17 protein-coding genes are annotated in these 51,150 nt (G+C 77.1%); 4 read left to right on the forward strand and 13 right to left on the reverse strand.

Going from position 1 to position 51,150, the window contains the following annotated elements; genetic code table 11:
* Window positions 1–431: 431 nt before the first annotated feature.
* Together ACFCX4_RS05515 and ACFCX4_RS05520 are read left to right on the forward strand one after the other, a co-directional pair.
* A complete protein-coding gene (locus tag ACFCX4_RS05515; RefSeq protein WP_376139136.1) occupies window positions 432–3,575 on the forward strand; it encodes a BTAD domain-containing putative transcriptional regulator in 3,144 nt (1,047 codons plus the stop codon).
* Window positions 3,576–3,627: 52 nt separating this feature from the next.
* Window positions 3,628–5,088, forward strand: coding sequence for a VWA domain-containing protein (locus tag ACFCX4_RS05520; protein ID WP_376139137.1), 1,461 nt, complete (start codon window positions 3,628–3,630; stop codon window positions 5,086–5,088).
* 68 nt (window positions 5,089–5,156) lie between these two features.
* On the opposite strand, the gene ACFCX4_RS05525 is transcribed toward ACFCX4_RS05520, so the two are convergent.
* The 5 genes from ACFCX4_RS05525 to ACFCX4_RS05545 form a co-directional block, all read right to left on the reverse strand.
* Complete coding sequence (locus ACFCX4_RS05525) at window positions 5,157–7,130, reverse strand: ATP-binding cassette domain-containing protein (protein WP_376139138.1); 1,974 nt, start codon at window positions 7,128–7,130, stop codon at window positions 5,157–5,159.
* Complete coding sequence (locus ACFCX4_RS05530; RefSeq protein ID WP_376139139.1) at window positions 7,127–7,450, reverse strand: hypothetical protein; 324 nt, start codon at window positions 7,448–7,450, stop codon at window positions 7,127–7,129. Before ACFCX4_RS05530 ends, ACFCX4_RS05525 begins: the two co-directional genes overlap by 4 nt.
* 230 nt (window positions 7,451–7,680) lie before the next feature.
* Window positions 7,681–8,133: a hypothetical protein gene (locus ACFCX4_RS05535; protein WP_376139140.1), complete on the reverse strand. Its 453-nt coding sequence runs from the start codon at window positions 8,131–8,133 to the stop codon at window positions 7,681–7,683.
* A gap of 250 nt (window positions 8,134–8,383) precedes the next feature.
* A complete protein-coding gene (locus tag ACFCX4_RS05540; protein ID WP_376139141.1) occupies window positions 8,384–8,989 on the reverse strand; it encodes a TetR/AcrR family transcriptional regulator in 606 nt (201 codons plus the stop codon).
* Window positions 8,990–9,082: 93 nt separating this feature from the next.
* Window positions 9,083–10,045 carry a quinone oxidoreductase gene (locus ACFCX4_RS05545; protein WP_376139142.1) on the reverse strand — a complete coding sequence of 321 codons (963 nt, stop codon included), beginning with the start codon at window positions 10,043–10,045 and terminating at the stop codon, window positions 9,083–9,085.
* 276 nt (window positions 10,046–10,321) lie between these two features.
* Here ACFCX4_RS05545 and ACFCX4_RS05550 point away from each other — a divergent pair, with 276 nt between their 5' ends.
* Window positions 10,322–13,120, forward strand: coding sequence for an AAA family ATPase (locus tag ACFCX4_RS05550; RefSeq protein WP_376139143.1), 2,799 nt, complete (start codon window positions 10,322–10,324; stop codon window positions 13,118–13,120).
* Between the two features lie 51 nt (window positions 13,121–13,171).
* Here the strand turns inward: ACFCX4_RS05550 and fabG are convergent, their stop codons facing one another.
* Genes fabG through ACFCX4_RS05585 form a run of 7 tightly spaced genes read right to left on the reverse strand, consistent with a single transcriptional unit; the run spans window position 13,172 to window position 48,575 of the window.
* A complete protein-coding gene (gene fabG / locus ACFCX4_RS05555) occupies window positions 13,172–13,915 on the reverse strand; it encodes a 3-oxoacyl-ACP reductase FabG (RefSeq protein ID WP_376139144.1) in 744 nt (247 codons plus the stop codon).
* Between the two features lie 39 nt (window positions 13,916–13,954).
* Window positions 13,955–24,532: an amino acid adenylation domain-containing protein gene (locus ACFCX4_RS05560; RefSeq protein ID WP_376139145.1), complete on the reverse strand. Its 10,578-nt coding sequence runs from the start codon at window positions 24,530–24,532 to the stop codon at window positions 13,955–13,957.
* Window positions 24,529–30,387, reverse strand: coding sequence for a beta-ketoacyl synthase N-terminal-like domain-containing protein (locus ACFCX4_RS05565; RefSeq protein ID WP_376139146.1), 5,859 nt, complete (start codon window positions 30,385–30,387; stop codon window positions 24,529–24,531). The genes ACFCX4_RS05560 and ACFCX4_RS05565 overlap by 4 nt, the downstream gene beginning before the upstream one ends.
* A 33-nt stretch (window positions 30,388–30,420) precedes the next feature.
* Window positions 30,421–33,777, reverse strand: a complete 3,357-nt coding sequence (locus tag ACFCX4_RS05570; protein ID WP_376139147.1) for an amino acid adenylation domain-containing protein — start codon at window positions 33,775–33,777, stop codon at window positions 30,421–30,423.
* Entirely contained in the window at window positions 33,770–37,240 is a 3,471-nt protein-coding gene (locus ACFCX4_RS05575) for a type I polyketide synthase (protein WP_376139148.1), read from the reverse strand. The genes ACFCX4_RS05570 and ACFCX4_RS05575 overlap by 8 nt, the downstream gene beginning before the upstream one ends.
* Entirely contained in the window at window positions 37,237–42,126 is a 4,890-nt protein-coding gene (locus ACFCX4_RS05580; protein WP_376139149.1) for a beta-ketoacyl synthase N-terminal-like domain-containing protein, read from the reverse strand. The genes ACFCX4_RS05575 and ACFCX4_RS05580 overlap by 4 nt, the downstream gene beginning before the upstream one ends.
* A 5-nt stretch (window positions 42,127–42,131) precedes the next feature.
* Window positions 42,132–48,575: an SDR family NAD(P)-dependent oxidoreductase gene (locus ACFCX4_RS05585; RefSeq protein WP_376139150.1), complete on the reverse strand. Its 6,444-nt coding sequence runs from the start codon at window positions 48,573–48,575 to the stop codon at window positions 42,132–42,134.
* A gap of 502 nt (window positions 48,576–49,077) precedes the next feature.
* On the opposite strand from ACFCX4_RS05585, the gene ACFCX4_RS05590 reads away from it, so the two are divergent.
* Window positions 49,078–49,728 (forward strand): DNA-binding response regulator, encoded by a 651-nt coding sequence (locus ACFCX4_RS05590; protein ID WP_376139151.1) that lies wholly within the window; start codon window positions 49,078–49,080, stop codon window positions 49,726–49,728.
* A gap of 93 nt (window positions 49,729–49,821) precedes the next feature.
* On the opposite strand, the gene ACFCX4_RS05595 is transcribed toward ACFCX4_RS05590, so the two are convergent.
* Complete coding sequence (locus ACFCX4_RS05595; RefSeq protein WP_376139152.1) at window positions 49,822–50,826, reverse strand: LuxR C-terminal-related transcriptional regulator; 1,005 nt, start codon at window positions 50,824–50,826, stop codon at window positions 49,822–49,824.
* Window positions 50,827–51,150 lie beyond the last annotated feature (324 nt).

Genomic DNA, 51,150 nt, shown 5'->3' on the forward strand with positions numbered 1-51,150 from the left:
GCGGTGGCTCCGGTCGGAGCGGCGGCTGCCGCGAAGGTCCCGTTCATGCGCATTGATGGCCGTTCTCCCGGTCGGACGCCGTGCGGACGACGCCCGGCCGCCGGGGTCTGTGCCCGGGCCGCGGTCCGGTGGTCTCAGACGGTGTCCGTGCCGATGCCGGCGGACGCCGGGGGCGTGACGGCGGGTACGGTGGCTCCGGTCGGAGCGGCGGCTGCCGCGAAGGTCCCGTTCATGCGCATTGATGGCCGTTCTCCCGGTCGGACTTCCTGGTCACCACGCTCGCGGCCGCCGCCCAGGATCGGCTTCGGGTTCACTATGGCTTGACCACGACCACCGGCCGGGTGGTGTGCGGACGAGAATGGGAACCGCGCCGAGAAGCGCTTCGAGGGGCGCCGCGCGCAGGGCGCCGAACCACCACGCCGGGGGGCACCATGGTGAAGGTCAGAATGCTCGGTCCGCTGTCCGTGCTGGTCGGCGACAGATCCGCCGACCTGCCGGGCGGGCGTGCCCGGGTGGTCCTGGGTGTGCTCGCGCTGCGCTGGGGGCGCTTCGTCCCGGTCGAGCACCTGGTGGACGCGGCCTGGCCCGACGCACCGCCGGCGACGGCCCGCGCCCAGGTCCAGGCGCAGGTCTCCGCGCTGCGCCGGGCGCTGGACGCGGCGGGGGCGCCCGGGGGGCTGCTGGCGACGCGAGGCGGCGGTTACCTGCTGGACGCGGCGGCGGGTGACAGGGATCTCGACGAGTTCCGACGGCTGGTGGCGCAGGGGCGCACGGCGGCGGCCGAGGGGCGCGCGGAGGAGGCCGTCGTGTTCTTCCGCGCCGGTCTCGCGCTCTGGCAGGGCGCGGCGTTCGGCGATCTGACGAGCCCCTACCTGCGGGACGCGGCGACCGGTCTTGAGGAGAGCCGGCTGCTCGTCCTGGAGGAGCTGGCGGCGGCCGAACTCGCCCTGGGCCGCCATGCCGAGGTCGTGGTGGAGCTGTCCGAGCTGGTGGCGCTGTACCCGCTGCGCGAGCACCCGGTCGGGCTGCTGATGCTGGCCCTGTACCGGTCGGGGCGGCGCGCGGACGCGCTGGCCGCGCACCGGGACCTGCGCCGCCGGCTGGTCGACGAGCTGGGGGTCGAGCCGGGTGACCGCCTGCGGGACCTGCACCGGCGGATCCTCGCGGACGACCCGTCGCTGGCGGCCCCGGCGGTCCCGGCCGCACCCACCGCAGCGCCCGTCCCCGCCACGCCGCCCGTGGCTCCCGCCGAACCCGGGGCACCGGGGGAGCCGGCCGACCCCGCCGCACCGCCGGCGCCGCCCGGGCGGCCCGCCGTGGCCGGGCGCACCGGCCGCCGCCCGTGCGCCCGGCCCGAGAACCACGACCTGTACGGCCGGGAGGACGACGTCAGCGAGGTCACGGACCTGCTGGGCCGCCACCGGCTCGTCACCCTCGTCGGATCCCCCGGGGTCGGCAAGAGCCGGCTCGCCCGGCGGATCGCGTCGCTCCCCGCCCTCGTGGACGGACCCCCGGACGGCGCCGCCGGCGCCCACGGCCCGGCCGAGGGCGCCGGCGGACCGGTCTGGATCGTGGAGGTGGACACCCTCACCGACCCCGCCGGCGTGCCCGCCGCCGTGGCGACCGCCGTCGGCGTCCGCGCCGGATCCGCCGAGCCCGCCCGGACCACGCTGGCCCGCCACCTCGGCACTGCCGGACCGGCCCTGCTCGTCCTGGACGGCTGCGAACCCGTGCTCGACGCCTGCGCCGCGCTCGTCGACTCGCTGCTGGACTCCTGCCCGGACCTCGTCGTCCTGGCGACCACCCGCGAACCGCTGGCGGTGAGCGGTGAGACGCTCTGGCAGGTCCACCCGCTGGCCGTGCCGGACAGCGCCGACCCGGACGTCGTCCGCTGCTCGCCCGCCGCGCAGCTGTTCGTCGCCCGCGCCACCGCCAAGGCGCCCGGCTTCCGCTTCTCGATGGATGACGCGCCCCTGGTCGCCCGGGTCTGCCAGGCCGTCGAGGGCCTGCCGCTGGCCCTGGAACTTGCGGCGGCGCAGCTGCGGTCGGCCTCCCTGCCCGAGCTCGTCGAGCGGCTGGCCGACGGACAGACGGTGCTGCTCTCCCGGCGCCGGGCCCATCCGGCCCGGCACCGTTCGCTGACGGCCGCCATCGACTGGAGCCACGAGCTGCTGACCGCCCGCGAGCAGCGGGTGCTGGCCGGGCTGGCGGTCTTCCGCGGCGACTTCGCCCCGGACGCGGCCCAGGAGGTGCTGGCCGGTCCGGGCCTCCCGGCCGCGGCGGTCGCGGACGCGGTGCGCGGCCTCGTCGAGTGCTCCCTGGTCGGCGCGGCCACCGCCGACGGCTCGACCCGCTACCGGCTGCTGGAGCCGGTCCGCCAGTTCGCGCAGGACCGGCTGGAGGAGAGCGGCCTGGCGGGAGGGGCGGCGGACCGGCACGCCGGGTACTACTGCCGGCTGGCCGAACGGACCACGGCGCCCGGGGTGCCGCGCCCGGACGGCGGGCACGAGGCGGTGGTGCGGCGCGAGGCCGCCAACATCCGGGCCGCCCTGCACTGGTCGCTGGGCTCGCCCGACCCGGCGACCGGACTGCGGCTGGTCGGCGCGCTCGCCTGGTACTGGTGCGGGCTTCCCGCCGAGGGACAGGACTGGGTCCGGCGGGCCCTGACCAGGCTGGACGAGGCCCCGCCGGCGCTGCGGCAGCGGGTCTGGTTCGCGGCGGGGCAGATCTCGACGAGCTCCGACCTCGACAGCGCGGCCGGCTACCTGGCCCGGGCCGCCGCCGACGCCGCGGAGGCCGGGATGGCCGGGGCGGAGTCCGAGGCACTGTGCCGGCTGTCCATGGTGCGCTACCTCCAGGGGCACGCTCCGGAGGCCCACGCGACCGCCCGGGAGGTGTTGGCCCGGACGCTGCCGTCCGGCGACCGGTTCGCGATCGCCCAGCTCGAACTGGTCGTCGGCATGACCGCGGTGGCCGTCGGCGACCTCGACACGGCCCGGAGCCGGCTGCGAAGCGCCGCCGAGGCGTTCGAGCGGCACGGTGACGCCCCGTGGCTGGCGTCCGTCCACTGGGCGCAGGCCGAACTGGCCCACTTCGCGGGAGACCCGCACGGAGCGGTGGCCAAGTCCCTCGCGGCGATGCGCAGTTCCGCCTACGGGACGGACCTCTACGCCACCACCTACCTGCGCGAACAGGCGGCCCGCTGCGCCTACGCGGCGGGCGACCGGGAGGCCGCGGTCGGCTGGCTCCGGCAGGCGCTGCGCAGCTGTCTGGACCACGGCATCCTGGTGCCCGCCGTCGACGCGGTGGCCACCGCCGCCCGGCTGGAGGCCGACTCCGGGCGGTTCGGGCGAGCGGCCGTCCTCTGGGCGGGCGTGGCCGAACTGCGCGCCGTCACCGGACGCCGGCCGACCCCGGCGGAGGAGCCGTCGGTGGCGGAGTTCGCCGCGCTGCTGCACTCCCGGCTGCCCGGGCCCGCCCACGAGGAGGCGCTGCGCGCAGGCGGGGGGCTCACCGCGGGGCAGGTGATCGCCCGGGCGCTGGCGGCGGTCTCCCGGGAACCGGAGGGCGTCTGAAGGGGGTCCGCCCCCCCGGGAGGCCCGGCCGGGGGCCGGGCAGACTGTGACCATGACGGAGAGAATCCTGAGCCCGGGTGCCAACCTGCCGGTCGAGGCGGCGGCCGTCCGCGTCGAGCTCAGCTGGTCGGCCGCACCCGGCGGGCCCGGGGCCGCCGTGTGGGCAGTGCTGCTGACCGCGGACGGCCGGGTGCGCGGCGACGGGGACCTGGTGCACCGCGGCCGGCCCCGGCACGCCTCCGGTGCGGTGGCGCACCGGGGCCGGGAGGGCGACGGCACCGGCGCGGTGACGGGCCGGGTGGAGGTGGACCGGGTCGAGGTCGACAGTGTGGAGGTGGACCTCGCGGCGGTGGAGGCGGAGGTGACGCGGATCGTGCTGGCCGCCTCGGGGGAGGGCGGCGCCCTCGGGCAGGTGCGGGGGCTGTCGCTGCGGCTGGTCGACGCGGGGACGCGGGCCGGGCCGGTGCGCTTCGACCTGGCGGCCGGGGCGGAGAGCGTGCTGATCGGCGGCGAGCTGTACCGGCGCGAGCGGCGGTGGAGGTTCCGCGCGCTCGGGCAGGGTTACGCCGCCGGAGCGGCCGGGCCGGCCGCCGACTTCGGGATCTCGCCGGAGGCGGTCGCGGCAGCGGTGGCACCCGCACCCGCACCCGCACCGGCGCCCGCGCGGACGCCGCCGCCGGTCCCGCCCGCACCGCCCGTCCTTCCCGCCCCGCCGGGGCCGGGCAGGGGGGAGGAACGCCTCCCCGCCGACGTGCGGGAACGGCTGTCGCTGCGCAAGCGCCAGGTCGCGGTGAGCCTCGGCAAGCACGGTGCCGCCGGGATCGTCGCCCGGGTGGTCCTGGTGCTGGACGCCTCGGGTTCGATGGCGGCCCTGTACAGCCGGGGCGTGGTGGCCGGCGTGGTGGAGCGGGTGGCCGCGGTGGCCGCGCAGCTGGAGGACGACGGGGCCGTGCAGGCCTGGACGTTCGCCACGAACCCGGCGCGGCTGCCCGACCTGAGGGTGGGCGAGCTGCCCGAGTGGCTGCGGCTGCACGTGCGGGTCGGGCAGCTGGAGCGGCTGTTCGGCCGCAGGCGGCAGCGGCGGCCCGGGCCGGCCGACGGGCCGGTCGACATGAGGGAGGTCGGGGTGGGCAACGAGGAGCAGAAGGTCATCGCCGAGGTCCGGGCCTTCGTGCGCGGGAACCCGGTGGCGGTGCCGACCCTGGTCCTGTTCTTCTCCGACGGCGGTGTCCACCGCGACGCGGAGATCGAGCGCGAACTGAGGGCGGCGGCGGACGAGCCGCTCTTCTGGCAGTTCGTCGGGCTGGGGCGCTCCGGTTTCGGGGTGCTGCAGCGCTTCGACGAGCTGCCCGGGCGGCGGGTCGACAACGTCGGCTTCTTCCCGGTGGACGACATCGCCGCCCTCCCCGACCCGGAGCTCTACGACCGGCTGCTCTCGCAGTTCCCCCGCTGGATCACGGCCGCCCGCCGGGCCGGCATCCTTCGCCAGGGCCGGGTCGGGCCGGGCCGGTGACGGCACGCCGCCCGCCGGTCCGGCCCGGTGCGGCAGACCGCCGTCCGCCGGTCGCCGGTCGCCGGTCGTCAGCCGTCGCCACCGGCCGCGGCCCCGTCGCCGCCGGTGCGCTGGGCCGGGACGGACGGGGTGCGGTCGTGCTGGAGGGCCCGGAGGTCGGCGAACATGCCCGGTGCCGCGGCCAGCTCGTCGAAGGTGCCCTCCTGGATCACCCGGCCGTGGTCGAGCACCACGACGCGGTGGGCGACCCGGGTGTTCTCCAGGTTGTGGGTGACCAGGACGGTGGCGCAGTTCCTGGCGATCTCGGCGAGGCCGGCGAAGATCCGGTGCTCGGCGCGCGGATCCATGGCGCTGGTCGGCTCGTCGAGGATCAGCAGGGTGCCGCTCCGGGCCCGGTGGAAGGCCGCGGCGGTGACCACCCGCTGCCACTGGCCCTCGCTGATCTCGGCGCCGCCCCAGAAGTCCTTGGCCAGCAGGGTGCCCAGGCCGTCGTCCAGCTCGGCGATCACCTCGTCCGCGCCGGTGGCGGCGGCGGCCTCCAGTACGGCGGCGTCGCCCCGCCCGTCCGGCTGCCCCAGGGTGATGTTCTGCCGGACGGTCAGCGGCCAGTGCGAGAAGTCCTGCTGCACCAGTGCCGTCTGCCGCCACAGCAGATCCGGGTCCAGGGCGCGGGTGGACACGCCGTCCCAGGTCACCTCCCCGCCGTCGGGCAGGGTGAGCCCGCACAGCAGCTTCATCAGCGTGGACTTCGCGGCCCCGTTGACCCCGACCACGGCGACGATCTCTCCCCGCCGGATCCGGAAGTCCACCCCGTGCAGGGCGACCCGGTCCGAGCCCGGGTAGGAGAAGGTGACCCCCCGGGCCTCGATCAGCGTGGTGGCCGGCGGGGGCCCGGCGGTTCCGCGGTCGAGCCGCTGGGCGCGGGCCATCGCGACGAACTTCTGCCAGTCCCCGACGTACAGCCCGGTGCGGTGGACGGCCGCCGAGTAGTTGGCGGCGCTGTGCAGGTCGGCGGAGGCCGAGCGCAGCGCGATCACCGCGGTGCCGGCCGAGGCCAGGGTGACCCGGCCGTCGGCGAGCAGCCAGGCCAGGCCGCCCCAGACCAGGAACGCCCCGGCGCCGGACGCGGCGGCCCCGTAGAGGCCGAGCACCGCGGCGCGCCGGGCGGCGAGGTCGGTGGCGTCGGTGACCCTGGCGGCGGCCCGGCGGTAGATGCCCAGCAGGAACGGCGCGAAGGTGTTGGAGCGGATCTCGGCGGCGTGCCGGCGGTCGCCGAGGTGCCAGCGCAGGACGCCGGCCGCCCGGTTGGCGCCGAAGGTCGCCATCACCGCCCGGTAGAAGGCGTTGGCCGCGGCGGTGCGCGCGAGCACCTGGGGGATCACCGCGAGGACGAGCAGCGGGAGCAGGACGGGGTGGATGGTGGCGATCACGAGGCCCGCCGCCACCAGCGCGGCGGTGTAGCCGATGACGTCGCGGGTCTGCGAGAGGAGGTCCCGGGTGGAGTTCGCGCCCCGGTCGCCGGCGTCCCAGGCGGCCTGGAACTTCGGGTTGTCGTAGGCGACGAGTTCGGCGCGGGTGGCGGCGTCGATGAGTTCCAGCTCGGCGGCCCGCGCGATCTTCGGGCCGATCCGCTCGGCGGCCCATTCGCTCGCGATCCGCAGCAGGGCGGCGGTCGCGGCCATCGTGGCGAGGAACGCCACGGAGGGCACCGAGCGGCCGAGCCGGTCGCCGACGGAGCCGGTGCCGGCCACCAGGTGGGTGAGCATGCCGGTGGTCGCCAGCAGGCCGAACGCCTGGGCCACCGCCGAGGCGACCGCGCAGGCGAGGAGCACGGTCAGGGCGCGCCGGTCGGCCTGTCCGCCGAGCCGCAGCGCCAGGGCGAGCAGCCGGGGGAGGGCGCGGGCGGTGGCCCGCAGGGTGGTCCTGCTGCCGTCGAGGATCTCGGCGTCGGCGCCCGGGGGCTGCCACTGCATCATGGCGGCGTCGTCGGAGCCGGCCTGGTCGGCGGAGCCGGCGGTGGTCGTGGCGGCGGGGGAGTTCAAGCGGTGGCCTCCCCCGTGAGCGACCGCTCGGCCAGGCGCCGCAGGTGCGCCTCGATGACGGCGCGGGGTGCGAAGCCGCCGTGGGCGACCAGGATCAGGGCGGCCACCGTGAGGTCGCGGGCGTCCCCGCGGGTGCCGTCCCAGGGGTGCGGGTGGTCACAGAGGGGGTCCGGGCCGGGGTCCGGGCCGGGGGCGGCGAGCACCCGGGTCGGCCCGGCGGCGGTGCGGAGCCGGCCGGGGAGGGCCGGTCCGGGGGGCGGGACGGAGATCGAACTCGGAGGGTCGGCAAGGGAGTTGGTGAGAGCCCAGGGTGCGTCCATGGCGCTGCATCCTGCCGCTCCCCGACGGCCCCTTCAACCCGGGCGGTTCCGGGCGAGCCCCGGCCGAAGGGTGGTTTTCGATTCGTGGACCGACGAGGGGTGTCACAGCGCGGCGGCCCGCTCGGTCGGACGGGTGACCGCCGGTGCGAGGCACCCGGCGGTTCCGGGGCACCCGCCCCGGTCACCGTCCGCGTCACCGCCCACTTCGACGACCACCCGGTGACCGGGCGTCAGGCCTTGACGGTGAGCCAGGCGCCGAGGCCGCTGCAGCCGCGGGCGTCGTAGGTGGTGCTGCGGTAGCCGGCGGGGATCGGGGAGTAGGGGCAGGTCCAGACGCCGTTGCGGACCAGTTCGTGGTACCAGGCGCCGACGCCGCTGCAGCCCCGGGAGTCGTAGTTCGTCAGAACGTAGCCGGAGACGATCGGTGAGCCGGAGCAGGTCCAGAGGCGGTTCTGGGCGGGCTGCTGGTACCAGGAGCCGTGGTTGTTGCAGCCGCCGGCGTTGTACATGGTGATGACGTAGCCGGCCGGGACGGGCGCGCCGGAACAGCTCCAGCTGCCGGAGGCCGCGGCGGCGGTGCCGGTGGTGGCGGCCGTGGTGCCGGTGAGGGCGGCGGCGAGGACGGCGATGGTCGCGGCCGCGCGTCCGGCGCGGGCCGACAGGCGGCGGGGGATCCTGGTCATGGTGGTGTTCCGATCGGTCGTCCCTCCCGGCCGGGGACGCGGCGCGGCGAGGGTTGGGCGGCGGGGACGTGCCGCACCCTAGCGGTGATGATCACGTCCTCGACAGGTCCGGGACGACCGATCGGCACACCTGGCCGAAACTCGACCGGACGGCCGGATTCCGGGGTTGCGCCCCGCCGTTCCCCTCCACTCCCGTCCACTCCCGTCGGCGGCCGCCCCGTCCGCGGTGCCCTCTCGGTGCGCCGGCCGGTCAGCCCGGTCGCCCGTCGGCCGAGGCGCGGAGGTGGGCGATGGTGCTGTCGAGGGCGGCCTCCAGGTGGGTGGAGCTGCCCGTGGTCATCAGGATCAGCACACCGCCCTGGACGGCGGCCAGCAGGGCGGCGGCCTCGCGGTCGGCGTCCAGCCCCGCGCCGATCCCGCCGGTGGCCTGCATCCGCCGGATGCCCTCGGCGAGCTGCCGCTGCCAGCCGGTGAGGAGCTCGCCCGCGACGGTGCGGGTCGCGTCCGTGGCGCCGCCCAGCTGGGCGAGGGCCGTGTGCAGCGGGCAGTCGCTGCCCTGCGCGCGGTAGCGGGCCACGATCTTGTCGCGCCACCGCTGCCAGGCGGGCCAGGAGGTGAGGGAGCCGAGTTCCGGCTGCTGCTCGTCGATCACCCGGGCCGCCTCGTGGCGGGCCACCGCGAGCAGCAGCGCGTCCTTCCCGTCCGGGAAGTAGTGGAAGAGCTGGCTCTTGCTCGTCCCGGTGCGGGCCATCACGTCCTCCAGCCGCACCGCGAAGACGCCCTGTTCGCGGATCTGCGCGGCGGCGCCCTCGACGATGCGCCGCCTGGTCGCGGCGCCCTTGCGGGTCAGGGTCACGGGTCCTCCCGGTGCTGCGGTGGTCGGTGCCCACCGTAGACCGGGGCCGGTCGGCCGGTGGCCCCCGTGGAGGACCGGGGCCGGGTGCCGGGGTCAGGGCAGCAGCAGGAGTTTGCCGGTCGTGCGGCGCGACTCCAGGTCCGCGTGCGCGCGGGCCGCCTCCGCGAGGGGGTAGCGGCCGGTGACGTGCGGGGTGAGCCGGCCCTCCCGGACCAGGTCGAACAGCTCGCCGGTGCGCCGCACCAGGGCCTCCCGGGTGGCGACGTGGTGGTGCACCACGGGGTAGGTCAGCAGGATGCTGTTCGGCAGGTCGGTGGGCCGCAGCGTCGGCACACCCATGAAGGGGCCGTAGTACGCGTGCACGCCGTGCGGGCGCAGCGCCGCCTGGGAGGAGTGGAAGGTCCCGCTGCCGCCCCCGTCGTAGACGACGTCGGCGCCCCGCCCGCCGGTCAGCTCGCGGACCCGCCGCTCGAAGCCGCCCCCGGAGTGGACCAGCACGTGGTCCGCGCCGGCCCCGAGTGCGACGGCGGCCTTCTCCTCGCGGGAGACGAGGCCGATCACCCGGCCGCCCCGGGCCTTGACGAACTGGGTGAGCAGCCGGCCGACGCCGCCCGCCGCCGCGTGCACCACGGCGGTGTCGCCCGGGCCGACCGGGTAGGTCTCGGTGCTCAGATGGCTGGCGGTCAGGCCCTGCATCAGCACGGCCGCCGCCGTCCCGTCGTCGATGCCGTCGGGCACCGCGACCAGCGAGCGGGCCGGGACGGCGAGCAGTTCGGCGTAGCTGCCGGGGTGGTAGAACCAGGCCACCCGGTCGCCGACGGCGAGGCCGGTGACCCCGTCGCCGAGGGCGGTCACGTACCCCATCCCCTCGGCGCCGAGGACGGCCGGCGCCGCCCAGCCCGGGCCGCCCTCGGCGCGGGCGCCGACGTCCATGTAGTTGACGCCGGCGGCGCCCAGGCGCACCAGCGCCTCGCCGGGGCCGGGGACCGGGTCGGGCAGCTCGGTCCAGCGCATGACCTCCGGGCCGCCGTGCTCCTCGATGCGGATCGCGTGCATGGTTCGACTCCTCGCCGTGGGGGCCCGGGGCGGGCCCGTCCGTGTCGGAACGGTCAGCACGTTAGGCCGCCGAAAATGGACCGGCAAGTCCAAAGTCCGCTGCTCAGAGGCGAGTTGACCGATGCCCCGGCGGCGTGTGAGGGTGCGGCGCGGAGCCCCGGCGGACGGCGCCCGGGCCGCCCGCCGGACCGGGCCGGACAGGTATGCCGGTCCGGCATACTGGACCCGGCCGGGGCGGCCACCTGCGGCGGGGCGGGTTCGACGAGGGGGAGGGCTGTGGAGGACAGGGGTGCGCCCGGCGCGCTCGGCACGGGGGACCCGCTGATCGGCCGGGACGACGACCTGCGGCTGGTCCGCGACCGGCTGCGGATCGGCTCGGGCGGCGGCGCGCTGCTGCTGGGCGGCGAGGCCGGGGTCGGCAAGAGCGCCCTGCTGGACGAGCTCGCCGGCGCCGCGGGCGCGGCCGGTGCCCAGGTGATCAGAGCCGCCGGCGTCGAGTTCGAGGCCGACTGCGGTTACTCGTGCCTCAACCAGATCCTCTTCCCGTTCCTGGGTTCCCTGGAACAGCTGGACGCCACCCTGCGCGAGGCGCTGCGGGTCGCGCTCGGCTTCGACAGCGGCCGCCCGCCCGAGCAACTGCTGGTCTCCAACGCCGTGCTGCGCCTCCTCCAGACGGTGGCCGGCGGCAGGGCCCTGCTGCTCGTCGTGGACGACCTCCCCTGGGTCGACCGGGCGAGCACCGCGGTGCTCGGCTTCGTCGCCCGGCGGGTGAACGGGCTCGGCGTCAGCCTCGTCGCGGCCGCCCGCTCCGGCGAGCTGCGCCCGCAGGAGGGCACCGGCTTCCCCGTCCACGACCTCCCGCCGCTCGACGACGACGCGGCGGCCCGGCTGCTCGGCAGCAGGTTCCCCGGGCTCGCCCGCGGTGCGCGCCGGCGGCTGCTCGCCGAGGCCGGCGGCAACCCGCTGGCGCTGCTGGAACTCCCGACGGCGCTGCGGCCCGCCGCCGCCGACTCACCCGCCGTGCTGCCCCTCACCCGCAGGCTGGAGACCCTGTTCGGCTCCCGGGTGGCCGGCCTGCCCGCGCCCTCCCGGCGGCTGCTGCTGCTCGCGGCCTTGGAGGGGACCGGCGACCTGGGCGTGCTGCAGGCCGCCGCGCGCCGCCGGGAGACCGGCTGCGACCTCGACGACCTCGCGGCGGTCGAGCGCGAACGGCTGGTGCACATCGAGGAGGACGGCCAGCGGCTGAGGTTCCGTCATCCGCTGATCCGCTCCGCCGTGGTGGGCCAGGCCCTGAGCGGCGAGCGGCGGGCCGCCCACGCGGCGCTCGCCCAGGTGCTCGCCGACCGCCCGGAACGCCGCGCCTGGCACCTGGGCGAGGCCACCCTGGAACCCGACGAGGAGGTGGCCGCACTGCTGGAGCACGCCGCCGGCCTCGCCCTGCGGCGCGGGGACGCCGCCGGGGCGATGCGCACGCTGGTCCGCTCGGCGGACCTCTCGCCCGAGGGGCCGGGCCGCAGCCGCCGTCTGGCGGAGGCCGCCTACCTGGGGGCCGAGTCCACCGGGGCGCTGTCGAGCGCCCGCCGGCTGCTGGACGACGCCCGCGAGGCCACCCCGGAGGGAGCGGGCTCGCTGCACTCCGCCACGGCGTCGGCGCTGCTGCTGCTCAACGGCGACGGCGACGTGGCCGCCGCCCACCGGCTGCTGAGCGCCGCGGTCGAGTCGGCCGCCGCCGTCCACGGCTACCGGGCCGACGACCGGGCCCTGGTCGACGCGCTGCACGTGCTGGCCGTGGTCTGTTTCTTCGGCGCCCGCCGGGACCTCTGGGAGGTCTACTACCGGGCGGTGGACCGCCTCGCCCCGGAGCCGCCCGCCATCCTCGCGGTGCTGGGGCGGACCTTCTCCGACCCCGTCCGCACCGGGGCGGCGGCCCACGGACGGCTGGACGCCCTGATGGCCGCGCTGGCGGACGACGCCGACCCGGTGCTGGTCACCCGGGTCGGCACCGGGGCGCTCTACCTCGACCGGCTCGGCGAGGTGCGCGAGCCCGCCTGGCAGGTGGTGCGGACCGGCCGCGACGGCGGCGCGGCGCGGCGCTACATCTCCGCGCTGATCCACCTCTGCCTGGACGACTACCTCACCGGGCTCTGGGACGAGGCGGTCGAGCTCGCCGACGAGGGGCTGCGGGCCTGCGAGGAGCACGGCTACCACGCCTTCGCCTGGTACTTCCGGTACATCCGGGCCATCGTGCTCGGCTCGCGCGGCCGCACCGCCGAGAGCCTGGCGACCGCGGCGGAGGTGATCGGCTGGGCCGACCGGCACGGCGCGCCCTGCGCCGCGCACTACGCGCACCACGCCGCGGCCGTCGCCGCGCTGGGCGACGGGGACCACGTGCTCGCCCGCGACCACGCCGCCGCCGTCAGCCCGCCCGGCACCCTCGCCTCGCACGCCCCGCACGCGCTGTGGGTGGCCGCCGTCCTCGTGGAGGCGGCCGTCCGCGGCGGCCGGCGGGAGGAGGCCGCCGCGCACGTGCGGGCCATGCGCGAGGCCGGCGTCGCCGCGGTCTCCTCCCGGCACGCGATGCTGGTCCAGGCGTCGGAGGCGCTGTGCACCGAGGACGACGGGGAGGCACTGCGCCTGTTCGAGCTGGCGCTGGCCGTCCCCGGAGCCGGGCGGTGGCGCTTCGAGCGGGCCCGGGTCCGGCTCGCGTACGGCGAGCGCCTGCGCCGGGCCCGGGCGAGCGTCGAGTCGCGGACGCCGCTGCGTGCCGCGCTCGCGGTCTTCGAGGAGCTGGGCGCCCGGCCGTGGGCCGTCCGCGCGGAGCAGGAGCTGCGCGCGGCCGGCGAGGGCCGGCGGCCGTCCGGCGCCCCGGGCGACCACGGGCTGAGCGCCCAGCAGCTGGAGATCGCCCGGCTCGCCTCCTCCGGGCTGACCAACAAGCAGATCGGCGAGCGGCTGTTCCTCTCGCACCGGACCGTCGGCGCCCACCTCTACCAGATCTTCCCGAAGCTGGGCGTCACCTCCCGCGCCATGCTGCGCGACGCGCTCGGCACCCCGCCCGGGGACGGTCCGGCCTGAACGGTCCCGCCCGCCGGGGGCGAGCGGGGGAGGGAACGGCACGGAACCCGGTCAGCGGAAGCCGCCGTCGATCCGGATCACCTCGCCGGTGAGGTAGCCCGCCCGGTCGGAGAGGAGGAAGGCGACCAGGTCGGCCACCTCCTCGGGACGGCCGAGACGCCGCAGCGCCACCTGGTCGAGGGACCGCTCGACGGCCTCCTCCGGGAGCCGGGCGACCAGCTCGGTGTCGATGTAGCCGGGGGCCACCACGTTGGCGCGGATGCCGTAGCGGCCGACCTCCTGGGCGAGCGAGCGGGTGAAGCCGATGATGCCGGCCTTGGTGGCCGCGTAGTTGGTCTGCCCGGGGTTGCCGCAGATCCCGGCGACCGAGGACAGGTTGACGATCGCGCCGTGGCGGCGCAGCGCCATGCCGTCGATCACCGCCCGGCACGCGTGGTAGACGCCGCTGAGGTTGACCTGGAGGACGTCCTGCCAGTCCTCGTCCTCCATCAGCAGCAGCGGGGTGTCGCGCAGGATCGCCGCCGAGGCCACCAGGGCGGTCACCGGCCCGAGCGCGTCCTCGGCGCCGTCGACCAGCTCGCGCACGGCGGCGGCGTCGGCGACGTCGGTGCGGCGGACGTAGGTGGACCGGCCGAGCGCGCGCAGCTCCTTCTCCAGCGAGCGGGCGGACTCGGCGTCGGAGCCGTAGCACAGGGCGACGTCGTAGCCGTCCTCGGCGAGCCGCAGGGCGGTGGCGCGGCCGATGCCGCGGGTGCCGCCGGTGATCAGCGCCACGGGGGTGGCCGTCCGGTTCATCGGGTGCCTCTCGGGTCGGTGGGGCGGGGCGGGTCGGGGTCAGGCCGTCGGACGGCCGCGGACGAGGCGGCGCAGTTCGGTGAGCGGGAGGTCGGGACGCTGCGTCACCAGTTCCAGCAGGAACGGCCAGCGGCGCATCATGGCCGCCATCGAGCGCGGGTCGATCCGCTCCGGCGAGTACAGCCACAGGCCGCGCAGACCGGCGCCGGGGGACTCGTGCATCATCAGGTAGAGGTCGGCGTTGTGCGGGCGCATCTCGGTGATCAGCTCCGGGATCACCTCGGCGTCGCCCACGTTCAGGTTCAGCGGCGCCGTCTCCAGGCCGTGCAGGTCGAGCGGCTCGCCGGCGACGTTGAGCAGGTTGAACAGCAGCCGCAGCGGGTTGTGGTCCTCCCCGGCGTCCGCGCGCAGCTGGCGCAGCGGGACCTCCTGGTGCCGGTGGGCGTCCAGGACGCCCGTGCGCACGGCGGCGACCAGGTCGCGGACGGTGGCGCCGGCGGCCGGGCGGGGCCGCACCGCCACCGGGTTGATGAAGAAGCCGATCAGCTGCTCGGTCTGCGGGTGCTCGCGGCCGGCCAGCGGGAAGCCCACCGCGAGGTCCTCGGCGCCGTCGCCGTCCGCGTAGCTGCCCAGCAGCAGGTGGAAGGCGGACAGCAGCAGCATGAACAGGGTCACGCCCTCGCGGTGCGCGGCCCGCTTCAGCGCCTCGGTGATCTCCGGCTCCAGCACGAAGCCGCTGGTGAAACCCTCGACGGCGTCGGCCCGCTGGTGCTCGGGCGCCGTGAACCGGGGCAGCGCGGGCAGGTCCGCCAGCAGCCGCTCCCAGTGGGCGACGTGCTCGTCGAGCTCGCCGTCGGCCAGCCGGCGGCGCTGCCAGGCCGCCCAGTCCGGGTACTGGAGGGCGGGCTCGGGCAGCCGGGGCTCCCGGCCCCGGACGTGCGCGGCGTACAGCTCGCGCAGTTCCCGGGCGAGCAGCGCGTAGGACCACAGGTCGACCACGATGTGGTGGAGCACCAGCACCAGCACCCAGGCGTCCGGGCCGGTGGAGACCAGGGTGCCGCGCACCAGCGGGCCCTCGGCCAGCCGGAACGGGCGGTCCACCTCGGCCCCGACGAGGCGCCGCAGCGCCTCCGTCCGGGTGGCGGCGGGCTCGCCGCCGAGGTCCGCGGTGGTCAGCGGCCAGCGGCCGTCCGGGTCGACCAGCTGCCGCCAGGAACCGGGAGCGTCCTCGACGATCCTGGTCCGCAGCGCCTCGTGACGGCCGACGATCGCGTCCAGGGCCGCGCCCAGCGCCGCCGGGTCGAGCGGGCCGGTCAGCACGGTCGCGGTGACGACGTTGTGGTGCGAGGCCTCCGGGTCGACCGGCTGGTGCATGATGTCCAGCTGGGCGAAGGAGAGCGGCACCCCGCCGGTGCGGTCGGCCACCGGCACGGCTCCGCCGCGCGCGCCGGGCCGGGCCGGCCGCCGCCGGGCGCGGGCCGGGCGGGCGGGCGGCGCGCCACCGGCGCCGGGCAGGGCGGCGCAGCTGCCGACCGCCTTGAGGGCGGTGAACCACGCCTCGGCCAGCTCGCGCACCTCGTGCTCCGCCAGCAGGCCCTGCGCCCACGTCCAGCCGGCCGCCAGCCGCGGCCCGTCGGGCCCGTCGTAGGTGACGGCGTTGAGCTCCACCGGGTGGGTGCGCAGCCCGGCCGGCGCGTCCTGGTCGCCCAGGGCGAGCGCCGCGTCGGCCGTCACCGGCGCCCACGGGGTGTCCGCGCCGGAGTCGGCGAAGCGGCCGAGGTAGTTGAACGCGACCTGTGCGGAGGGCAGTTCGGCCAGCACGGCGGCGGTGGCCGGGTTGAGCCGGCGCAGCAGGCCGTGGCCCAGGCCGTCCCCGTCGCCGGGCAGGGAGGCCAGCTGCTCCCTGATCCGCACCACGGCGGCGGCCAGTTCGGTGCCCGCGTCCTCGACCTGCGGCCAGTCCAGCGGCCCGGAGGCGAGCCGGACCGGCTGGACGGCGGTGAACCAGCCGACCGTGCGGGACAGGTCGACGCCGTCGGCCAGGCCCTCCTCGCGGCCGTGGTTCTCCACGTCGACCAGGACGCCGCCGGCCGGGGCGTCCAGCGGGGCGCGGCGCCGGCGCCACTCCTCCAGGGCGATCCCGAAGGCGGCCAGCAGCACGTCCTGGACCCCGGTGTGGAAGGCGCCGGGGGCGGTGGTGAGCAGCGGGACGGTGTCCTCGGACGGCAGGGTGAGCACCAGCCGGCCGGTCCCGCCGGCCGTTCCGTGGGCCTCCTCGGCCGCCGGGAGCAGCGCCGGAACGTCCGTCAGCAGCCGCTGCCACGCCGGGAGTTCGGCGAGCCGGTGCGGCGCGGTGGCCTCGTCGGCCAGCAGCCCGGCCCAGCGGCGCACCGAGGTGCCGACCGGGGCGAGCAGCACCGGCCGCCCGGCCGTCACGGCCTCCCCGGCGGCCCGCAGGTCCGGCAGCAGGATCCGCCAGGACACCCCGTCCACCACCAGGTGGTGCAGCACCAGCAGCAGCCGCCCCGGCGCACCGGGACCGGCGTCCAGCCACACCGCCTGGAGCATCACCCCGGCGGAGGGGTCCAGCCGGTCCCGGGCGGCGGCGGCCTGGTCGGCCGTCAGCGCCCGCAGCCCGGCCGCGTCCAGCCCGGCCGCGTCCACCCGCAGCAGGCGGTCGGCGGCCCGCACCGAGCCGGCCGGCCCGGCGTGCAGCACCCAGCGGCCGTCCGCCCGGACGTCCAGCCGGGAGCGCAGTACGTCGTGGTGGTCGGTCAGGGCCTGCAGCACGGCGGCCAGCCGGGGCAGGTCCAGCTGCCCGCGCGGCGGCACCGCGACCACCGCCTCCTGGCTGAACCCGTCGGTCGGGACGTCCAGTTCGCGCAGCCACTCGCCGATCGGGGTGGGGGGGATCTCCCCGGTGCCGGTCTCCCCGGCCGCGGCCGAGTCCTCCGCCGGGACCGCCACCGCGGCCAGCGCGGCGACCGACTGGTGGGCGAACACGTCCCGGGCACCGATCACCAGTCCGGCGGCGCGGGCCTGCGAGACCACCTGGATCGCCTGGATGCTGTCGCCGCCCAGGTCGAAGAAGCCGTCCCCGGTCCCGACCGCGGGCAGCCCCAGCACCTCGGCGTAGATCGCGGCCAGGGTCTCCTCCGCGGGGGTGCGCGGCCGGTCCCCGTCGTCCGCCGCGGTGAACTCCGGGGCCGGCAGCCGGCCCCGGTCCACCTTGCCGTTGGCGGTCAGCGGCAGTGCGTCGAGCACCACCACGGCCGCCGGCACCAGGTACGGCGGCAGCTGGGCGGCCAGCGCGGCCCGCACCGCCGCCGGCTCCGGGGCCTCCCCCGGACGGGGCACCAGGTAGCCGGTCAGCGCCTTGCGGCCCGGCCGGTCCTCCCGGACCGTCACCACCGCCCGGGCCACCGCCGGCAGCGCGGCCAGCGCCGACTCCACCTCGCCCAGCTCGATCCGGAAGCCCCGGATCTTGACCTGGTCGTCGGTGCGGCCGAGGAAGTCCAGCTGCCCGTCCGCCCGCCACCGCACCAGGTCCCCGGTGCGGTACACCCGCGAGCCGGGCGGCCCGAACGGGTCCGGCAGGAAGCGGCTCGCGGTCAGCCCGGGACGGCCCAGGTAGCCCCGGGCCAGGCCGGCACCCGCCACGAACAGCTCGCCGGGCACGCCCGCCGGGACCGGCCGCAGCCCCTCGTCCAGCACGTGGACCCGGGCGCCCGCGACCGGGCGGCCGACCGGCGGGGCCCCGCCGCCGGGCGACAGCGGCCCGGTCACGGTGGCGCACACCGTCGTCTCGGTCGGGCCGTACGCGTCGACCATCCGCAGCCGCGCCGACCAGCGGTCGGCCAGCGCGGCCGGGCAGGACTCGCCCGCCACCACCAGCGACCGCACGGCGGGCAGCCCGTCCTCCGGCACGGCGGCCAGCACACTGGGCGGCAGCGTCACGTTGGTCACCCCGTACCGCTCGCAGGTCCGGGTCAGCGGCTCGCCCGGCAGCAGCTCCTCCTTCGGGACGACGACCAGCGCCGCCCCGGTCAGCAGCGCGTCGCAGCGCTCCGCCACCGAGGCGTCGAAGCCCGGCGGGGCGAACTGCAGCACCCGGCTGCTCCCGTCCAGCCCGAAGGCCTCGGCCTGCGCCGCGACCAGGCCCGGGATGCCGGTGTGGGTGACCACCACGCCCTTGGGCGTCCCGGTGGAACCCGAGGTGTAGATGACGTACGCGGCGTTCGCCGGGGTCAGCGGCGCCGCGCGGTCGGCGTCCGTCGGCGCGGTGGTCGGGTGGGCGGCGAGCTCGCGCAGCAGCTCCGGGTCGTCCAGCCGCAGCAGCGGGACGTCCGTCGCCGGCAGCCCGGCGGCCGACTCCCCGGTGGCCAGCAGCAGCACCGGGCGGGCGTCCCGGAGCAGGAAGCCGATCCGCTGCGCCGGGTGGTCCGGGTCGACGGGCAGGTAGGCGGAGCCCGCCTTGACCACGGCGAGCATCGCCACCACCGAGGACGCCGCGCGGGGCAGCGCCACCGCCACCGGGCGCTCCGGTCCGGCGCCCCGGTCGATCAGCACCCGGGCCAGCCGGTTGGCCTCCGCCTCCAGCCGCGCGTACGTCAGCTCCCCCTCGGCGTCGACGACCGCGGGACGGCCCGGGGTGCGGGCCGCCTGCGCCTGGAACAGCTCCGGCAGGGTGGCGGACGGCAGCGCGCGGGCCGGGCCGTTCCACTCGACCAGCAGCCGGTGGCGCTCCTCGGGGGCGAGCAGCTCGATCTCGCCGACCGGGCGCCCCGGCGCGGCGCAGACCGCCAGCAGCGTCCGGCGCAGCCGCTCGGCCAGCAGTTCCACGGTGCCCGGGTCGAAGACGTCGGCGTTGTACTCGACGACGCCGTCGATCCCGGCGGGCGCGCCGTCCCCGGTGGTCCGGCCGGTCAGCGAGAACACCAGGTCCATCCGGGCGCCGCCGGTGTCCACCGGCACGACCTCCTCGGCCAGGCCCGGCAGGCCGAGCACCGCGTCGGGGACGTTCTGCCAGGCCAGCAGCACCTGGCAGAGCGGGTGGTGGGCGGTGGAGCGGGCCGGCCGCAGGGCGTCCACCAGGAACTCGAACGGGACGTCCTGATGGGCGTGGGCGTCCAGCGAGCGCTCCCGGACCTGCGCGAGCAGGTCGCGGAAGGCCGGCCGGCCGCCGGTGTCGACGCGCAGGACGAGGGTGTTGACGAAGAAGCCGACCAGTTCCTCGGTGGCGGCGTCGGTGCGTCCGGCGACGGTCGCCCCCAGCGGGATGTCGTCCCCGGCGCCGAGCCGGTGCAGCAGCGCCGCCAGCGCGGCGTGCACCACCATGAACTCGCTCGCGCCGTGCCGGCGGGCCAGGCCGGCGACCGCGGAGTGCAGCGCGGCGTCCCAGTGCAGCGCGACGGTGCCGCCGCGCCGGGAGGCCTCCGCGGGGTGCGGCCGGTCGGTGGGCAGCGCGATCCGCTCCGGCAGGCCGTCCAGGGCCCGCCGCCAGTGGTCGAGCTGACGGGCCCGCAGGCCGTCGGTGTCCGCGCGGTCGCCGAGCAGCCGGCGCTGCCACAGGGTGTAGTCGGCGTACTGGACCGGCAGCGGCGCCCAGCGGGGCGGGCGGCCGGTGCGGCGGGCGGTGTAGGCGGTGGCGAGGTCGCGGCCCAGCAGGCCGACGGACCAGCCGTCGGCGGCGATGTGGTGGACCACCAGGACCAGCGTGTGCCGTTCGGGTCCGTGCACCAGCAGCTCGGCCCTCAGCGGGAGTTCACCGGCCAGGTCGAAGCGGTGGCGGGCGGCGGCCCGGACCGCCCGGGCCGCCCCGGCGTCCGGGACCTCCGTGACGGTCAGCGCGGCGTGCCCGGCGGCCGGGCCGAGGACGTGCTGGCGCGGCACGCCCGCGGTGTCGGGGAACACGGTGCGCAGTGCCTCGTGCCGCTCCACCACGTCGGCCAGCGCGGCCCGCAGCGCCGCGGTGTCCAGCGGGCCGGTCAGCCGGACCGCCATCGGGATGTTGTAGGTGGCGGACGGGCCCTCCAGCCGGTCCAGGAACCACAGCCGGCGCTGGGCGTGGGAGAGCGGCAGCTCGGCGGGGCGCTCCTCGGGCACCAGCGCGGGGCGGTGGGGTCCGGAGGTGCCGTCGCCGCCGTCGCCACCGGCGAGCCGGTGGGCCAGGCCGGCCACCGTCGGGGTCTCGAACAGCGTCCGGACCGGCACCTCGGCGCCGAGCGCGGCCCGGATCTGCGACACCAGCCGGGTGGCGAGCAGCGAGTGGCCGCCCAGGTCGAAGAAGCTGTCGTGGACGCCGACCGCCGGCACCCCCAGCACCTTGGCGAACAGCGCGCACAGCGCCTCCTCGCGCTCGTCGCGCGGGGCGGCGTACGCGGCGGCGAGGTCACGGCGGTCGGCGTCGGGGGCCGGCAGCGCCCCGCGGTCGGTCTTGCCGTTGGGCGTCAGCGGCAGCGCGTCGAGCAGCACGTACGCGGACGGGACCATGTACCCGGGCAGCCGCTCGGCCAGCGCGGCCCGCAGCGCCGGGACGAGCCGGCGGGCCAGCCGGCGGCGGGTGCCGCTGACGTGGCGGCCCCAGTCCGGTTCCCCGGCCGGCGGAGCGACGGGGCGGGGCAGGCCCCGCTCCGGCGTGCCGTCGGCGCCGGTGCGGCGGGCGACCAGGTCCAGCGCGCCGTCCGGGCCGTGGCCGGACCAGTCCAGGTCGATCCGGTAGCCGGTCGCCCCGGCCAGCGACCACAGCTCCTCGGGGTCGACGGCCGCCGCCCCGGGGGCGCCGGCACCGGGCCGCCCGAGCGTCCGGGCGAGGTCCCGGACCCGGGCGTTGGGCACGCCGCGGACGGCGAGCAGGTCGGGCCGCCCGTCCGTCAGCCGCTCGCGCAGCGCCGCCACGCTCAGCCCCTCGGCCGTCCAGTCCAGCCACCGGGTGTCCTGCTCCGGTCCGGCCGGCGGGCGGCCGGTGGTGAGCACGACGTCGTAGCGGAAGCGGGTCAGCTCGTTGGCGGCCGCGGCCCGCTTGGGCAGCACCCGGACCTCGCCGATCGCGGGGAACCGCAGCGGCAGGGCGGTGAACAGCGCCGGGTCGACGACGAGTTCCTCGTCCTCCTCGACCCGGCGCCGCACCCGGGCGAGCAGCCGGTCGGCGGGCAGGTCCGGTTCGGCGTGGGTCTGCTCCACCGACAGGTGGAACGCCTCCAGCAGCGGCAGGCTGCGGATGTCGCCGAGGAACAGCGAGCCGCCCGGGGCGAGCCGGGCGAGCGCGCCCTCGACCACCCGCAGCAGGTAGCGCTCGTCGGGGAAGTACTGGACCACCGAGTTGAGCACGACGACGTCGAAGAGCCCTTCGGGCAGCAGGTCGAGGCGGTCGGCGGGGCAGCGGTCGAGCCGCACCTCGCCGAAGGCGCCGCCGGCGGCGTCGACCACCGCGCGCAGCCCGGCGAGGGCGACCCCGGAGATGTCGGTGCCCCAGTACCGCCCGGTGTGCGGCGCGACCCGCTGGAGGATCAGGCCGGTGCCGCAGCCGATCTCCAGCACCGAGCGGGGTTCGAGGCCGAGGATCCGCCCGGCGGTGGCGTCGGCCCAGTCGCGCATCTCGGCGGCCGGGATCGGCTCCCCGGTGTAGCTGCTGTTCCAGCCGCGCAGGTCCTCGCCGGGGATCGCGGCGGCGGCGGGGGCGGGGGTCCCGTCCGGTTCGTCGTAGGCGGTGTCCCAGATCCGGCGCCACTCGTCCACCTGGTCGGGCCACTCCGGCGTTCCGCCGGGGCCGCCGTCGGACGCCGGCACCACGTACGCCACCAGCCGCTGGTCGCCGGGGACGTCCTCCCGGACCGTCACCACCGCGTGGCCGACCCCGGGCCGGGCGGCCAGCTCGCTCTCGACCTCGCCCAGCTCGATCCGGAAGCCGCGCAGCTTCACCTGGTGGTCCAGCCGGCCGAGGAACTCGATGCCGCCGTCCCGCCGGCGGCGCACCAGGTCCCCGGTGCGGTACAGCCGCTCCTCGGGGCCCGCGCCGAAGGGGTGCGGGACGAACCGCTCGGCCGTCAGCTCCGGCCGGCCCAGATAGCCCCGGGCCAGCCCGTCACCGCCGATGTACAGCTCGCCCGGCACCCCGGCGGGCACCAGCCGGCGCCGCTCGTCGAGCACGTGCAGCTCGGTGTTGGCGATCGGCGCGCCGATCGAGACCGGGCCCTCGCCGACCTCGGCCACCGCGGACCAGACGGTGGTCTCGGTCGGCCCGTACATGTTCCACAGCTCGACGCCGCCCTCCCGCAGCCGCCGGGCCAGACCGGCGTCCAGCGCCTCGCCGCCGGCCAGCACCCGCAGGCCCGGCGCGCCCCGCCAGCCCGCGTCCAGCAGCATCCGCCAGGTGGACGGCGTGGCCTGCATCACGCTCGCCCCGGAACCGGCCAGCAGCCGGGCGAGCCGCTCGCCGTCGGAGGCCTCGGCCCGCCCGGCGACCACCACCCGGGCGCCCTCCACCAGCGGCAGCAGCAGCTCCAGCAGCGAGATGTCGAAGGAGTGCGTGGTGACCGCGAGCAGCGTGTCCTCCGGGCCGAGGCCCGGGCGCTCGCCCATCGCCCGCAGGAAGTTGGCCAGCGCCCGGTGCGGGACCTGCACGCCCTTCGGCCGCCCGGTCGAGCCCGAGGTGTAGATGACGTAGGCGAGGTCCCCGGCCTCCACCGGAGCGCCGGGGTCCCCGGCGGGCCCGGCGGCGAGCTCCTCGCGCAGCTCGTCCAGGCAGAGCACCTCGGCGTCGCCGGCCGGCAGCCGCTCGGCCACCGTCCGTCGGGTGAGCAGCACCGGCAGCCCGGAGTCGGCCAGCATGAAGGCGATCCGCTCGGCCGGGAACCCCGGGTCCAGCGGGACGAACGCGCCGCCCGCCTTCAGCACCGCCAGCAGCGCCACCACCAGGTCGACGGAGCGCTCGGTGCAGACGCCGACCAGCACGTCCCGGCCGACCCCGTGCCGCCGCAGCCGGTGGGCCAGCCGGTCGGCACGGTCGGCCAGCTCGGCGTAGCTCAGCGCCTCCGCGCCGCAGCGCACGGCCTCGGCGTCCGGGGTGCGGGCGGCCTGCTCGGCGAAGCGGTGGTGGACCAGACCGGCGTCCGGCCAGCTCCGGCGGGTGTCGTTGCCGTGCTCGCGCAGCCGCCGCTCCTCGTCGGCCGCCAGCATCGGCACCTCGCCGACCGGGCGGTCCGGCTCGGCCAGCAGGTGCTCGACCAGCAGCCGCAGATGGCCCGCCAGCTGGTCGACGGTGGCCGCGTCGAACAGGTCGCTGTTGTACTCGAAGCGGCCGCTCAGGCCCTCCGGGCGGTCGAAGACCTGGAGCTCCAGGTCGAAGCGGGCGGTGCTGCCGGCCACCTCCATCGGCTCCAGCCGCAGCCCCGCCGCGTCGAAGGAGGGCATCGCGATGTTCTGGTAGACGAAGGAGACCTGGAAGACGGGTGTGCGGGAGAGGTCCCGCCGCGGGTGCAGCTCCTCCACCAGCCGTTCGAAGGGCAGCTCCTGGTGGGCGAAGGCGCCCAGGCAGACCGGCCGCACCCGCGCCAGCAGCTCGCGGAAGGACGGCGCGCCCGACAGGTCGGTGCGCAGCGCCAGCATGTTGGCGAAGTAGCCGATCAGCCGCTCGACCTCGGGGCGGCCGCGGTTGGCGACCGGCACGCCGACGACGACGTCCTCCGCCCGGGTGTAGCGGTGCAGCAGCACCTGGAAGGCGGCGAGCACCGTCATGAACGGGGTGACGCCCTCGGCGCGGCTGAACGCCCGGACCCCGTCCATCAGCGCGGCGGGCAGGGCGAACGGGCGCGAGCCGCCCCGGGTGGTCCGCACGGCGGGCCGGGGCCGGTCGGCGGGCAGCTCCAGCGCGGCCGGGGCGCCGGCCAGTGCCTGCCGCCAGTAGGCCAGGTCGGCCGCCGCGCCGTCGCCCTCCAGCCGCTTGCGCTGCCAGACCGCGTAGTCGGCGTACTGGACGGGCAGTTCGGGCAGTTCGGCCTCGGTGCCGGCGGTGTAAGCGCCGTAGAGCGTCACCAGTTCGTCGAGGAAGACCGAGGTGGACCAGAGGTCGCCCGCGATGTGGTGGATGGTCAGCAGCAGCACGTGCTCGTCCGCGGCGAGGCGCAGGAAGCGCATCCGCACCAGCGGGCCGGCTGCCAGGTCGAAGGGGCGGGCGAACTCCTCCCGGGCCAGCGCCTGGACGCCGGCCTCGCCGTCCGGCCCGGCCAGGTGCTCGCAGGGGACGACGGCGAACGCGGGCTCGGCGCCCTCGGTGACCACCTGGACCGGCTCGCCGTCCACCTCGCGGAAGGTGGTGCGCAGCGCCTCGTGGCGGCGGGCGATCGCGGAGACGGCGCGCCGCCACCGGTCGAGGTCCAGCGGGCCGTGGATCCTGGTCGCCCCGCAGACGTTGTACGCGGTGTCGCCGGGGGTCAGCTGGTCCAGGAACCACATCCGCTGCTGCGGGAAGGAGGCGGGGAAGCGGTGCTGCCGGGGCTGTGCGGCCTTCCGGCGGCGCAGCCGCTCGGCCAGCAGGGCGCGCTTCTCGGCGGCGGTGAGGCCCGCCGGGTCGGGCGTGGTGCCGGGCGTGGTGCCGGGCGTGGTGTCGCGGGCGTTCATTCCTGGTCCCCCTGGCTGTTGCGCTCCTCGGCGAGCAGGGCCCGCAGCTGTTCCTCGACCTCGTCGTCGGAGAGGCCGGCGAGACCGAAGTCGTCGAGGTCGAGCTCGTCGGGGCCGTCGGGCGCCCCGGACCCGTCGGGGCCGTCCCCTCCCGCGCCGTCCGGTGCGTCGCGCCGCAGGGCTTCGATGGCGTCCTCGCCCCCGGCCCCGCCGCCGGTCCCCTCCAGCAGCCGGACGGTGTGGGCGACCGTGGGGGACTGGAAGAAGTCCCGCAGGTCGAGCTCGGTCCCGAACCGGCTCCGGATCCGGGTGTTGATCTGCACCGCCGCCAGTGAGTGGCCGCCCAGCGCGAAGAAGTCGTCGTCCACGCCGACCTCCTCGACGCCCAGCACCTCCCGCCAGAGCGCCGCGACGGCCTCCTCTTGTTCGGTGGCGGGCGCCACGAACGGGGTCGCGAGGTCCGGGCGCGGGTGACTGCCGCCCAGCGGCACCAGCCGGTCCAGCTCCCGGGCCAGCAGCGCCGGGGTGACCGAGCGGGCCAGCCGGCGCTGCGCCGCGAAGTCCCGCGGGGTGACCACCAGGTGGGCCGGCAGCGGGGGCGCGGCCAGGATCCGGGCGAACGCCGCCCGGCCGTCCGCCTCCCCGAAGCCCTCGCCGAGCGCGGCCAGCGCGCCCCTCCCGGCGGGTTCCCCGGCGTCCGGGCCGCTGCCGCCGGCGTCCCCGCCCGCCGACTCGGCCTCCGCGACGGTCCGCCCGATCTGCTCCAGCAGCGCCTCGACGTCGTTGATCCGCTTGACCGTGAAGTCGGTCACCCGGACCAGCAGCCGGCCGTCGGGATCGAGGAGTTCGAGGTCGCAGGTGAGGGTCTCGCCGGTCGACCCCGCCGGGTGCTTTATCTCCACGGAGACCTCCACCGTGCCGGTCAGCGGGTGCAGGATCCGCAGCCGGCGGTAGGTCAGCGGCAGGTAGTACGGGTCCTCGGCGTGCAGCCGGAACACCCCGCCGGCCATGTCGAGCAGCGCCGGGTGCAGGGGGAAGTCGGCCAGGTCGGCGAGGAAGGCGTCGTCCAGGCGCAGGGTGGCGAGCATCCGCCGTCCGCCGGTGCGGATCGTCTTCAGCACCTGCCAGCGCGGCCCGAACCAGAACTGCAGCGGGCCGCCGCCCTCCTCGAAGCGCTCCACCCCGAGCCGACGGCGGATCTCCTCCTCGGTCTCCAGGACCTCGGTGACCCCGCAGGCGGCCTCCACCTCGGCCAGGTCCCGGACGGTGTCCGGGCCGCGGTCGTGGAACGAGGCCGATCCGGTCGCGTGCTCGCGCCACTGCGCGCCCTCGGCGGGCCGGCTGCGGACCGTGAAGTGCGGGCGGCCGTCGCGTTCCTCGACGGTGGTGTACACGGTCCGCTGCTGCCCGTCGGGGACGATCACCGGCGTCATGAACAGCACGTCGTGCAGCTCGACGGTGCGGTCGCCGGCCTGCTCGGCCAGGGCCGCGCGGACGAGTTCGAGGTAGGCGGTGCCCGGCACCAGGCCGTGGCCCATCAGCCGGTGGTCGTCGACGATCCAGCTGTCCGCGGTGCTGAGCACCGTCTCGTAGACGCGGGTGGTGCCCTCCGCGCGGACCGGCCGCAGCAGCGGGTGACCGGTCCCCGGGCCGGCGGTGCCGGGCCGGGCGGTGAGTCCGGCGGCCATCCCGACGCCCTCCCAGGTGCCCCAGCCGAGCGAGACCACCGGGCGGTCCGGGCGGGTGCGCTGCTGGGCGAAGGCGTCCAGGAAGGCGTTGGCCGCGGTGTAGTCGCTCTGGCCGGGCCCGCCGAGCACGGCGCTGACCGAGGAGCAGAGCAGCAGGAAGTCCAGCGGGTCGTCCGCGCAGAGGCGGTCCAGCAGCAGGGTGCCGCGGGTCTTGGCCCCGAGCACGGCGTCGGCCTCCCCGGGGGTGCGGCGCGCCAGCATGCCGGCGGACGGCGCCCCGGCGGCGTGCACCACGCCGTTCAGCGGGCCGAAGCGGGAGCGGAGTTCGCCGATCCGGGCGGCCAGCGCGGCCTCGTCGGTGACGTCCGCGCAGAGCACGGCGATCCGTGCGCCGCGCTCGCGCAGCCGGACCAGCCGGCGGATCCGGACGCTGGTCGGGTCCTGCTCGCCGTGCGCCTCCAGCCAGGCGGGCCAGGTGTTCTCGGCCGGGAAGTCCGAGCGGCCGAGCAGGCCCAGGGCGGGGTTCCCGGCGCTCTCCGCGAGCTGTTCGGCCAGCGCCAGGCCGACGCCGCCGAGCCCGCCGGTGATCAGGTAGACGCCGCCGTCGCGGACCAGGGCGGGGCGGGCGGCGCCGTCCGGACCGTCCGCCTCCAGGGGGAGGGCGTCGAAGTCGCGGACCCACCAGTGCCGCCCGCGCAGCGCCAGCTGCCGCTCCTCGGTGGGCCGCCGCAGCAGCGCGTGCACGGCGTCCACCGCCGCCGCGGCCGGGGCGGCCGGGTCGGTGCCGGTGATGTCCAGCAGCCGGCAGGAGACGTCCGGCAGCTCCTGCGGGATCACCGTGCAGGGGCCGGTCAGCAGGGCCTGTTCGGGCCGCAGCGCCTCGTCGCCGGTGACGGCGTGCACGCCCCGGCAGAGCACCTCGACGGCGACCGGGACGGCGGGGCGGGCATCGGTGAGGGCCTGGGCGAGGGCGCTCAGGCTGTCCACGCCGAGCCGGCGGGCCGTGTCGAGCCGGGTCTCGTCGAGCCGGTCGCCGTCCGGTGCGGCGCCGTCCGGTGCGGCGCCGTCGTGCGGGCCGGCCGTGTCGTCGGCGAGCGTGGCCAGGTGCAGCAGCCGGATCGAGGTGGCGTCGGCGGTGTCCAGCGCGCCGAGCAGGCCGGCGAACTCCGCGCGGTCGGACGGGTCGAGCGACCAGGAGCGCTCGCCGCGGGCGTGCGGGCCCGGGACGCGCAGTCCGTCGGTGCGTGCGGGGAGGTCGTCGGTGCCGACCCGGACCACGGGCGAGCCGTCGGCCGCGAGCCGTCCGGCGAGGGCGTCGGCGAGCGCGGTGCCGTCCCCGAGCACCACCCACAGGGGCGCGCCGTCCTCGCCCGCCGGGCCGCCGCCGGCCGGCGGCGCGAGTCGCTTCCAGCCGGGGGTGCGGAACCAGTCGGAGAGCGGCACGGGACCGGCCGGGCGGTCCGGCGCGGCGTCGGCGCCGCGGTCCGGTTCCACCCAGTAGCGCTCCCGCTGGAAGGGGTGGCCGGGCAGCCGCAGCACCCGGCCCGTGCCGCCGTCCGGCCGCACGGCGTCCAGGTCCACCGGGACCCCGGCGCTCCACAGCGCGCCCAGGGCCCTGGTCAGCCGGACCCGGTCGTCCTCCTGCTCGTGCGGGTGCCGCAGCGAGGAGACCACCGTGCGGTCCTCCCGCCAGGCGTGGTGGCGGCGCAGGAAGTCGCCCAGGGCGCGGCCGGGGCCGACCTCCAGCGGCACCCAGGACGGGTCGGCCAGCAGCAGGGCGGCGGCGTCGGCGAAGCGCACCGGCTGCCGAAGGTGGCGGCCCCAGTACTCCGGGCTGGTCGCCTCCTCGTCGGTGATCCAGGTGCCGGTGACGTCGGAGCAGAACGGGATCCGCGGCGGGCTCAGCCGCACCCCGCGCACCGCCTCCACCAGCGGGCCGACCGCGCCGTCCATGCCCGCCGAGTGGAAGGCGTGCGAGGTGTGCAGCCGGCGGCACGGCACGCCGGCCGCCTTGAGCCGCCGCTCCAGGCCGTCCACCGCGGCGGCGGGGCCGGAGACCACGCTCAGCTCGCTGGAGTTGACGGCCGCCACGGCCAGGTCGGCGTCCAGCCAGGGCGCGAGGTCCGGCTCGGCCAGGAACACGGTGAGCATCGCGCCGGCCGGCATCGCCGCGACCAGCCGCCCCCGGGCCGCCACCAGCCGCAGCGCGTCCTCCGGCGAGAAGACGCCCGCCAGACAGGCCGCGACGTACTCGCCGACGCTGTGCCCGGCCATGGCCTCCGGCCGGACGCCCCACGCCTCCCACTGCCGGGCGAGCGCGTACTCGGTGACGAACAGCGCCGGCTGGGCGAACTCGGTGCGGGTCAGCCGCGCCGCCGCCTCCTCGGCCCGCCCGGCGGCGGGGAACAGCAGCGCCCGCAGGTCCTCGCCCGACTCGGCGGCGAACAGCTCGGCGCCGGCGTCGAGTTCGGCGGTGAACACCGGCTCGTGACGGTACAGGCCGCGGGCCATGCCGGCGTACTGGGTGCCCTGGCCGGGGAACAGGAACGCCACCCGGGCCCGCTCGGCGGCCCCGGTGGTGCCGGCGGCCGTCACGGCGCGCAGCGCGGCGAGCACCTCCGCCCGGTCGCGGCCGGCCACCGCCACGCGCCGGCCGAACGCGCGCCGGCGGTGGGTCAGGGTGTGGACGAGGTCGGCCGGACGCAGCCCGGGTCGCTCCTCCAGGTGCGCGGCGAGCCGGTGCGCGGACTGCGCGACGGCCTCCGCCGTGCGGCCCGACAGCGGCAGCAGGACCGGGGCGGCGGACTCCCCGGCCGCCGGCCCCTCCGGCGTGGGGGCGGGCGCCCCCTCCGGTGCGGGCGCCTCCTCCAGCACGAGGTGCACATTGGTGCCGCCGATGCCGAACGAGCTGACCCCGGCGCGGCGCGGTGCGGCGCCCCGCGGCCACGGCCGCAGCCGGTCGTTGACGAAGAACGGGCTGGTGTCCAGGTCGAGTTCGGGGTTGGGCTTGGTGAAGTGCAGCGACGCGGGGATCGCCTCCTGTCGCAGCGCCAGCACCGTCTTGATCAGTGCGGCGACCCCGGCGGCGGCGTCCAGGTGGCCGATGTTGCTCTTCACCGAGCCGATCGCGCAGTAGCCGGTGGCGTCGGTGGACTCCCGGAACGCCCGGGTGAGCGCGGCGAGTTCGATCGGGTCGCCGAGCGCGGTGCCGGTGCCGTGCGCCTCCACGTAGCCGACCGAGCCGGCGTCGACCCCGGCCACCGCCAGCGCCTCGGTGATCACCGCGGCCTGGCCGGCGACGCTCGGCGCGGTGTACCCGGCCTTCAGCGAGCCGTCGTTGTTGACCGCCGAGCCCAGCACCACCGCGTCCACGGCGTCGCCGTCCCGGCGGGCGTCGGCCAGCCGGCGCAGCACCACCACACCGGCGCCGTTGCCGGGCACGGTGCCGGCCGCCGCCGCGTCGAACGGCCGGCAGTGGCCGTCGGGGGAGAGGATGCCGCCCGGCTCGTACCGGTAGCCCTGCGCCAGTGGCGAGCCGATCGACACACCGCCGGCCAGCGCGAGGTCGCACTCGCCGTCGAGCAGGCTCTGGCAGGCCAGGTGGACGGCGGTCAGCGAGGTCGAGCAGGCGGTCTGCACGCTCAGCGCCGGGCCGGTCAGGCCGAGCTTGTACGCGACCCTGGTGGCCAGGAAGTCCTTGTCGGAGGCGAGCAGCGTCTGGTACGGCCCGGCCGCGTCGTAGACCCGCCGGTTCGCCGTCACGTTGTGCAGCAGGTAGGTGTTCATCCCGGCGCCGGCGAACACCCCGATCCGGCCCTCGAAGGACTCCGGCACGCAGCCGGCGTCCTCCAGGGCCTCCCAGGCGCACTCCAGGAACACCCGGTGCTGCGGGTCCATGATCTCGGCCTCGCGCGGGCTGAAGCCGAAGAACGCCGCGTCGAAGCGGTCGGCGCCGGGCGGCACGCCCTTGGCCCGCACGTAGCCGTCCCGGCCGGACTCCTCCGGGTCCACCCCGTCGGCGAGCAGTTCCTCCGGCGGGAGTTCGGCGATCGACTCCCGGCCCTCCTCCAGGTTCCTCCAGAAGGTTCCGACGTCGGGGGCGCCGGGGAAGCGGCCGGCCATCCCGACGACGGCGATCTGGTCGAGTTCTTCGGACATCTCCGGCATCGGGGTCACCTGTCGCTCTCTCGAATCGCTCTCTCAGGGACGGGAGCGGCGCGCGGCCGCCTGGTGCCGCCGGGCGCCGGCCCGGCGTCGGTGCTCCGCGCGCTCGCGCGCGTCCGGACCGGGGGCCGCGGCCGGCTCCCCGTCGGTCCGGCTCAGGTAGGCGGCCAGCGAGGCCACCGTGGGGTGCTGGAACAGTTCGACCATCGACACCCGGTGCCCGGTGTCCGCGGCGAGCTGCGAACGCAGCTCGGCCATCAGCAGCGAGTGCCCGCCGAGGTCGAAGAAGTTGTCGTGGGCGCCGACCCGTTCGACCCCCAGGACCGTGCGCCACAGCCCGGCGAGGGTGCGCTCCAGACCGGCCCCGGGCGCGGTGAACGGCGCGTCCGCGCCCGGCCGGCCGTCGTCCGGCTCGGGCAGCGCGGCACGGTCGACCTTGCCGCTCGGGGTGAGCGGCAGGGCGTCCAGCACCGCGAACGCGGCCGGGACCATGTGGGCGGGCAGCCGCCCGCGCAGATGGGCGGCCAGCTCGGCCGGGCCGGGTGCCCCGGTGCCCCCGGCCACCGTCAGATGGGCCACCAGCCGGACGTCCCCGGCCCGGTGGGCACGGGCCGTCACCACGGCCTCCCGCACCAGCGGGTGCGCGGTCAGCACGGCCTCGATCTCGCCCGGTTCGATCCGGAAGCCGCGCAGCTTCACCTGGTGGTCGAGCCGGCCCAGGTACTCCACCGCGCCGTCCTCGCGGAACCGGGCGAGGTCCCCGGTGCGGTACAGCCGGGCCGCCGGGTCCGGGTCGAACGGGTCCCGGACGAAGCGCTCGGCGGTCAGCTCCGGCCGGCCCAGGTAGCCGCGGGCCAGACCCCGGCCGCCGATGTGCAGCTCCCCGGGGACCCCGACCGGGACCGGCCGCAGGGCCTCGTCCAGCACGTGGACGCGGGTGTTGGCGATCGGCCGGCCGATCGGCACCGGCCGCCGCGGGTCGGTGTCCGGCCGGCAGGTCCAGTGGGTGACGTCGACCGCCGCCTCGGTCGGGCCGTACAGGTTGTACAGCCGGGCCCCGGACCGGGCCAGGAAGCGGTCCTGGAGGTCGCGCGGCAGGGCCTCCCCGCTGCACACCACCCGGCGCAGCGAGGTGCACTCCTCCACCGGCTCCCGCAGGAACGCCTGGAGCATCGAGGGCACGAAGTGCAGCGTGGTGATCCGCTCCTCGCGGACCGTCCGGGCCAGGTAGCCGGGGTCCCGGTGGCCCTCCGGCCGGGCGAGCACCAGGGTCGCCCCGGCGGCCAGCGGCCAGAAGAACTCCCAGACCGACACGTCGAAGGAGAACGGGGTCTTCTGCAGTACCCGGTCGTCCGCGCCCAGCCGGTAGGCGTCCTGCATCCACAGCAGCCGGTTGCGGATCGCCGCGTGCACGTTCATCACGCCCTTGGGCGTGCCCGTGGAACCGGACGTGTAGATGACGTAGGCGAGGTCCTCGCCGTCCACCTCCACCTCCGGACCGGTGTCCGGCTCGTCGCCCGGCGCCGCCTCGAACTCCTCCACGCACAGCACCTCGGCGCCGGCGGCCGGCAGCCGCCCCAGCACCCGGCGCTGGGCGAGCAGCACCGGCACCCGGGCGTCGCGCACCATCAGCTCCAGCCGCGCCGACGGGAGTTCCGGGTCCAGCGGCAGGTAGGCCCCGCCCGCCTTGAGCACCGCCAGCAGCGCCACCACCAGCTCCGGCGAGCGCTCCATGCCGACGCCCACCACGACGTCCCGGCCCACCCCGAGCCGGCGCAGCCGGTGCGCGAGCCGGTTGGCCCGCCGGTCCAGCTCCCGGTAGCCGACGGAGCGCCCCTCGAAGCGCAGCGCCACCGCCTCCGGGCTGCGCCGGGCCTGCTCCTCGAACGCCCGGTGGATCCAGCCGGCGTCCTGCGGCCACTCGCGGCCGGTGGCGTTGAAATCCTCCAGCACCCGGTGGCGTTCGGCCGCCGTCAGCAGCTCCAGCGCGTCGACCGGCCGGTCCGGATCCGCCACCGCCTGCTCCGCCAGCCGGCGGAAGTGCGCGGCCATCCGGGCCACCGTGGACTCGTCGAACAGGTCGCGGTCGTACTCGAACCAGCCGCTCAGCCCGCCGTCCCGGTCGAAGGCCTGGAGCTCCAGGTCGAACCGGGCACCGCCGCTGCGCACCAGCACCTGCTCCAGCTTCGCGCCGCCCAGGGTGAGGTCCGGCACCGCCTCGCGGCCGTAGGCGAAGCTCGCCTGGTACACCGGCGGGCGGCTGAGGTCGCGCGCCCGGTTCAGCTCGCCGACCACCAGCTCGAACGGCACCTCCTGGTGCTCGTAGGCGCCCAGGCAGGCGACGCGCACCCGCTCCAGCACCGCGGCGAAGGACGGCTCGCCGTCCAGCGCGGTGCGGATCGGCAGGGTGTTGACGAAGTAGCCGATCAGCGGCTCCAGTTCGGGCCGGTCGCGGACGGCCGTGGGCACGCCCACCACCACGTCCTGCTGGCGGCTGTACCGGGAGAGCAGCACCGTGAAGACGGCCAGCAGCGCCATGTAGGTGGTCGCGCCGCGCGCGTGGGCCAGCGCGGACAGCTCCCGCATCAGCGGCTCGGGCAGCTCGAACGGCAGCGCGCCGCCGTTGAAGCCCTGCACCGCGGGCCGGGGCCGGTCGGTCGGCAGCTCCAGCGCGGCCGGCGCGCCCGCCAGCCGCTCCCGCCAGTACGCCAGCTGTCCGGCCCAGCGGCCCTGCTCCTGCTGCTCGCGCTGCCAGACCGCGAAGTCGGCGTACTGCACCGGGAGGACCGGCAGCGGCGAGGGCTCGCCGGCGGCGAACGCCGCGTACAGCGCCGCGAGTTCGGAGAGCAGCACCCAGAACGACCAGCGGTCCGAGACCAGGTGGTGCAGCGCCAGCACCAGGACCGACTCGTCCTCGGCGGTGCGCAGCAGCGTCAGCCGGAACGGCGGCCCGCTCTCCAGGTCGAAGGGCTCGCCGACCGCCGCCGCGGCGATGTGCCGGTCCAGCTCGTCGGGCGTGGGCGAGGCCCGGCGCAGGTCGACGACGGGCAGCTCCGGAGCCGCCGCTGCCCGCACCACCTGGACGGGGCGGCCCTCGCGCAGCGCGAAGGAGGTGCGCAGCGCCTCGTGCCGGCGGACCACCTCGGCGAGTGCCCGGCCCAGCACCGCGGCGTCCACCGGGCCGCTCACCCGCACCGCGCCCGGCACCACGTAGGCCGGGTTGTCCGGGCGGACCTGCTCCAGGAACCACATGCCCTGCTGGAACACCGACAGCGGGAAGACGTCCTCGGCCGGCCCGCCGCCGCCCGCCCGCTCCTTCTCGGCGAGCAACTGCTCCAGCCGGGCCCGCTGTTCGGGGGTGAGGGCGGCCAGCCGCCGCTCGATCTCACTCACCGGCCCGCTCCGTCCCGTTCCGGGCGCCCGCGGACTCCCCGGTGACCTGCTCCAGGAGGGCCAGCAGTTCGGCGGAGTCCGCCGCGGCGCCCCCGGCCGCGCCCTCCTCGGGCCGGTCCGCCGCGCGGGCCACCCGGCGGATCGCCGGGCCCTGCTCGGCGCCCGCCTCCAGCGCGCCGGCCACCTGCTCGGCCAGGCTGCGCACCGTCGCGCCCTTGAGGAAGTCGGCCACGGTCACCGTGACGCCGAGCCGGGCCCGGATCTCGTTGCGCAGCTCCACGGCCATCAGCGAGTCCAGCCCGAGGCCGGACAGCGGGGCGTCGGCGTCGACGGTGGCCGTGCGCGAGCCCAGGGCGGTGCGCACGCCCGCCGTGAGCCCGGCGACCAGGGTGTCGACGCGCCGTTCGGCGGGGGTCTGCCGCAGCTCCTCGGCGGTCGGCAGCGCGCTCGCGGCGGCGGCCCGGCCGGGGGTGCCGGGGTGGCGGGCCGGCCGCTCCCGGCCGGCCCGTTCGGCGGTCCTTCCGGCGGCTGGTCCGACGCCTGGTCCGGTCGCGGTCCGTCCGCCCGCGGTCCGGGCCGCCGGACGCCGGGCGCCCGCCGCCCCCGGACCGTCGCCGCCCGGCTCGTGCCAGAGCCGGGTGGCGGCGAACGGGTAGTGCGGCAGCGGCGTGCGCGACCGGGCGTGGTCGCGGTCGAACCCCGCCCAGTCGACCTCGGCGCCCTCGACGTAGAGCCGCCCGAGGCTGCCCAGCAGGATCTCCCAGTCGTCGTACTTCGGCCGCAGGCTCGGCAGCAGCAGCACGTCGTCACCGGTCAGCACCTCGCGGACCAGGCCGAGCAGCGTCGGCGCCGGGCCGACCTCCAGGAAGGTGCGGTGCCCCAGTCCGTGCAGCGCCCGTACCCCGTCGGCGAAGAGCACCGGCTGCCGGGCGTGGCCCAGCCAGTACCCGGTGTCCAGCGGCCGGTCCCACGGCCACAGCCGGCCGGTCAGGTTGGACAGCAGCGGCAGCCGCGGCGGACCGAACACCACCTTCTCCAGGGCGATCCGCAGCGGCTCCAGCACCGGCTCGACCAGCGGTGAGTGCGAGGAGGTCGAGATGCGCAGCCGGCGGACCTCCACACCGCGCGCGGCGAAGACCTCGCGGACCGCGTCCACCACCTCCCGCACCCCGGACACCGTGGTGTTCGCCGGGCCGTTGACGGCGGCGATCGCGATCGTCGCGGGGTCGTGCCGGGCCAGCTCGGCCGCGACCTCCTCCACCGGGGCGGAGACCGCCGCCATCGAGCCGGCGTCGGCGAGCCGCTGGAGCAGCCGGCCGCGCTCCGCCACCAGCCGCAGACCGTCCTCCAGCGGCATCGCGCCGGCGAAGCAGGCCGCGGTGTACTCGCCCAGACTGTGCCCCAGCACGGCGGCCGGCTCCACGCCCCACGAGCGCCACAGCCCGGCCAGCGCGTACTCCACCGCGAACAGACCGGGCTGCGCGAACTCCATGGTGTCGATCAGCGCGGCGTCCGCCGCCGAGGCCGGGTACAGGGCGGAGAGCAGCGGCGCCGGCAGGACGCCCCGCAGGATCTCGTCGCAGAGGTCGAGGGTGCGCCGGAAGGACGGCTGGGTCTCGTACAGCTGCCGCGCCATGCCCGCGCGCTGCGGGCCCTGGCCGGTGAACAGGAAGACCGGTTCGGCGGCCGGCCCGGACCCCGGCGCGGCGGCGCCCCCGTGCGGACCGACCAGCAGCCCCTCGCCGGCGTCGTCCCGCACGAAGTCCGCCAGCCGGTCCGCGAGGTCCCCGGCCGAGGCGCCGACGGCGGCGAGCCGGTGCGGGAAGTGCGACCGCCCGGTGCCGGCCGAGAAGCACAGGTCGGCCGCCGCCTCCGGCGCGGCGTGCGCCAGCCGGTCCTGGTAGCGCCGTGCGAGCTTGAGCAGCGCGGTGCGGCTCTTCGCCGACAGGGCCAGCACCGACAGCGGACGGGCGCCGTCGCCGGCCGGCTCCGGCCGCCCGGACTCCGGCCACCGCGGCGCCTGCTCCACGATCAGGTGCGCGTTGGTGCCACTGAACCCGAAGCTGCTCACGCCCGCCGTCCGCGGCCCTGCGTCGGCCGGCCACGGGGTGAGGCCGGACGGCACGGCGAAGGTGGTCCCCTCGAAGGAGATGTGCGGGTTGAGCTCGCCGAAGTGCAGGTTCGGCGGGATCAGCCCCCGGTCCACGCAGAGCGCGGCCTTGATCAGCCCCGCGATCCCCGCCGCCGCTTCCAGATGGCCGAGGTTCGTCTTCACCGCGCCCAGGTAGAGCGGCGCGCCCTCCGCGCGGCCGTAGACCTCGGCCAGCGCCGCCACCTCGATCGGGTCGCCCAGCTTGGTGCCCGCGCCGTGCGTCTCGATGTAGCCCAGCCGCTCCGGGCCGACCCCGGCGGAGGCCAGCGCGCGGCGGAAGACCTCGCGCTGCGCCGCCCCGTTCGGCGCGGTCAGTCCCGAGCTGCGGCCGTCCTGGTTGACGGCCGAGCCGCGGATCACCGCGAGCACCCGGTCGCCGTCGCGCCGCGCGTCCGAGAGCCGCTTGAGCACCACCACGCCGCAGCCCTCGCTGCGCACGAAGCCGTTCGCCCGCGCGTCGAAGGTCTTGCAGCGGCCGTCGTCGGCGAGCATCTCGGGGAACTGCGAGAAGGAGATCGCGGCGTCCGGGGAGATCACCGCGTTGACGCCGCCCGCCATCGCGAGGTCGCACTCGCCGAGCCGCAGGTTCTGGCAGGCCTGGTGGACGGCGACCAGGGAGGACGAGCAGGCGGTGTCCACCGAGACGCTCGGCCCGCGCAGGTCCAGCAGGTAGGACAGCCGCCCGCTGGCGATGCTGTGGGCGATGCCGGTGCCGGCGTGCGCGGTGATGTCCTCGGGCTCGCGGAACAGCAGCCCGGCGTAGTCGTTGCTGCAGATGCCGAGGAACACCCCGGTGCGGCTGCCGGCCAGCGCGTGCGGGGCCTGCCCGGCGTTCTCCAGGGCCTCCCAGGCGACCTCCAGCACCAGGCGCTGCTGCGGGTCCATGGAGACCGCCTCGCGCCGGGAGATGCCGAAGAACTCGTGGTCGAAGCGGTCGATGTGGTCCAGGAAGCCGCCCCAGCGGCTGCTGTGCCGGCCGGGGGTGCGCGGCCGCTCGTCGTAGAACTCCTCGACGTCCCAGCGGTCGGGCGGGACCTCGCCGATGGTGTCGGTGCCGGCGGCCAGCAGTTCCCAGTAGGCGTCCGGGCCGTTCGCCCCGCCGGGGAAGCGGCAGCCGACGCCGACGACGGCGATCGGCTCGGAGCGCTCCCGCTCGTAGGCGTCGATCCGGCGCTGCATCCGTTCCATCGTCAGGTAGGCGCGCTTCATCGCCGCCGCGGGCGCGGTCCGGCCCTCGGGCGAGTCCGGCGAACCGGCCGCGCCGGGTGTGCCGGGTGTGCCGGCCCGTGTGGTGTCCTCGTGCGTGGTCATCGTCCCTGCCCCCGGTCGGTCGGATCGGCGTCGGTGGTGGCATCGGCGTGGGTGCCGGGGTCGCTGCCGGCGCCGGGGTCGAACTGTTCGAACTTGGCGAGGAGGAGGGCTTCCAGCTCGCTCTCCGTGAGCCCGTCGAGGCCGTCGGGTCCGTCGGGTCCGTCGGCCCCCTCGGGCCGGTCGAACGGGCCGGCCGGCCCGGCCGGGTCGGACGTCCGGTCCGGACCGGTCCGGGCGGCGGCGGGCGCCGGGGGAGGCGTGTCGGCCGCCGGGTCCGCCTCCAGCGCGATGCCCATCCGCTCGGCGAGGAAGGGCGTCAGCGCGTCGAGCGTCGGGTACTGCCACCCGAGCGTCGACGGCAGCGGCACGCCCAGCGACAGCTCCAGCCGCGAGCGCAGCTCCAGGGTGCGCATCGAGTCGAAGCCGAGGCTCGCCAGCGGCGCCGCGCTGTCGATCGCGTCGCCGTCCGCGGCCGGTCCGTCGAGCACCCGGGCGGCCAGCTCCCGGCAGTGCCGGACCAGCACGGCCCGGCGGTGCCGGCCCGGCGCGACCTCCAGCAGCCGCCGGCGCAGCTCCTCGGCGTCCGCGGAGCCCGCGCCCGCCGCGCCGCCGGCGGCGGCCGCCCGGACGATCGACGCCGGGCTGCCCAGCAGCCGGCCGAGCGAGCCCAGCCCGTCGCCGTCCACGCTCAGCGCGGACAGTCCCAGCGCCCGGCGGTGCGCGGCGACCGAGTCCAGGCAGGCGCCGAGCACGCTCTCCCGGTCCGCGCCGGTGGCCGGGTCGCAGAGCACCAGGAAGTCCAGTTCCCGCTCCGCCGAGGCGAGGTGGAGGTTCCACGCCTCCCCGGCCAGGGCCGCGGCGGCCCGCAGCGGGTCGTCCTCGTCGGCGTCGCCGCCGGACGCCCGGGCGAGGTGGACCACCCCGGCCGGTGGTGCCGACCCGGGCGAACCCGCCCCGGCGAGCAGGGCGGCCACCTCCTCGGCCCGGGACAGGTCCGCCACCGGCAGCGTCACCTCGACGCCCCCGGCGCGCAGCCCGGCCACCGCCTCGGCGGCCTGCCCGGCGTCGGAGCCGGGCGGCCGGACCAGGGCGATCCGGCGCGCACCGAGGTCCGCCAGCCGCCGGGCCGCGGCCAGGGCGGCCGGTGCCGTCCCGCCCGTGACCAGATAGCCGGCCCGGGGCCGGACCACCGCCGGGCTCGGCGGCACCGCGATCTCCGGCGCCGGCTCCGGCCGGAGCACCAGCTTCCCGGTGTGCCGGGCCTGCGCCATCGTGGCGAACGCCTCGGACGCCTCGCCGAACGGCCGGACGCTGACCGGCAGCGGCCCGAACTCCCCGTCGTCGAAGCCCCGCACCACCTCCGTGAACAGCTCGGCGAGCAGGTCCGGCCGCGCGTGGAAGGTGTGGTCGAGGTCGACGGCGAACAGGGCGCGGTTCCCCTTGAGGTGGCCGAGGCCGACCTGGCTGTCGTCGAAGATGTCGCGCTTGCCGAGCTCGACGAACCGCCCGCCCGGCGCCAGCAGCGCCAGTCCGCGCCGCAGCGCCTCGCCGGTCAGCGAGTTGAGCACCACGTCCACCCCGCGCCCGTCCGTGAGCGCGGCGATCTCGTCGGCGAAGGCCGTCGAACGGGAGTCCATCACCCGCTCGACGCCGTCCAGTTCGCGCAGGTGCCGGCGCTTCCCGGGCGTCCCGGCGGTGGCGAACACCCGGGCCCCGCGGCGCCGGGCCACCGCCAGCGCGGCCAGGCCCACCCCGCCGCTCGCCGAGTGGATCAGCACCGTCTCGCCCGCCCGCAGCCGGGCCAGGTGGTCCAGCCCGTAGACGGCGGTGAGGAAGGCGATCGGGACCGCCGCCGCCTGCTCGTCGTCGAGGGCCGCCGGACGGGGCGCCACCAGGTGTTCCTCGGTGGTCGCGTACGCCGCGAGCGCGGACGGCACCACGGCCATCACCCGGTCCCCGGTCCGGAAGCGCTCGACGCCCGGACCGACCGCGCTGACCCGGCCCGCGCACTCGACGCCGAGCGGGACGGTCCCGGCGGCGCCGGGGTACGCGCCCATCGCCTTCAGCACGTCGCTGAAGTTCAGCCCGGCCGCCGCCACCTCGATCTCGACCTGGCCCGGCCCGGGCGCGGTCCGCTCCCAGCGCGTCGGGGTCAGGCTGCCGAGGAGCCCCGGCTGGACGGCCAGGATCCGGTGGTTGGTGTCCAGCTCGGGGTCGAACGGCCGCCGCTGCCAGCCGGGTTCGGTGCCGTCGGCGGAGTCCTGGGGCACCCGGACGGGGGTGTACCGGACGGCTCCGCGCAGGGCCGCGGCCTCGCCGGCGGGGCGCAGCAGGACGTCCAGCAGCCGGGCCGGGTCGTCCCGGGCCGGGTCGGGGTCGAGGTCGACGACCAGCGGGCGGGGTGCGTCGTACCCGTCCGCGGCCGGTCCGGCCGGGCCCCACAGGAGCGCCTGCGCCGGGTCGGGGGCCGGGTCCCGCCCGGTGACCCGCTGGGCACCCCGGGTCAGCAGGGTGAGCCGGGGCGCGCCGGGCAGGCCCTCGCCGGCCAGCTCCCGGACCAGCTGCAGGGCCGGGCGGACGGCCCGCGCGTGCTCCTCGGTGAGCGGGAAGGGGGCCCGCCCGGGCGCGCCGGCGGCGTCCAGGCCCCATGCGTAGACCACGCCGGCCCACGGTTCGTCACCGGCCGCGCGCAGCTCCTTGAGCAGGGCGGTGAGGTCCTCGGGACGGCGCGGGTCGAGGGTGTGGTGCAGCGGGTCGAGCCGGCGGGAGCGGTCGCCCGGGGTGACGGTCACCCAGCTGCCGCGCCGGGCGACCAGCTCGGCACCGAGGGCTCCGGCGAGGCCCGGGCGGTCGGGGTGGCCGGTGCGGCCGGGGTGGTCCGCCGGGCCGGTCCCGGTGGTGCGGTCGGCCCGGCCCCCGTCGGCGAACAGCAGCCAGCGGCCGGGGGCACAGGTCGGTGCGGCGGTGCGCTCCTCGGCCGCCCACTCCAGGGCGAACAGGGCGCGCTGCCCGGTGTCCGCGTCGGCGGCGAACGCGGCGGCGGGGGGTACGGGTGCCGGGACGGCCTCCGCCTCGGCGGCCCCCGTGCTCCCCGTGCTCCCCTCGGCCGGTGCGGACCGCGCGGTCCCCTCGGCCGGTGCGGCCTGCGCGGTCTCCGGGGCGTGGCGCCGGCGCTGCCAGGGGTAGCCGGGCAGGTCCAGCACGGCCCGCGGCAGCGCCCCGTCCGGGGCCCCGTCCCCGGCGTCGCCGGCACCGTTCCGCTCGGCGAGTTCCACCCCCGACGGTGCCCCGCCCCCGGCGATCCCGGCGAGGGCCGCCAGCGCGGCGGCCCGGCCGGAGGCGGTGATCCGGGCCAGCCGGCGGTGCCGGGCCCGGCCGGAGCCCGCCGTGTAGGCGAACGCCGGGTAGTCCTCGTCGGCCAGCCCGGTGAGGCGGCCGTGGAGCGCCGAGGCCAGCGCGCGCAGTGCCTCCGGCGTCCGGGCGGACAGCTCGAACCCGTCGACCGGCACCGCCGGCGCCACCGGTGCGTCCTCCTCCCCGGCCGCGCCGACGATCACCTGGGCGTTGGTCCCGCCCATCCCGAAGGCGCTGACCACCGCGTGCCGTCCGCCGCGCTCGGGCCACGGGCGCAGCGTCCCCGGCAGGGTGATGCCGGTGCCCGCCAGGTCGATCAGCGGATTGAGGGTCGCGAAGTTCACCAGCGGCGGGACCTCCCGCCGCCGCAGGCACAGCACCGCCTTGACCAGCCCGATCACGCCGGCCGCGGACTCCGGGTGCCCCAGATTGCCCTTGACCGAGCCGACCGCCAGCTCGGCCCCGCCGTTGCGGCGGCCCAGCGCGGCGGCGATCGCCTCCATCTCGATGGTGTCCCCGAGCGAGGTGCCCGTGCCGTGCGCCTCCACGAGGCCGATGTCGGCCGGGGCGAGCCCGGCGTCCGCCAGCACCGCCTCGGTCAGCGCCACCTCGGACAGCACGTTGGGCGCGGTGAAGCCGGTGGAACGGCCGGTCTGGTTCACCGCCGAGCCGTGCACCAGGGCGTGCACCCGGTCGCCGTCGCGGCGCGCGTCCTCCAGCCGCTTCAGCACCAGCACGCCGCAGCCCTCGGCCCGGGTGAACCCGTTCGCCCGGGCGTCGAACGGGCTGCACCGCCCGTCCGGCGACAGGGTGCCCGCCAGCTGGTGCAGCCGCGTCGCCCGCGGCGACAGCACCAGGTTCACCCCGCCGGCCAGCGCCACGTCGCACTCCCGGCGGGCCAGCGCCTGGCGCGCCAGGTGGACCGAGACCAGCGAGGACGAGCAGGCGGTGTCCACCGTGATCGCCGGACCGGCCAGCCCCAGCGCGTACGCGACCCGGCCCACCGTGAAGCAGTGGCCGTTGCCGCCCGCCCAGTGGGTGTCCAGCTCCCCGCTGTGCCAGTCCCAGTACTCCTGGCCGGTGACCCCGACGAACAGGCCGGTGCGGGCCGCGTCCAGCCGGTCCGGCGGGAGCGCGGCGTTCTCCAGCGCCTCCCAGGCGACCTCCAGCAGCAGCCGCTGCTGCGGGTCGGTGCCCCGGGCCTCCTCGGGGCTCATGCCGAAGAACTCCGCGTCGAAGTCCATGACCTCGTCCAGGAAGCCGCCGGTGTGCGGCAGCCGCTCCCACTCGGCGGCGAACGGCCCGCGCCGGCCGGCGGGCAGCGGGCCCACCAGGTCGCGGCCCTCGGCCAGCGCCGTCCAGTAGCCGTCCAGGTCGGTGATGCCGCCCGGCAGCCGCAGGCCGATGCCGACCACGGCGAGCGGTGCGGCGCCGTTGGCGGCGTCCAGCTGCGCCCGCAGCCTGCGGACGGTGTCCAGCGCCCTGGTGAGCGGGGTGGGCGCGGGCGCGGTGGTGTCGCGCTGCTCCGTCATGGCCGTCAGCCCTCGCCGTCCGTCGCCGTGCCCGCGCCCGCGTCCGAGCCCGCGGGCGCGTCCGGGCCCGACCGCGGCTCCGGCGCCGCGTCCGGGTCGGCGCCGGCGGCGTCCGCCTGCTCGCCGAGCAGCCGCTCCGCCAGCACCGCCGACAGCGCCCGGGGCGTGCCGTACGTCCACAGCAGGGTCGGTGACAGCCGCAGTCCGAACGCCGCCTCCAGCCGGTTCCGCAGCTCCAGCCCCATCAGCGAGTCCAGCCCGAGCGCCTTGAACGGCGTGTCCCGGTCGATCGCCCCGGTGTCCAGCCGCAGCACCCGGCCGGCCAGCTCCTGCACCTTCGCCTCCAGCAGCTCCGGCCACCGCGCCTCGGGCGCGGCGCGCAGCTCGGCCAGGAAGGCCGCGCCCGCGCTGCTGCCGCCACCGCCGTGGCTGGCCAGCTCGCGCAGCGCGCTCCAGCTCTCCAGCGTCACCGCGTCCGGGTACGCCTCCAGGTACTGGCGCAGGTCGATCGGCACGTAGGCGACCACCTGCTCGTCACCGGCCAGGAACCCCTCCAGCGCCCGCCACGCCTCCCCGGTGGAGAACCCGGCCATGCCGCGCTCCGCCAGCCGGGCCCCGCGATTGTCCTCCGCGGCGGCCAGACCGACGTCGTCGAACGGCCCCCACTGCACGCTCAGCGCCGGCCGCCCGCGCCGCCGCCGGGCCACCGCCAGGGCGTCCATGAAGGCGTTGCCCGCCGCGTACGCGGCCTGCCCGGCGTTGCCGAACAGCGCCGCCGCCGAGGAGAACAGCAGGAAGAAGTCCAGCGGGTCGTCCTCGGTCACCGTGTCCAGGTTGAGCGCGCCGTCCACCTTGGGGGCCAGCACCCGCTCCACCTGTCCGGGCGTCAGGTTCAGCACGGTGGCGTCGTCCAGCAGACCGGCCGCGTGCACCACCCCGCGCAGCGGCGGCAGCTGCTCGCGCACCCGGCGCACCGCCGCCGCGTCGGCGACGTCCGCGGCGAAGGTCTCCACGACCACCCCGCGCGCCCGCAGCGCCCCGATCCGGGCCACCGCCTCCTCGCGCGGCGCCGAGCGCCCCACCAGGGCCAGCCGGCCCGCGCCGCGCTCGGCCAGGAACTCCGCCAGCGACAGCCCGAGCGCCCCGAGCCCACCGGTGATCAGATAGGTGCCGTCGCCCCGGAAGCGGCCCTCCCGCTGCGGCTCCGGCGCGACCTCGGTCACCGTCGCCGGGTCCGCCAGCACGAACTTCCCGACGTGCCGGCCGCGCGACATCTCCCGCATCGCCTCGGCGGCCCGCGCGAACGGGTACCGGATCACCGGCAGCGGTGCCAGCTCGCCCGACCCGACCCGCTCCCACACCTCGGCGAACAGCCGGGTGAACAGCGCGGGCCGGCGGGCGATCACCCCGGCGAGGTCCAGCGAGGCCAGGCTGATGCCCTTGCGGAACGCGTCCAGCCCCAGCGTGCGCCCGCCGTAGATGTCGGCCTTGCCCACCTCCACGAACCGGCCGCCCTCGGCCAGCACCTCCAGGCCCAGCGGGATCGCCGCGCCCGTCAGCGAGTTGAGGACCACGTCCACGCCGCGGCCCCCGGTCGCCCCGCGGACCCGGTCCGCCCAGGAGAGGTCCCGGGAGTCGAAGACGTGCCGGACGCCGAGCTCCCGCAGCCGCGCGCGCTTCTCCTCGCCGCCCGCCGTGGCGATCACCTCGGCGCCCAGCAGCCGGGCCACCGCGAGCGCCGCCAGGCCCAGACCGCCGGCCGCCGAGTGGATCAGCACCGTCTCGCCGGGGGCCAGCGAGGCCAGGTGGCGCAGCCCGTACCAGGCGGTGATGGTCACCGCGGGGAAGGCCGCCGCGTCCTCGTCCGCCAGGCCCTCCGGGACGGGCTGCGCGTGGTCGGCGAGCACCGTCCAGTGGGTGGCCAGCGAGCCGCCGCCGGTGCAGGCCACCACCCGGTCGCCGGGCGCGAAGCGGGAGACGCCCTCGCCGGTCCTGGTCACCACGCCGACCCCGTCCAGGCCCAGCAGCCGGGCGTCGGCCGACGGGTCGGGGTAGGTGCCCATCACCTTCATCACGTCGATGAAGTTCAGCGCGGCCGCGGACACCGCGATCTCGATCTCCCCGGCACCGGGCGCGCGGCGCTCCAGCGGGCGGAACGCCAGGCCGTCCCAGGTGCCCTGACGGTCCGGGGCGAGCCGGAACGCCTGCCGCCCCGAGGAGCGCCAGGCGGGCCGGGCCGGGTCCGCCCGGTCGTCCGGCACCGCGGCCGCGCCGCGCACCAGCCGGCCCACCAGCCGCTGTCCGCCGCGCAGCACCACCTGGTCCGCGCCGTCCCCGGCGAGCAGCTCGGCCGCGCACTCCACCGCCCAGCCGGCGTCATCGCCGGCCACGTCCACCAGCACCGGCCGCAGCTCGGGGTGCTCGCGGCGCAGCACCCGGGCGAAGCCCCAGGACAGCGCCGCACCCGGGTCGGCGTCGCCGGCCACCCCCGGCGGCAGCTGCGCGTCGGCGGTCACCACCGCCAGCCGGGGCACCAGCGGGCGGGCCGCGCAGGCCCGCACCAGGGCGGCCAGCGAGAGCAGGCCCGCCCGCTGGGCCGCCTGCCCGGCGTCCGCGCGCGGCGCCAGGAACACCACGCCGGTGAGCCCGTCGACCGACGCCAGCCGCTCCTCCCAGACCTCCGCCGGCCCGGCGGCCCCGCCGTCCGCGACCCGGGCCGGCGCGTCCGCGCCGAGCGCCTCCAGCGCCTCGGCCAGCTCACCGGCGCGCGCCCGTGCCGCCGTGCCGCCGACCGTGTCCGCCGCGCAGACCGCCCAGCGGCCCGGCGCCGCGTCCCCGGCCGCCTCCGGGCGGTCCACCGGCCGGAACTCCAGCCGGTGGATCCGCTCCGCGTCCGCGGCACCGGGATCGGCCGAGGCCGCCAGTGCCCGCATCCGCAGCCCCACCAGGCTCAGCACCGGCCGCCGGTCGGCGTCGAACAGGAAGAGGTCGACCTGCTCGCCGCCGTCCCGGCGCACCGCGTGCGACCACAGCCGGGTCACCGGCTCCGCGAGGTCGTGGTGCAGGTGCACCCGCTCCACCCCGACCGGGACCGCCGCCCCGTCGCCCGGGAACAGCGGGACCGACGCCTGCAGCGCCGCGTCCCACAGCGCCGGGTGCAGCCGGTGCGGGTGGCCGCCGACCAGCAGCCCCTCCGGCAGCCGCACCTCGGCCAGGGTCTGCGCGCCCTCGCCGCGCAGCGCCGTCACGCCCTGGAACAGCGGACCGTAGTTCAGCCCCCGCGCCGCACAGTCCGCGTAGAACTCCGCGGCCCCGGTGGCCTCCGCGCCGAGCAGCCGCTCGGGGAACGCCGGCAGCCCGGGCGCGGTGTCCTCCGCCAGCACCCGCGCCGAGGCGTGCCGCACCCAGCCCTGCCCGCCCGGCTCCAGCGAGGACAGCGTGAAGCTGCCGCCCCCGGTCACGTCGTCCCGCCAGCCCAGCGCGACCGTCACCGGCTCCTCGGTGAGCGTCAGATGGCCGTGCAGGCCGACGTCGGCGAGCGTGCGGTGCGCGCCGCCGGTGCGGGTCAGCGCCGTGCGCAGGGCCAGCTCCAGCATCGCGGTGCCGGGCAGCACCACGGCCTCGTACACCCGGTGGTCGCGCACCCAGGGGAGGTCGGCCGGCGCCAGCTCCAGGGTCCCCGACCAGGCGCCCTGCTCGGTCACCGACGGCACCAGCCGCAGCTCGTCCCCGGCGCCGCCCGCGGTCCGCCTCCGGGCCGGCTCCACCCAGTGGGCGGTGCGCTGCCACGGGTACGGCGGCACCGGCGCCCAGGCGTCCCGCGGCAGCGCGCCGAACGGCTCCAGGCCGCTCACGTAGGCCCGCGCCAGCGACTCCCGGACCATGGCCGGCGAGCCCTGGTCGCGCCGCAGGGTCGGCAGCACCTGCGGCGGGACGGGCCGCTGCGCGGCCAGCTGCTCCAGTGCCGGGGTCAGCACCGGGTGCGGGCTGATCTCCACCACGTGGGTCACCCCGGTGTCGAACAGCCGCTCCATCGCGTCGGCGAACAGCACCGGCCGGCGCAGGTTGTCCACCCAGTACCGGGCGTCCAGCTCGGGCCCCTCCAGCGGGGCCACCCGCACCGTCGACATCAGTCCGACGCTGCCGGGCCCCGGGCGCACCGACCGCAGGGCGGCCAGCAGGTCCTCCTCCAGCGCGTCCATCTGCGGGCTGTGCGAGGCGTAGTCCACGTTGACCAGCCGGCAGAAGGTACCCTCCGCCTCCAGCAACTCCTTGAGCGCCAGGACCAGTTCGGTGTCCCCGGAGAGCACGCAGCTGTTCGGGCCGTTGTTCACGGCCAGCGACACGCCCTCCTCGAAGCCGGACAGCGCCGCCTTGGCCGCGTCCAGCGAGAGGTCGACCGCCAGCATCCGCCCCCGGCCCGAGGTGCGCCGGGCGATCGCGCTGCGCCGGGCGACGACCATCGCGCCGTCCTCGTAGGACAGGATGCCCGCCGCGGTGGCCGCGGTGACCTCGCCCTGGCTGTGGCCGACCACCACGTCCGGTTCGACCCCGGCCGCCCGCCAGACCTCGCACAGGCCCAGCGAGACCGCCCAGAGGGTCGGCTGCAGCATGTCGATCCGCGACAGCCACTCCTCGCCGGCCCCGCCCGAGACCACCTGTTCGAGGTCCCAGTCGACGTACGGCTCCAGGGCCGCGGCGCAGCGGTGGATCACCGCGGCGAACACCGGGTCGGCGGCGAGGAGTTCGCGGCCCATGGCGTGCCACTGCGAACCCTGGCCGGGGAACACGAAGGCGGTGCGCCCCCTGGTCGCGGCACGCCCGGTGAGCAGACCGGTCCCGGTGGCGGCGGGGTCGGCGGCCAGCCGCTCCAGCCGTTCGGCGGCCTCGGCGGGGGTGCCGGCGGAGACGGCGGCCCGCACCGGGAAGTGGTCGCGCCGCCAGGCCAGGGTGCCGGCCACGGCCGGGAGCGCGGCGGCGTCGCCGGTCAGCAGTTCGCGCAGCTCGCCGGCGCGCCGGGCGAGCGCCTGCTCGGAGTGCGCCGACACCGGCAGCAGCACCTCGGCGGCCTGCGTGTCCGGGGTGTCGACGGCGGTCGGCGCGCCGGCGGCGGCCTGCGTGTCCGGGCCGCCCGCCGTGTGCCCGGCCGGCGCCGGCGCCCCGGTCAGCACCACGTGCGCGTTGGTGCCGCCCCAGCCGAAGCTGCTCACCCCGATGAAGACCCGGTCCGGCTCCGGCAGCGCCAGCGGCTCGCGCACCACCGTCAGGTTCAGCTCGTCGAAGGCGATCTCCGGGTTGAGCTCCGCCGAGTGCAGGCTCGGCGGCACCACCCCGTGGCGCAGCGACAGCAGCGCCTTGAACAGCCCCGGGATGCCGGCGGCGGCCTCCAGGTGGCCGATGTTGGTCTTCACCGAGCCGATCGGCAGCGGGCCCGCCGCGGCGCTGCGCCCCTGTCCCAGCACCCGGCCGACCGCGCCGGCCTCGATCGGGTCGCCGACCGCGGTGCCGGTGCCGTGCGCCTCCAGGTAGGCCACCCGGTCCGCCGGGATGCCCCAGTGCCGGTAGGAGTCCCGCAGCAGCCGCTCCTGCCCCAGTGGACTGGGCGCCACCACGCTCTGCCCGCCGCCGTCGTTGTTGACCGCGGTGCCGGCGATGACCCCGTGGATCCGGTCGCCGTCCGCCTGCGCGCGGGCCAGGGTCTTCACGTAGAGGGCGCCGACGCCCTCGCCGCGCACGAAGCCGTTCGCCCCGGCGCCGAAGGCCTTGCAGCGGCCGTCCGGGGAGAGCCCGCCGAAGTACGTCAGCCCGATCGACGCGGTCGGGTCGAGCATCAGCGCGACACCGCCGATGATCGCCGCCTCCACCTCGCCGGCCCGCAGTGCCTGGGCCGCGAGGTGCGCGGCGACCAGCGCCGAGGAGCAGCCGGTCTCGACGACCAGGCTGGGCCCGGTGAGCCCGAGGAAGTAGGAGACCCGGGCGGCGATCATGTCGAGCGCGTAGCCGGGCGCGGTGTGCTGGGTGACGCCGCTGCCGCTCTTGCGCCCGACGTGCTCGTAGTCGTGCCACCCCGCGCCGACGAAGACGCCGGTGCGGCTGCCCGCCAGCGTGCGGGCCGGTGTCCCGGCGTCCTCCAGGGCGCGCCAGGCGACCTCCAGCATCAGCCGCTGCTGGGGGTCGAGCATCTCGGCCTCGCGCGGGGAGATGCCGAAGAAGGTGGCGTCGAACCGGTCGACGTCGTCGAGGAACCCGCCGACGGCCTGGATCTCCCGCTGCGGGTCGAGCTGCGCGGAGGCGTCCCACCGGCTCGCCGGGACGGGGCCGATGGCGTCCTGACGCTCCATCATCAGTCGCCAGAAGGCGTCGACGTCGGGGGCGTCGGGGAACCGTCCCGCCATGCCGACGACGGCGAGGGCCTGAGTCGGGTCCTGGGCCACAGGGTCTGTGTGCATGTCCTCTTCCTCGGGCATCCGTGGTGAGCCGGCTCGGTCGTGGATCGGCACCCGTCCGGGGCGCGTGAGGGCGCGCGGGCGGAGGGGACCCGAGGGCGGCGGAGGGATAGGGGGACAGTCGGGTTCCGGGGGCCGGGCGGGGCTGACGGGCCCCGCGCGGCAGTCGATCACCAGTGCGCATCGTGGTCCTCACCGGTTGCCACCGACAAGGCTTTGACCTGCTTTTACTGACACTTGTCACGTCCCTGGGCCGGGGCGTCGGGTCGGCCCCCGGAGGCGGGATAAGTTGAGGGGTCACCGAATGACACGCGTAGATCCACGATCCGCCGGTCCGGTGGTCGCCGCGGTCCCCGGTCGCACGGTTCCGCGGGTCCTGCTGAGGACATGTCCGCACCCGGACGCCCGGGACCGTCGACGGGGCCCGACGGCCGGCGACAGACTGGAGCGGCGGCCGAAAGATCACCATGAGTTCCGTTCACGGGATCCTCGGGGGAGACCAGTGATGACCATTCGTGTGTTGGTAGCCGACGAGCAGCTGCTGCCGCTGGACGCGATCGCCGAAGTGCTGTCGGGCGTCAAGGGCTTCGAGGTCGTCGGGGCGGTCAACCGGAGTTCGCTGATCGTTCCGGTCGCGGTGCGCAGGAGACCGGACGTCGCCGTGCTGGGCATGGGCACCGCGCACGGCTGCTTCCGCCTGGTGCGGGAGCTGGGCCGGAGGCTGCCCGACTGCCGGGTCGTCCTGATGACCGCCCGGCCCACCCGGACCCTGGTGGACCGCGCCGTGTCGGCCGGGGTGCTCGGAGTCGTCCCCAAACAGACCAAGATCCCGCGCCTGGTCGACGCCATCCGGGACGCCGCCGCCGTCGGCCGGCCGGCCGGAGCGCTCCCGCCCGGCGGCCGCCCCGCCCCCGGGGAGACCGGGCCGCCGCCGAGACCGGCCGCCCCGGCCGCGGTCGCCGAACAGGTGCTGAGCGAGCGCGAACGGGAGATCCTGCGGCTCACCGCGACCGGCGCCTCGGTGAAGGAGGTCGCCCGCGAGCTCTACCTGGCGGCGGGCACCGTCCGCAACCTCACCTCGGGCGCGATGCGCAAGCTCGACGGGCGCAACCGGTTCGACGCCGCCCGGATCGCCACCGAACGGGGTCTGCTGTAGACGGCGCCGACACCTCCGCGGTCGGACCCGGTCGGACCCGGTCGGCGCCGACCGGTGGCGGCCGGGCCCGCCGCCCGGCCCGCTCCCGCCGGACTACGGCACCGCCACCTCCTCCGCGACGGCCGACTCCTGTTCGAGCAGCCCCAGCCGGGTCGCCCGCACCATGGCCGTGAGCCGGTTGTCGGTCTCCAGCAGCCGCAGGATCTCGGCGACGAACCGCCGCACCGTCCGGTCGGAGTACCCCAGGTGACGGGCGATCGTCTTGTCGGTCGCCCCGACGGCCATCATCCGCAGCACCAGCCGGTGGGTCCCGGACAGCGAGGGCGCCGACCCCGCGGCGCGCCGCCGGGTGTACGGCACGGCCGTCGACCAGCTGTGCTCGAAGACCCGGGTGAACAGCTGCGCCAGCAGCCCGCCGTCGATCACCAGGCTGCGCCGCACCCCGCCCGCCTGCGACCGGGTGACCACCTTCTCCTGGTCGACGATGAGCAGGCGCAGCGGCAGCGACTCGGCGGTGCGGACCTCGGCGCCCGCCTCCTGGAGCGCGTCCACGTACTCGACGACCGGCGGACTGCCCAGTGCCGAGGCCGGTGCGATCACCCGGTAGTGCACCCCCCGGCGCAGCAGCTCGACGTCCTCGTGCAGGCTCGGCGGCAACGGCTCCCGCTCGGCCGGCGTCGGCAGCATCACCGCCACCTCCGACCGGCTGGAAGCGTGCAGTTCGCCGAGCCGGCACCGCAGTTGCTCCCGGGAGTCGACCACCTCGACCGCCGGATCCTGTTGCGGGGAGGCGGGAGCGGTGAGCAGACCGTCCGTCAGATCGGCGATCAGGTCCTGGGCGCGGGTGACCTCCGCCAGCCGCTCCCGCTGGTCGGCGACCAGCCGTCTCAGCACCCGCTGCGGCGGGACGGCGGGTGCCTGCGGGCCCCGGTCGAGCATCCCGTTGCCCGCCAACCAGGCCACGGCGTCCCGCACTTCACCGGGATCGGCACCCAGGCTGCGGGCGAGGTCCTCCGGACAGGTGCCGTCCTCGGAGCGGAGAAGCGCGTGGTAGACACGGTACGCAAAGCGAGCGTTGATCCCGGTTGCCGCCGTCATCGCCTTGAACTCCAGCCGTAGGTCCGGTTCGTGAGCGGGCACGCGTGGGTGGGGCAGCGAGGACGTCCCGAACCCCCCGCGGCTCGGGTGGCGACACTACTTGAAGGATTTGACCGGTCAAGGGTGCCCAGGCTGAACACCTGGATCCGCTCGGTGCAGGGAGGACGACGCGCCGCCACCGCACCTCCGGCCCGCCCCGGACCCGGCCCCGCACCCTCGCCCGCCGTTTCCCCGTAGCTCCGCCGGCGTTCCGCCCACCGTCGTGTCGGTGGTCCGGCCGGCGGCCCGGCCCACCGCTTCGCCCGGAGCCGCGCCGCCCCGCCC

The organism is Kitasatospora sp. NPDC056327 (genome assembly GCF_042261735.1).
Taxonomy (GTDB): Bacteria; Actinomycetota; Actinomycetes; order Streptomycetales; family Streptomycetaceae; genus Kitasatospora.

Coding starts and splice junctions, on each gene's coding strand:
- ACFCX4_RS05530 (WP_376139139.1), bottom strand. CDS start 7,450: ATGGACGCACCCTGGGCTCTCACCAACTCCCTTGCCGACCCTCCGAGT.
- ACFCX4_RS05560 (WP_376139145.1), bottom strand. CDS start 24,532: ATGAACGCCCGCGACACCACGCCCGGCACCACGCCCGGCACCACGCCC.
- ACFCX4_RS05515 (WP_376139136.1), top strand. CDS start 432: ATGGTGAAGGTCAGAATGCTCGGTCCGCTGTCCGTGCTGGTCGGCGAC.
- ACFCX4_RS05585 (WP_376139150.1), bottom strand. CDS start 48,575: ATGCACACAGACCCTGTGGCCCAGGACCCGACTCAGGCCCTCGCCGTC.
- ACFCX4_RS05580 (WP_376139149.1), bottom strand. CDS start 42,126: ATGACGGAGCAGCGCGACACCACCGCGCCCGCGCCCACCCCGCTCACC.
- ACFCX4_RS05575 (WP_376139148.1), bottom strand. CDS start 37,240: ATGACCACGCACGAGGACACCACACGGGCCGGCACACCCGGCACACCC.
- ACFCX4_RS05590 (WP_376139151.1), top strand. CDS start 49,078: ATGACCATTCGTGTGTTGGTAGCCGACGAGCAGCTGCTGCCGCTGGAC.
- ACFCX4_RS05545 (WP_376139142.1), bottom strand. CDS start 10,045: ATGCACGCGATCCGCATCGAGGAGCACGGCGGCCCGGAGGTCATGCGC.
- fabG (WP_376139144.1), bottom strand. CDS start 13,915: ATGAACCGGACGGCCACCCCCGTGGCGCTGATCACCGGCGGCACCCGC.
- ACFCX4_RS05535 (WP_376139140.1), bottom strand. CDS start 8,133: ATGACCAGGATCCCCCGCCGCCTGTCGGCCCGCGCCGGACGCGCGGCC.
- ACFCX4_RS05565 (WP_376139146.1), bottom strand. CDS start 30,387: ATGCCGGAGATGTCCGAAGAACTCGACCAGATCGCCGTCGTCGGGATG.
- ACFCX4_RS05520 (WP_376139137.1), top strand. CDS start 3,628: ATGACGGAGAGAATCCTGAGCCCGGGTGCCAACCTGCCGGTCGAGGCG.
- ACFCX4_RS05595 (WP_376139152.1), bottom strand. CDS start 50,826: ATGACGGCGGCAACCGGGATCAACGCTCGCTTTGCGTACCGTGTCTAC.